54 protein-coding genes (1 of these 54 running past the window's edge) are annotated in these 57,671 nt (G+C 43.0%); 41 read left to right on the plus strand and 13 right to left on the minus strand.

The genetic code is table 11. The features are described 5' to 3' along the window. Positions 1-114: 114 nt before the first annotated feature. The 6 genes from ACKVDP_RS07350 (at position 115) to ACKVDP_RS07375 (ending at position 5,726) form a co-directional block, all read left to right on the plus strand. On the plus strand, positions 115-705 hold the full coding sequence (locus ACKVDP_RS07350) for an RNA polymerase sigma factor (RefSeq protein WP_409228170.1): 591 nt from the start codon (positions 115-117) through the stop codon (positions 703-705). Beyond that, complete coding sequence (locus ACKVDP_RS07355) at positions 702-1,811, plus strand: PepSY domain-containing protein (protein WP_409228171.1); 1,110 nt, start codon at positions 702-704, stop codon at positions 1,809-1,811. Before ACKVDP_RS07350 ends, ACKVDP_RS07355 begins: the two co-directional genes overlap by 4 nt. 80 nt (positions 1,812-1,891) lie before the next feature. Beyond that, a complete protein-coding gene (locus tag ACKVDP_RS07360; RefSeq protein WP_409228172.1) occupies positions 1,892-3,190 on the plus strand; it encodes a PepSY domain-containing protein in 1,299 nt (432 codons plus the stop codon). Between the two features lie 139 nt (positions 3,191-3,329). Continuing rightward, a complete protein-coding gene (locus ACKVDP_RS07365) occupies positions 3,330-4,172 on the plus strand; it encodes a stalk domain-containing protein (RefSeq protein ID WP_409228173.1) in 843 nt (280 codons plus the stop codon). Positions 4,173-4,238: 66 nt separating this feature from the next. Beyond that, positions 4,239-5,144 carry an acetamidase/formamidase family protein gene (locus ACKVDP_RS07370; RefSeq protein WP_409228174.1) on the plus strand — a complete coding sequence of 302 codons (906 nt, stop codon included), beginning with the start codon at positions 4,239-4,241 and terminating at the stop codon, positions 5,142-5,144. A gap of 132 nt (positions 5,145-5,276) precedes the next feature. Further along, entirely contained in the window at positions 5,277-5,726 is a 450-nt protein-coding gene (locus ACKVDP_RS07375; protein ID WP_409228175.1) for a universal stress protein, read from the plus strand. A gap of 55 nt (positions 5,727-5,781) precedes the next feature. On the opposite strand, the gene ACKVDP_RS07380 is transcribed toward ACKVDP_RS07375, so the two are convergent. After that, positions 5,782-6,678 (minus strand): LysR family transcriptional regulator, encoded by an 897-nt coding sequence (locus ACKVDP_RS07380; RefSeq protein ID WP_409228176.1) that lies wholly within the window; start codon positions 6,676-6,678, stop codon positions 5,782-5,784. Positions 6,679-6,802: 124 nt separating this feature from the next. On the opposite strand from ACKVDP_RS07380, the gene ACKVDP_RS07385 reads away from it, so the two are divergent. From ACKVDP_RS07385 to ACKVDP_RS07435, 11 genes are all read left to right on the plus strand, one after another. Continuing rightward, complete coding sequence (locus ACKVDP_RS07385) at positions 6,803-7,765, plus strand: 2-hydroxyacid dehydrogenase family protein (RefSeq protein ID WP_409228177.1); 963 nt, start codon at positions 6,803-6,805, stop codon at positions 7,763-7,765. Positions 7,766-7,885: 120 nt separating this feature from the next. Continuing rightward, positions 7,886-9,025, plus strand: coding sequence for a pyridoxal-phosphate-dependent aminotransferase family protein (locus ACKVDP_RS07390; protein ID WP_409228178.1), 1,140 nt, complete (start codon positions 7,886-7,888; stop codon positions 9,023-9,025). A 370-nt stretch (positions 9,026-9,395) separates the two neighbouring features. After that, positions 9,396-10,040: a GntR family transcriptional regulator gene (locus ACKVDP_RS07395; protein WP_409228179.1), complete on the plus strand. Its 645-nt coding sequence runs from the start codon at positions 9,396-9,398 to the stop codon at positions 10,038-10,040. Between the two features lie 91 nt (positions 10,041-10,131). Continuing rightward, positions 10,132-11,139, plus strand: coding sequence for a C-terminal binding protein (locus ACKVDP_RS07400; protein WP_409228180.1), 1,008 nt, complete (start codon positions 10,132-10,134; stop codon positions 11,137-11,139). Continuing rightward, positions 11,132-11,821, plus strand: coding sequence for an RraA family protein (locus tag ACKVDP_RS07405; protein ID WP_409228181.1), 690 nt, complete (start codon positions 11,132-11,134; stop codon positions 11,819-11,821). The genes ACKVDP_RS07400 and ACKVDP_RS07405 overlap by 8 nt, the downstream gene beginning before the upstream one ends. Then, complete coding sequence (locus tag ACKVDP_RS07410; protein ID WP_409228182.1) at positions 11,821-12,714, plus strand: dihydrodipicolinate synthase family protein; 894 nt, start codon at positions 11,821-11,823, stop codon at positions 12,712-12,714. Before ACKVDP_RS07405 ends, ACKVDP_RS07410 begins: the two co-directional genes overlap by 1 nt. Positions 12,715-12,724: 10 nt before the next feature. Next, entirely contained in the window at positions 12,725-13,726 is a 1,002-nt protein-coding gene (locus ACKVDP_RS07415) for a 2-hydroxyacid dehydrogenase (RefSeq protein ID WP_409228183.1), read from the plus strand. Positions 13,727-13,775: 49 nt separating this feature from the next. Further along, positions 13,776-14,804, plus strand: coding sequence for a tripartite tricarboxylate transporter substrate binding protein (locus ACKVDP_RS07420; protein WP_409228184.1), 1,029 nt, complete (start codon positions 13,776-13,778; stop codon positions 14,802-14,804). Positions 14,805-14,860: 56 nt separating this feature from the next. Next, the gene (locus ACKVDP_RS07425; protein ID WP_409228185.1) at positions 14,861-15,307 is read left to right on the plus strand and encodes a tripartite tricarboxylate transporter TctB family protein; all 447 of its coding nucleotides are present in this window, start codon (positions 14,861-14,863) and stop codon (positions 15,305-15,307) included. Positions 15,308-15,323: 16 nt separating this feature from the next. After that, a complete protein-coding gene (locus ACKVDP_RS07430) occupies positions 15,324-16,865 on the plus strand; it encodes a tripartite tricarboxylate transporter permease (protein WP_409228186.1) in 1,542 nt (513 codons plus the stop codon). A 15-nt stretch (positions 16,866-16,880) separates the two neighbouring features. Beyond that, complete coding sequence (locus ACKVDP_RS07435; RefSeq protein WP_409228187.1) at positions 16,881-17,816, plus strand: hydroxyacid dehydrogenase; 936 nt, start codon at positions 16,881-16,883, stop codon at positions 17,814-17,816. Positions 17,817-17,904: 88 nt separating this feature from the next. Here the strand turns inward: ACKVDP_RS07435 and ald are convergent, their stop codons facing one another. After that, the gene (gene ald / locus ACKVDP_RS07440; protein ID WP_409228188.1) at positions 17,905-19,020 is read right to left on the minus strand and encodes an alanine dehydrogenase; all 1,116 of its coding nucleotides are present in this window, start codon (positions 19,018-19,020) and stop codon (positions 17,905-17,907) included. Positions 19,021-19,179: 159 nt separating this feature from the next. After that, complete coding sequence (locus ACKVDP_RS07445) at positions 19,180-19,638, minus strand: universal stress protein (protein ID WP_409228189.1); 459 nt, start codon at positions 19,636-19,638, stop codon at positions 19,180-19,182. Positions 19,639-19,908: 270 nt separating this feature from the next. Between ACKVDP_RS07445 and ACKVDP_RS07450 the strand changes: the two genes are divergently transcribed. Continuing rightward, the gene (locus ACKVDP_RS07450; protein ID WP_409228190.1) at positions 19,909-21,483 is read left to right on the plus strand and encodes an FMN-binding protein; all 1,575 of its coding nucleotides are present in this window, start codon (positions 19,909-19,911) and stop codon (positions 21,481-21,483) included. A gap of 66 nt (positions 21,484-21,549) precedes the next feature. Here the strand turns inward: ACKVDP_RS07450 and ACKVDP_RS07455 are convergent, their stop codons facing one another. From ACKVDP_RS07455 to ACKVDP_RS07465, 3 genes are read right to left on the minus strand one after another with little or no spacing between them, the layout of a single operon-like run. Next, the gene (locus tag ACKVDP_RS07455; RefSeq protein WP_409228191.1) at positions 21,550-21,831 is read right to left on the minus strand and encodes a putative quinol monooxygenase; all 282 of its coding nucleotides are present in this window, start codon (positions 21,829-21,831) and stop codon (positions 21,550-21,552) included. Between the two features lie 16 nt (positions 21,832-21,847). Continuing rightward, positions 21,848-22,090 carry a type II toxin-antitoxin system death-on-curing family toxin gene (locus tag ACKVDP_RS07460; RefSeq protein WP_409228192.1) on the minus strand — a complete coding sequence of 81 codons (243 nt, stop codon included), beginning with the start codon at positions 22,088-22,090 and terminating at the stop codon, positions 21,848-21,850. Beyond that, on the minus strand, positions 22,065-22,307 hold the full coding sequence (locus tag ACKVDP_RS07465; protein WP_409228193.1) for a type II toxin-antitoxin system Phd/YefM family antitoxin: 243 nt from the start codon (positions 22,305-22,307) through the stop codon (positions 22,065-22,067). The genes ACKVDP_RS07460 and ACKVDP_RS07465 overlap by 26 nt, the downstream gene beginning before the upstream one ends. Positions 22,308-22,482: 175 nt before the next feature. On the opposite strand from ACKVDP_RS07465, the gene ACKVDP_RS07470 reads away from it, so the two are divergent. The 9 genes from ACKVDP_RS07470 (at position 22,483) to ACKVDP_RS07510 (ending at position 32,821) form a co-directional block, all read left to right on the plus strand. Then, a complete protein-coding gene (locus ACKVDP_RS07470; protein ID WP_409228194.1) occupies positions 22,483-22,854 on the plus strand; it encodes a RidA family protein in 372 nt (123 codons plus the stop codon). 52 nt (positions 22,855-22,906) lie between these two features. Next, positions 22,907-24,880 (plus strand): sigma 54-interacting transcriptional regulator, encoded by a 1,974-nt coding sequence (locus ACKVDP_RS07475; protein ID WP_409228195.1) that lies wholly within the window; start codon positions 22,907-22,909, stop codon positions 24,878-24,880. A 155-nt stretch (positions 24,881-25,035) separates the two neighbouring features. Further along, a complete protein-coding gene (nhaC, locus tag ACKVDP_RS07480; RefSeq protein ID WP_409228196.1) occupies positions 25,036-26,496 on the plus strand; it encodes a Na+/H+ antiporter NhaC in 1,461 nt (486 codons plus the stop codon). Then, positions 26,474-27,616 carry a beta-aspartyl-peptidase gene (gene iadA, locus ACKVDP_RS07485; RefSeq protein WP_409228197.1) on the plus strand — a complete coding sequence of 381 codons (1,143 nt, stop codon included), beginning with the start codon at positions 26,474-26,476 and terminating at the stop codon, positions 27,614-27,616. Before nhaC ends, iadA begins: the two co-directional genes overlap by 23 nt. Before the next feature lie 131 nt (positions 27,617-27,747). Continuing rightward, positions 27,748-28,737 (plus strand): NADH:flavin oxidoreductase, encoded by a 990-nt coding sequence (locus ACKVDP_RS07490; RefSeq protein WP_409228198.1) that lies wholly within the window; start codon positions 27,748-27,750, stop codon positions 28,735-28,737. A 131-nt stretch (positions 28,738-28,868) separates the two neighbouring features. Next, the gene (locus ACKVDP_RS07495; RefSeq protein WP_409228199.1) at positions 28,869-29,636 is read left to right on the plus strand and encodes a glucose 1-dehydrogenase; all 768 of its coding nucleotides are present in this window, start codon (positions 28,869-28,871) and stop codon (positions 29,634-29,636) included. A 148-nt stretch (positions 29,637-29,784) separates the two neighbouring features. Then, positions 29,785-30,420 carry a phosphoribosyltransferase gene (locus tag ACKVDP_RS07500; protein ID WP_409228200.1) on the plus strand — a complete coding sequence of 212 codons (636 nt, stop codon included), beginning with the start codon at positions 29,785-29,787 and terminating at the stop codon, positions 30,418-30,420. 167 nt (positions 30,421-30,587) lie between these two features. Beyond that, on the plus strand, positions 30,588-31,439 hold the full coding sequence (locus tag ACKVDP_RS07505) for a proline iminopeptidase-family hydrolase (protein WP_409228201.1): 852 nt from the start codon (positions 30,588-30,590) through the stop codon (positions 31,437-31,439). Between the two features lie 176 nt (positions 31,440-31,615). Beyond that, complete coding sequence (locus tag ACKVDP_RS07510; RefSeq protein ID WP_409228202.1) at positions 31,616-32,821, plus strand: DUF401 family protein; 1,206 nt, start codon at positions 31,616-31,618, stop codon at positions 32,819-32,821. A 134-nt stretch (positions 32,822-32,955) separates the two neighbouring features. On the opposite strand, the gene ACKVDP_RS07515 is transcribed toward ACKVDP_RS07510, so the two are convergent. Continuing rightward, complete coding sequence (locus ACKVDP_RS07515) at positions 32,956-33,159, minus strand: FeoB-associated Cys-rich membrane protein (protein WP_409228233.1); 204 nt, start codon at positions 33,157-33,159, stop codon at positions 32,956-32,958. A gap of 243 nt (positions 33,160-33,402) precedes the next feature. Between ACKVDP_RS07515 and ACKVDP_RS07520 the strand changes: the two genes are divergently transcribed. Further along, positions 33,403-34,170, plus strand: a complete 768-nt coding sequence (locus ACKVDP_RS07520; RefSeq protein WP_409228203.1) for a glucose 1-dehydrogenase — start codon at positions 33,403-33,405, stop codon at positions 34,168-34,170. Between the two features lie 167 nt (positions 34,171-34,337). Here ACKVDP_RS07520 and ACKVDP_RS07525 read toward each other — a convergent pair whose 3' ends face one another. The 6 genes from ACKVDP_RS07525 to ACKVDP_RS07550 form a co-directional block, all read right to left on the minus strand. After that, on the minus strand, positions 34,338-35,486 hold the full coding sequence (locus ACKVDP_RS07525) for a YgeY family selenium metabolism-linked hydrolase (RefSeq protein ID WP_409228204.1): 1,149 nt from the start codon (positions 35,484-35,486) through the stop codon (positions 34,338-34,340). Positions 35,487-35,531: 45 nt separating this feature from the next. Then, entirely contained in the window at positions 35,532-36,224 is a 693-nt protein-coding gene (locus tag ACKVDP_RS07530) for an ABC transporter ATP-binding protein (RefSeq protein WP_409228205.1), read from the minus strand. Positions 36,225-36,620: 396 nt separating this feature from the next. Continuing rightward, complete coding sequence (locus ACKVDP_RS07535; RefSeq protein ID WP_409228206.1) at positions 36,621-37,382, minus strand: ABC transporter permease; 762 nt, start codon at positions 37,380-37,382, stop codon at positions 36,621-36,623. Then, the gene (locus ACKVDP_RS07540) at positions 37,357-38,325 is read right to left on the minus strand and encodes an ABC transporter substrate-binding protein (protein WP_409228207.1); all 969 of its coding nucleotides are present in this window, start codon (positions 38,323-38,325) and stop codon (positions 37,357-37,359) included. The genes ACKVDP_RS07535 and ACKVDP_RS07540 overlap by 26 nt, the downstream gene beginning before the upstream one ends. Before the next feature lie 142 nt (positions 38,326-38,467). Further along, positions 38,468-40,216 carry an NADH-dependent [FeFe] hydrogenase, group A6 gene (locus ACKVDP_RS07545; protein WP_409228208.1) on the minus strand — a complete coding sequence of 583 codons (1,749 nt, stop codon included), beginning with the start codon at positions 40,214-40,216 and terminating at the stop codon, positions 38,468-38,470. After that, entirely contained in the window at positions 40,210-42,042 is a 1,833-nt protein-coding gene (locus ACKVDP_RS07550) for an NAD(P)-binding protein (RefSeq protein ID WP_409228209.1), read from the minus strand. The genes ACKVDP_RS07545 and ACKVDP_RS07550 overlap by 7 nt, the downstream gene beginning before the upstream one ends. Before the next feature lie 490 nt (positions 42,043-42,532). Here ACKVDP_RS07550 and purC point away from each other — a divergent pair, with 490 nt between their 5' ends. The 13 genes from purC to ACKVDP_RS07615 all read left to right on the plus strand — a co-directional run. Continuing rightward, the gene (gene purC / locus ACKVDP_RS07555; RefSeq protein WP_409228210.1) at positions 42,533-43,237 is read left to right on the plus strand and encodes a phosphoribosylaminoimidazolesuccinocarboxamide synthase; all 705 of its coding nucleotides are present in this window, start codon (positions 42,533-42,535) and stop codon (positions 43,235-43,237) included. Between the two features lie 12 nt (positions 43,238-43,249). After that, complete coding sequence (gene purF, locus ACKVDP_RS07560; RefSeq protein ID WP_409228211.1) at positions 43,250-44,641, plus strand: amidophosphoribosyltransferase; 1,392 nt, start codon at positions 43,250-43,252, stop codon at positions 44,639-44,641. 163 nt (positions 44,642-44,804) lie between these two features. Beyond that, positions 44,805-46,235 (plus strand): adenylosuccinate lyase, encoded by a 1,431-nt coding sequence (purB, locus tag ACKVDP_RS07565; protein ID WP_409228212.1) that lies wholly within the window; start codon positions 44,805-44,807, stop codon positions 46,233-46,235. A gap of 13 nt (positions 46,236-46,248) precedes the next feature. Then, entirely contained in the window at positions 46,249-47,523 is a 1,275-nt protein-coding gene (locus ACKVDP_RS07570; RefSeq protein ID WP_409228213.1) for an adenylosuccinate synthase, read from the plus strand. A 474-nt stretch (positions 47,524-47,997) separates the two neighbouring features. Further along, positions 47,998-48,645 (plus strand): winged helix-turn-helix transcriptional regulator, encoded by a 648-nt coding sequence (locus ACKVDP_RS07575; protein WP_409228214.1) that lies wholly within the window; start codon positions 47,998-48,000, stop codon positions 48,643-48,645. Between the two features lie 219 nt (positions 48,646-48,864). Beyond that, positions 48,865-49,248: a type IV pilin protein gene (locus ACKVDP_RS07580; RefSeq protein WP_409228215.1), complete on the plus strand. Its 384-nt coding sequence runs from the start codon at positions 48,865-48,867 to the stop codon at positions 49,246-49,248. A 731-nt stretch (positions 49,249-49,979) separates the two neighbouring features. Next, a complete protein-coding gene (locus ACKVDP_RS07585; protein WP_409228216.1) occupies positions 49,980-51,101 on the plus strand; it encodes a DegT/DnrJ/EryC1/StrS family aminotransferase in 1,122 nt (373 codons plus the stop codon). 10 nt (positions 51,102-51,111) lie between these two features. Further along, positions 51,112-51,771: a sugar transferase gene (locus ACKVDP_RS07590; protein ID WP_409228217.1), complete on the plus strand. Its 660-nt coding sequence runs from the start codon at positions 51,112-51,114 to the stop codon at positions 51,769-51,771. A gap of 83 nt (positions 51,772-51,854) precedes the next feature. After that, positions 51,855-52,478 (plus strand): acetyltransferase, encoded by a 624-nt coding sequence (locus tag ACKVDP_RS07595; RefSeq protein ID WP_409228218.1) that lies wholly within the window; start codon positions 51,855-51,857, stop codon positions 52,476-52,478. Beyond that, on the plus strand, positions 52,475-53,722 hold the full coding sequence (locus ACKVDP_RS07600) for a glycosyltransferase family 4 protein (RefSeq protein WP_409228219.1): 1,248 nt from the start codon (positions 52,475-52,477) through the stop codon (positions 53,720-53,722). Before ACKVDP_RS07595 ends, ACKVDP_RS07600 begins: the two co-directional genes overlap by 4 nt. A gap of 15 nt (positions 53,723-53,737) precedes the next feature. Continuing rightward, positions 53,738-55,057, plus strand: coding sequence for a nucleotide sugar dehydrogenase (locus ACKVDP_RS07605; RefSeq protein WP_409228220.1), 1,320 nt, complete (start codon positions 53,738-53,740; stop codon positions 55,055-55,057). A gap of 32 nt (positions 55,058-55,089) precedes the next feature. Then, on the plus strand, positions 55,090-56,442 hold the full coding sequence (locus ACKVDP_RS07610; RefSeq protein WP_409228221.1) for a phenylacetate--CoA ligase family protein: 1,353 nt from the start codon (positions 55,090-55,092) through the stop codon (positions 56,440-56,442). Between the two features lie 56 nt (positions 56,443-56,498). Continuing rightward, positions 56,499-57,671: the 5' portion of an O-antigen ligase family protein gene (locus ACKVDP_RS07615; RefSeq protein ID WP_409228222.1), read on the plus strand. 96 nt of this gene lie beyond the right edge of the window; 1,173 of the gene's 1,269 nt are visible here — the first part of the coding sequence; it begins with the start codon at positions 56,499-56,501; the stop codon falls past the right edge of the window.

Raw genomic sequence — 57,671 nt, forward strand, 5'->3', positions numbered from 1 at the left:
CCGGTCCCATTGTGTTACTTTTTTTGGGTATATAAATACGGATATGAATAATAATGATATTTGATGCAATAAAATCCACCGTTCAGCAGTTATAATATCAAAGGAGCAATGGAGATGCTTTTATTTACATTTGTCTATGATGACAATCCAAATGACAATCGGAACAACAAAATAGAAATAGACGAGAAGCTTTTCAAGAGACTTGCCAAGGATGACATGTCAGCCCTTGACGAGCTGTATGCCCTTACGGAAAGGACAATGTATGCATACTCCCTTTCTCTGACCAGGGATCACCAGGTGGCACTGGACCTTATGCAGGATACCTACGTTAAGATTCTTTCTGCTGCACATCTTTACAAGCCAATGGGAAAGCCCCTGGCCTGGATGTTTACAATTGCAAAGAATCTCCATTATTCCAATACAAAAAAGGAGAAGCGCAGTATTCCAATGGAGCCTGAGGAGGTGGCTGATGACAGAAGATTCTCCTATGTAACGGATATGGATGACCGCATTGTTTTGGAGGGTGTTCTGTCACTTCTTACAGAGGAGGAAAGGGAGATTGTAATGCTCCATGCAGTATCTGGAATGAAGCACAAGGAAATTGCTGATGGACTTGGACTCAACCTATCAACAACACTGTCAAAATACCACAGGGCATTGAAAAAACTGAGGGAATACCTTGAAGGAAAGGAGGCGAGGGCATGAAGGACAAGCAAATATTGGATAGCATAAAAAGATCTGTGGACATGGCACCCATTGATATGCTTCAGAATATCAAGGATGCACCCAGGACAAGGATGCTAAGACACGATGATATAACAAAACAGGAAGAAACAGTCAAAACTTATAGAAGATTCCTGCCCTACGCATCCGTAGCAGCTGCATTTATCATGGTATTCCTTGGATGGCAGTTTGGCACGAGGATGCCTGACAGCAGAATATACCTGGATGTGAATCCAAGCATTCAGATTACAACAAACAGACAGGACAGGGTAATCAAATTGATTGCTGAAAATGAGGATGGGGATAGATTGACAGAGGATCTGGATTACCGAGGAATGACCTTGTATGAGGTTACTGAGGAGATCCTTGACAGGATGATGAAGGAGAGGTATCTGGACAAGGATCACGAATTCCTTCTCCTATCTGTATATAATAGCAACCAGGAGAAGGCGGAAAGGCAGAAGAGGGAGCTGGATGCAAGAATTCACCAGCATCTACAGGCAAGGGAGCTTCAACCGATTGTACTTTCACAGAAGCTTGACAACACATCAACCATTGAAAGCTTTGCCAGGGAATACAACATTTCTGTCAGCAGAATGACCTTTATCAGAAACCTGATAATCCTGAATCCGGAGCTGAAGACAGAGGACCTGGTTGGCTTGACCATACAGCAGTTGGTAGAGCTGAGTCAGGGAATGGGATTGGATCTTGATAGGATAATCGATTCAGAGGATCTTGATAGGATTGTCCCACCACAGCCTCAACCTGAGCCAAGGCCTCCCGTAACGGCGGTAGATGACGATGATGACGACGATGACGACGATGATGATGACGACGATGATGATGACGATGACGATGATGATGATGATGATGATGACGATGATAATGGAATCACAAATCAGCAGATCATATCCCCAGCTCAGGCAAGAACAATTGCATTGTCAGTTGCCAATGGAACAATTACCGATTTTGAGTATGACGATGATGATTTGGAATATGAAGTGGAAATTGAACTTGGTGAACTGGAATATGAGATTACAATAGATGCAAGGACAGGAGCCGTTTTAGAGGTTGAGATAGATGATTAGAAAAAAGTTTTAAATTATATGCAATAAAAACACACCTCCAGGAGTTAACGTATTACAAAGGACAAAAGGAGGAACTGGAAATGAAACTTAAAAAGATTTATTACGCATTACCAATTTTCATACTGGCAATGGCGATGGTGGGATTTGTTGCAACACAGCCATCAAACTCATTGACAATGGATGTGAATCCAAGCATTGAAATAGTTACAAACAGACTTGACAGGGTTGTGGAAATCAATCCACTAAACAAGGATGCAGACGAGCTTCTGAGGGATTTCAACCCTAAGAACAGGAATCTTGAGGATACAGTCAATGACCTGGTTGACCTGATGATCCTGACAGGCTACATCAAGGGTGGAGAGGACAACTTTGTCATGATAACAGTTGATGATGACTCCATGGACAGCAGGTTGGTCCAAAAGGTAAACAAGGCCATAGCAGCGATGCTGGAGAACAAGCAGATTGAAGCAACTGTATTGAATCAGGCAATTGCCAGAGGTGAAGACGGTAGAAAATTGACCGGCGTTGAGCTTGCTGCCAGCAGATTGGATGGGCTTGACCATGACCTGGATGCTGATGATATAGCTGAAATGACAGTCAGGGAGCTTATCCATTATAGTAAAGGTAAAAACATACCAATAGAAAGCCTGTTTAAAGTGGCAGCCGGAAGCCTTGAGGTAAAGACAGAAGACAGAGCGATGATTTCAAGGGAGGCTGCAGAAAGGATAGCCCTTGAGAGAATCAATGGTGAAATCATAAAGGTAGAGCTGGATGACCTTGATGATGATGACGGACCGGAGTATGAGATTGAGATACTTGCAGACGGAGTAAAATACGAGATTGAGATAGATGCATACTCAGGTAGGATCAAGGAGTTTGAAAGGGACGACGATGACGATGACAGAAAAGACCACAGAAATGAAGCTGGTGGAAGCTTCATAACACCTGAGGAGGCACGAAAAATAGCTCTTGGCCTTGTAAATGGTGAAATCATAAAGGTAGACCTGGATGATGACGATGATGATCCCGAGTATGAAATCAAGGTAAGAAAAGATGGCCTTGTATATGAAATAGAACTGGATGCCAGAACTGGCAAGGTTGAAGAGTTTGAAAAGGACGACGATGACGACGACAGGACTTCCATCCAACCAAACGGGCAGCCACAGCAACCATCCAGAACGAGAATCTCGGCTGACCAGGCCAAAGCCATAGCCCTACAGCTTACCGGTGGGGGAAGGATAGTTGAGTTTGAATCAGATGATGATGAATATGAGATCGAGATTATTCAAAACGGGAAAGAGTACGAAATTGAAATCCACGCCTTTACAGGCAAGGTTCTTGACTTTGAGGTTGAGGATGACGATGACGACGATGATTAATAGATAATGTATGGGGAGGAGAAATCCTCCCTTTTATTATGCCAAAAAACACAATAAGAACCGGTCCCTTTGTGTCGTTATATTCATTATGTAATTTTAGACCTGTTTCTAGTATAATCAGAACTAGGGAGTGACTCAAATGAAGAAGATCATACTAATAATAATCCTGGCAATTATGCTTACCTATGTAATACCGGGAGTTCCCTCCTACACAGAAGAGGGGATAAGGCTATATGTAAACGGACATCATCTTTCGCTGGACCAGGAACCGGTTATAATTGATGGCAGGACCCTGGTTCCGGTGAGAAGGGTCTTGACGGCCTTTGGTGTAGACATTCAGTGGGATCCCAGTGACAGAAGTGTGGTGGCAACCTTTCCCAATACTACAATGGAGCTGGGAATCGATCAGAGCCTTGCCACTGTCAATGGACAGGAGCACATCCTGGAGGTTCCTCCGACAATAATCCAGGATAGGACCTTTGTTCCAGTTAGGTTTGTGGCTGAAAGCCTTGGAGCACGTGTGACCTGGGATGGAAATGAGCAGATAGTCTACATAGATTCAGAGAGGATCAATTATCACGGGGAATATAAGGTCAAAAGGGTTGTTGACGGGGACACCATAGTTGTGGATTACAAAGGCCAAGAGGAAACCCTTAGGCTCATAGGCATAGATACACCGGAAAGCGTGCATCCCGACCAGGAAAGGAATACGACAGAGGGCAAGGAGGCAGCAAGATACACCAAGGAAATTCTTGGAGGAAGGCTTGTAGGCATCCAGCTGGATGTTCAGGAGAGAGACCAGTACGGAAGACTTTTGGCCTATGTTTGGCTGGATGGGGAACTGTACAACAAAATGGTTGTTGAGGCTGGAATGGCAACTGTGGCTACCTATCCTCCCAATGTAAAATATGAAGAAATCCTTATTAAGGCTCAGGAAGAGGCAAGAATGGGAAAAAAAGGGTTTTGGAATAGTGTTTTTTAGGGTAGGGTTGATTTAGATGCTGCAGGGTATACACTAGAAGAGATAAAAATCCAGAGGAGGGGTACAATGCATAAACTGACAGGAGATAAGGTTATCTATACCTTTATGACAGACATGGAGCCGGTACTTACAATGAAGCCAGGTGAAGAGGTTCTGGTGGAGACAAATGACTGCTTCTACCAGCAGATTCAAAGTGAGGACCAGATAATGATGGAAATTGACTTTGATCACATCAATCCCGCTACGGGACCGATTTTTGTTGAGGGAGCCGAGCCAGGGGACCTTCTGAAGGTGGAGATTCTGGAGATAAATGTTGCCGACAAGGGGGTATCAGGAGTTGTTCCGGGAGAGGGGATATTGGGAGACAAGACCAAGAAGCCCTTAGTAAGGATAATCCCAATCAAGGACGGATTTGCCCATTACAAGGGACTCAAGCTTCCAATAAAGCCCATGATAGGTGTAATTGGAGTAGCCCCTTCAAAGGAGGATGGAGAGTGCCCCACAGAAACTCCATGGAAGCACGGAGGAAACATGGATACAACAGATATTGCCCAGGGAAACACAGTATACTTCCCCGTCAATCAGAAGGGTGCCCTGCTAGCCCTTGGTGACTGTCATGCAATTATGGGGGATGGTGAGATCTGCTTTACAGGACTTGAGGTGGCAGCACAGGTTAGGCTTAAGGTGGATGTCATAAAGGATAAGAAGGTGAACTGGCCTCTAATAGGGACAAGGGATTCAACCATGGTTGTGGCATCAGGGGAAGATGTGGACAAGGCAATCTACAACGCAACGGATGAAACCGTAAGGCTGCTGTCAAAGGCCCTCCATATGGACTTTGAAGAAACCTATCTGCTGACCAGCATAGCTGTCCACATGAAGATCTCCCAGGTTGTGGACCCCAGAAAGACCATACGCTCAGAGATACCCCACGCAATTATATCAACGGTCAAGCTCCTTGAGAATATCTAACACCTATGCCTGTGCCTTTGCACAGGCATTTTTTAAAATCCACAGTGCCATACTTTTAACAAAAATTCCTTAGGGTATATATGTGATAGGAAGTAAGGAAACAAGTTAGTAAATTGGATTGGAGGTAGCATTATGGATAAGATTTTAGTTCCAATTGATGGCTCACCTACATCTGAGCATGCAGCAGAAAGGGCAATCGATGTCGCCAAGAAGTACAACAGCAGCCTCACATTCCTGTTGATAGCCAAAAAGCCTGAAATTATCGGTACAGGTAGCGGTGGAACAGGAACAATCTTCGGCTCCAAGGAGTATATAGACGAGCTGAAGGAGGAGCAGGAAAAGACTATGAAGCATTTTATTGAAAAGCTTGATCTGGAAGGAATTCAGCACAACCAGGTAGTACTTTTGGGTGAACCCTACGAAGAAATCATCGAGCTGGCAGAGAAGGACAACTACGACCTGATTGTAATGGGCAGAAGGGGATTTTCCAAAATAACAAGGTTCTTCCTTGGATCAGTATCCCAGAGAGTTCTTTCAGGGGCTCCTTGCCCAGTATTGATCATTCCGGAGAAGGCAGACTAACAGATTAAATCAAGAGCCCTGACTCAAAGCATTTGAGTCAGGGTACATTTTTTGCCTAAATTTCAATACGGAGATCCAGTGCATCTGATGTGAATCTTATCCACTCCCTGCTGGCATAGCTCAGGTACCGGTTCTTTTTCCAGGTAATCAGCAGATTCAGAAATATCTTGGGGCTTTCCAGGGGAATAAACCTAAGGTTGTCGTTGTTCACATGGGCACAGGTAATATGGGGAAGGCAGGTTATGCCCATCCTTGATGCAACCATTTCAAGGATAAAGTCCTTCTGGGAGCTGTTGCAGATTATGTTCGGGGTAAATCCGTTCTGAGTGCAGCCTTCAATGATGGAATCATAGAGGGAAAAATCCTCCTTGAAGAGGACAAAGCCTTCGTCCTTTAGATCCATAAATGAAAGACTCTCCTTTACAGCCAGGGGATTATCCCCATGAACACCCACCATCAGCTGACTCTTCACCAAGGGATACAGATGGTATTCATCCCTGTCGGAAGGATAGGAGCACACAATCCCAACATCAAGATTTCCGTTTTCCAGCTCATCTATTATGACCTTTGAACCAACCTCTGTAAGCCTGATGTCAATGTCAGGATATTTGGCCTTGAAGCTGCCAATGACGCTGGGGAAAAAGGATGAACCGATTATGGGTGGAATTCCGATCCGGACTCTCCCTTTTTTAAGCTTGGAAAGATTTCCAAGCTCAACGGGAATATTATTAAGCCTGGAAAGGACATCCACTGAATGTCTGTACAGCTCCTTTCCTGCATCGGTCAATTGAATCTGAGGGATTCTGTAGAAGAGCTGCACTGAAAGCTCATCCTCCAGGGACTTGATTATCTTGCTTACAGAGGATTGGGTGATATACATTTCCTCGGAAGCCTTAGTGAATGAAAGTTGATTTGCCACGGTAACAAATGTCTCCAGCTGCTTAATGTTCATATAGACCCTCCATTCCATTTTGGAATCAATATCATTATAACAATGAATTTTACTAATGATTAACATTATAATATTATAAGAACTAGATAAAAGCAACTGCTGAATTTTGGAAAGGGAGGATAATATGAAAAAGATATTCATCACAGGAATGATACCGGAGATTGCATACTCAAAGCTGTCAGAAAGCTACGATGTTACCATGAACAGAGGAGAAAAACCACTTTCCAAAGACCAGATTGTTGAGGGAATAAAGGACAAGGATGCTCTTCTGTGCATACTGTCGGACAGGATCGACAGGGAAATAATGGAATCGAATCCAAACCTTGAGATAATTGCAAATTACGGGGCAGGCTTTGACAACATAGACCTTATGGCTGCAAGAGAAAATAGCATCCTTGTCACCAACACTCCACTTGTATCAACAGTATCCACCGCAGAGCTGACCTTTGCCCTGATGCTAGGAATAACCAGAAGGATTTCGGAAGGGGAAAGGCTAATGAGATCAGGTGGATTTCAGGGATGGGCACCCATGTTTCACCTTGGGACACAGCTGGAGGGTAAGAAGCTTGGGATAATCGGCATGGGAAACATCGGAAAGAAGGTTGCAAGGATAGCCAAGGGATTTCAGATGGAGGTTGTTTATCACAACAGGTCAAGAATGTCAGAATTTGAGGAGAAGGAGTATTCAGTCCAGTACAGAAGCCTTGAAGACCTATTGGGGGAGTCGGACATAGTCACCCTGCACTTAAGCTACCACAAGTCCCTTCACCATTATATCGGAGATAGGGAAATAGGGATGATGAAGGATTCAGCCTACCTTATAAACGCTGCAAGGGGACCTTTGGTTGATGAAAAGACTCTGCTTAAGGCTCTGGTGGATAAGAGAATCGCAGGGGCTGCACTGGATGTGTTTGAGCTTGAGCCCGAGGTCACAGAGGGCCTGGAGAAGCTGGACAATGTGCTGATCACACCACATATCGGGAATGCAACAATAGAGGCCAGAACATCAATGGCACAGGTGGCATCCGAAAATATAATTGACGCTTTGGAGGGTAAGGTTCCAAAAAATATTGTCAGGGCAGGTTAAAAAGTTGTCAGTTAGGTTTGACTTTCGTTTTCCCATGTTTTATAATGAATTTAACAATATAAAACAACTTTTAACATAAGTAAACGTACATGACAACAAAAAACTAGGAGGGAACAATCAATGAAAAACAGAAGACTGGTAATGATACCGGGACCAACGCCTGTTGTAAGATCAATTCAGGATCAGATGGGAAGAGAGACCGTGGCATTCGGGGATCCAGGATTTGTTAAGGATTTCAAGGAAGTACTTACAGACCTTAAGGAGCTTTGGGATGTAAACGGAGAGGTGTTTGTGGTTGCAGGCTCAGGAACCATGGCAATGGAGATGGCGCTTTCCAACACACTAAAAAGAGGGGACAATCTGCTGATTGTATCACACGGTTTCTTCGGAGACAGATTCATTGAGATTGCAGAGAAGAAGGGCCTTAATGTGGATGTTATCTCTTCCGAGTGGGGGAAAACGGTACCTGTGGCGGACATTGAGAAGAAGCTTGGCGAAAAGAGCTACCAGGCAATGACTGTAACCCATGTGGACACTTCAACTGCAGCAGTCGCACCCATAGCCGAAATCGGTGAAATGATGAAGAAGTTCCCTGAGACAATCTACATTGTTGATGGCGTTGCAGCAACAGCAGGTGAAGAGGAGTACCTTGGAAAGATGAACATCGATATACTGTTCACCGGATCACAAAAGGCATTCGGGGTTGCTCCGGGACTTGCAATACTATTTGCAAACCAAAAAGCCCTTGATAGAAGAAAATCACTTGGAAATATCCAGGAGTACTATATAGACTTTGAGAAGTGGATTCCTATAATGAACGACACTTCAAAATACTATGCAACACCTGCAGTAAACATGATCTGGGCTCTTCAGGAGTCAATCAGACTTATCAAGGAAGAGGGACTTGAAGAGAGATACGAAAGACACAGAAAGGTTGCCAAGGCCATGAGAGCCGCTCTTGAGGCGATGGGCTTCTCAATCCTTGCAGATCCAGCAAACAGGGCAGTTACACTTTCCTGCGTCCTTTATCCTGAAGGGGTTGAGGATGTCAAGTTCAGGACACTACTTGCAGAGGAAGGGGCACAGGTTGCAGGCGGACTGGGAGCATATGCAGGCAAGATGTTCAGAATCGGACACATGGGTAACATCGACATGCTTGACCTGACTGGTGCAATAACTGCAATTGAAAGAACCCTTTACAGAATGGGTTTTGACGTTCTAGGTAAAGGTGTTACAGCACTTACAAAAGAGCTACAATAATTTCAGCAAACCCTTGGGTTTGAGCAACATAAAGGAAACAAACTTCTGGAGATCCTTTGACATGTGGAACAAACTCCCTTATAAGGTTCACAACTATGTAAATCTCCTTTAATACTATGTATCTCCAGAAGGATGACTTTCCTGGACCCTATTTGATAGAGAGATTCTACCATGAATATATGGTGGGATCTTTTTTTTATAGCTGGTAAAATGATTTCAGAATGTGAGATAAGCGGGTATTGGAGTAATATAAGTATTCCAGTCTTGGATGCAATCAATCTAAAGATTATAAATTATAATCTTTAGATTGACATTAGCTTGGTACAATGTTAAAATTCCCTTAAGACAGGAAAAAAGGCAGGTCACTTCTATGAAATATAAGGGATTGAAGCAACAAGCACATGATATTATCAAGAAGATGCTTTTAAGTGGTGAAATAAAGCCAGGAGAAAGAATCCGTGAAGATTTGATAGCGGATCAGATTTCCATGAGCAGAACTCCTGTAAGGGAGGCTATAAATCAACTTATCGTTGAAGGATTTGTGAAGCAAATCCCAAGAAAAGGCATCTTTGCAAGAAAATTCACCATGCAGGAGCTGGTGGACATTGTAGAAGCAAGAACAGTTTTGGAGTCATACGCTGCTAGAAAGTGCGCAATAGAAGCAAGTGATGGTGATCTGGAAAGAATATCCATAATATTTGATAGACTTAAAGAAGCTCTAAGATGTGGTGACATGATAGAGGCTGGAGTTCTTGACGGTGAATTTCATAAGAGCATAGCACTTTATTCAAAGAATAGGAAAATATATAGCTATATTATTGATATTGAGGATGTCATAGTATATGCGAGAAGAATGGATGTATATAATATTAGACATAAATATACTGAAGAAAACTCAATCACCCAACATAAAGAAATTCTTGAAGCACTAATTTCTAGAAATCCAGATGAAGCAGAAAGACTAATGGGCAAGAATACAAGGGAAGTATTGAACAGGATGGTGTATGAGGAGTAGCTATTTATTTTTTTAGATTATAAATTATAATATATAATATATAATACATTAGAAGCTATACACTTTTGAACCGATGGAGGTGAGATACATAATGAAAGCAGTTATAGTTGATTATAAGTACCTAGGAGATGAAAACCTTTTCTTGCCTGAAATTCAAGCAGCTAGGGAAAATGACATTGAATTATGGCTGGAAGATTGCAAAACTGAAGAAGAAATAATTAATGTTGCCAAGGATGCAGATGCAATCCACTGCTGTGGGAATCCACCAATAACAAGAAGAGTAATAGAAAATCTGGATAAGTGCAGATTTATAATTAGATACGGTATTGGAGTGAACTCAGTTGATCTGGAAGCGGCTACCGAACATGGGAAAGTAGTTTATAACATGCCTGGATTCTGCACAGAAGAACTAGCTATCCATTCAACCGCACTTATTCTCAGTTTGCTTAGAAATGTAAACTTTTACGATACTAGAATACGAGCTGGAGAGTGGCCTAAAGCCAAAGGACCTACTCCTAGAAGACTTTCAGGTATGATTTTGGGCTTGTATGGTTTTGGAGGATCAGCGAAGCCAATGGCAGAAATCTTTGGAAAAGGCTTCAACAGTAAAGTTATTACAAATGATCCATTTGTTAGTGATGAAGTCTGCAGGGAATACGGTGTTGAAAAGGTATCGTTTGATCAGATGCTGGAGCAATCTGACATAATTTCAATTAACGCACCTTTGAATGAGTCTACATATCATATCTTTAACAAGGATGCATTTAAAAAAATGAAGAATAACGCAATGATTGTTAATATTGCAAGAGGTCCACTCATTAACGAAGAAGATTTAATTGAAGCGCTGAAGGCTGGAGAGATAAAATTTGCTGGGTTGGATGTATTCGAGAAAGAACCTATTTCAAATGATAATCCTCTACTCCAAATGGAGAATGTAGTACTTACGCCACACTCTGCCTTCTACGGAGAAGAATCACTACAGAATCAACATAATACAGCAGCAAGACTTCTTGTTGAATCTGTGGTTAATAGTAATTGGGTGATTGAGAATATTGCAAATAGACAAATAATAAAAGATAGGGGACTTGGAAATGGCTAATTTAGGATTTAGAGTATTCGAAGACTTTAAGAGACCAGATAGGGAATTGGTTGAGGCGTTTAAAGAAGTACCAGTAGCAAATATTGACGATAATATGGGGAGAATAGCTTGTGTAGACTCAGCAATTAAGCCATTCAATAAGGCTAAACTCATAGGGACAGCTTTTACAGTAAAAGTTCCTTTTGGGGACAATCTAATGTTCCATAAAGCATTGGATATGGCTAAAGAAGGAGATATACTCGTAATCGCAGGCGGTGGATTCTTGGAAAGAGCACTGTGTGGGGAAATCATGATAAATTATGCAATAATGAAGAAACTTTCTGGTTTTGTAATCGACGGGGCAATAAGAGATGCTGAAACTACCAGAAACGTTGATTTTCCAGTGTTTGCAAGAGGCATAAATCCAAACGGACCATATAAGAATGGTCCTGGCGAAATAAATGTACCAGTAGCAGTGGGTGGTCAAGTTGTTTTCCCTGGGGATATAGTTGTTGGAGATGAAGATGGATTGATATTCATCAGACCTGATGATGCGCCTGAATTACTGGAGAAAGTAAAAGCTTATCATAAGAATGAAGAAGTTATTTTAGATAGTATATCCAGTGGGCTAGGATTAGATAGAACTTGGGTAGAAAAAGCACTTGAAGAAAAGGGTTGTGAGTTTATTAAGGAGGTAAAATAATGGGAAAGATCCAGTTAAAAGGTGTAATGCCACCAATGATAACGCCATTCAAGGAACATGGCGATGTCGATTATGAAGGTTTTGTAGCAAACATCAAAAAATGGAATGAAACCGGTATGACAGGATATCTTGTACTTGGCTCAAACAGTGAGACTGTATATCTTTCAGAGGAAGAAAAGTTGGAGCTAGTAAGATTGGCTGCTGAGAATAAGAAGGAAGACAAGTTTCTCTTAGTAGGTAGTGGTATGGAGTCATTGAGAGAAACAATCAAGCTAACAAACGAAGCAGCCAAGCTGGGAGCTCAAGCAGCCTTGGTACTTACTCCAAACTATTATAATGCTGCAATGACAAGTGAGGCATTAATTAACTATTTTACTCAGCTGGCAGATAACAGTGATATTCCAATACTTATATACAATGTACCGAAGTTTACTCACATAAATATTAAACCAGATGCAGTTGCTGAGTTGTCAAGACATCCCAATATTATTGGAATGAAAGATAGCAGTGGAGATATGCCTCAGATGGCTACATGGAAAAGAATTGTGCCTGAAGATTTCAACTTGTTGGTTGGAACGGCATCAGCATGGTTTCCAGCATTGGCTTTGGGAGTAAAGGGATCAATACTTGCTCTTGCCAATTGTAATCCGAATGAGTGTGTTGAAGTTCAGGACTTATTTGACAAGGGAAACTGGGAAGAAGCTAGAGAACTCTACCAAAGAATGTTTCCAGTCAATGGAGCAGTAACAGGAGCATATGGAATACCTGGGCTTAAATATGTTTGTGACAAGCTCGGTTACGTAGGGGGCAATGTTAGGACACCATTAATGCCTGTTAAGGAAAGTGCCAAGGCTGAGCTGGATGAAATTCTTAAAAAAGCTCAGATAATTTAGGTGGTCTAATATGAAAAAATATAGAATTGCTACTTTTGATTTTGCTACTGAAGATATATATGAGGTTATTAGAAATCAATTTCCACCTAATTTTGAGCTTTTGACATTAACTGATGGATCGTTGGAGGACAGAATAAGGATTGGAAAGGAAGCTGACTTCTTTATTGCAGCAACAGGAGCAATTCCTACAGAGGTAATTGCTCAGGCTGAAAATCTCAAGATGATTCAGCAACAAGGCGTTGGTTTTGACAAGACGGACGTTGAGCTTGCAACGGAGAGAGGAATTGAAGTTTGTATTACTCCTGAGGGGACATCTATTGGTGTTGCAGAGCATGTAGTCCTTCTTATTCTCGCTGTCTACAAGAAAATAATAAAGATTTCAAATGAGATGTATGAAGGTAAATTCCCAATGTGGGACTATAGAACAGAATGCTTTGAAATAAATGGTAAGACAACTGGCTTTGTAGGATTTGGAAGAATAGCCAGGGAATCTGCCACAAGGCTTCAGGCATTTAATTCAAATATTGTGTTCTATGACAGCTATGTGAATATGAGCAAGGAGGAGCAGAAGCAACTGAATGTGAGGCAGGTTGGTTCCTTGGATGAACTTCTTCAGGAATCAGATATTGTGAGTATTCACGTTCCATCAAATGATGAAACTAAAGGCATAGTGGACAAGGAATTTTTCAGAAAGATGAAGAACTCAGCAATTTTTATAAATACTGCAAGAGGTGATCTTGTAAATGAAGAGGATTTCTTTGAAGCTATGAGAAGTGGTACAATTATGGGTGCTGGAATCGATGTTTTTCCAATGGAGCCACTTCAGACAGATAATGAATATATTAAGCTTCCAAATACTGTACTAACACCTCATGTATCAGCTGGCACAGTGGATGCACTAAAGGCTAAGATAAATCATGTGTGCGACAACATTAACAGATTCATAAATGGTGAGGAAACTCAACATTCTTTAAATAAAGATCTTATTAAGATAAACACTGGTTCAAAGTAAGCTTATATCTTAAGCTGCTTGAATAATAAATTAGAAAAGAGGGGTTTAAATGAAAAAGAATTTAATTGCATTGGTATTGGTTTTGATTATGACTATGACCTTTGTAGCAGGATGTTCACAGGATTCAGGCGGAAGTACACCTCCAGAGAACAGCGAACCTTCAGCTGAAAATACGGGTGGAGCAGGAAACTATCCAAACAAGCCCATCACTGTAAATGTAGGTTTCTCAGCGGGGGGATCATCGGATGTAATGGTAAGATTACTTGCTAATACTATGGAAAAGTACATAGGACAGCCAGTGGTAGTTGTTAACAAGCCTGGTGCAGGTGGATGGGTAGCTTGGGAAGAACTTGCTAAATCTACTAAGGCTGATGGATACACTTTCTCATTGATTAACTCACCAAACATTACTTTAGGTGCTTATGACCCAGTTAATCCAAGAGAGTTAACAATCGATGATTTTGATCTTTTAGCAAATCAAGTTACAGATTTCAGCGTTTTGGCAATAAGAAAAGATGAAACTAGATTTACTGACCTTGATTCATTGGTGAAGTTTGCTCAAGAGAATACTTTACTATCAGCTTGTTCTGCAATAGGGATAATATCTGACGATGCAACGGTTACAGAATTTTTCAATATGAACTATGGAACTGATTTCCAGATAGTTCAAACTGGTGGAGCCAAAGAAAGTGAGACAATGTTCCTTTCAGGTGATACAGATGTTCTTGCAGCAAACATAGGAGATATTTTACCTCAGTACAGGAATGGTGATTATAAGATAGTTGCAGTATTCTCTTCAGAGAGAGTTGATCTTATGCCTGATGTACTGACTGCAAAAGAGCAAGGTTATGGAGACATTGAAATGTATTCTGCAAGAGGGTATGCTTTGCCTAAGGGAGTAGATCCAGAAATAAGGGAAATCCTTAAGGATGCTCTTGAGCAAGCAATTAAGGATCCTGAAGTTGTATCAAAACTTGAAGAACTTGGTGCTGCAACAGACTACATGGAGGGTGAGGAATATTATAATTTCCTTCAGCAAAATATCATTAACTCAAAACAGATTTATGGAATAGAGTAATATAATTGGGGGGTACTTATGTACTCCCTAATATATACATTGAAGGGAGGATTAAGTTGAATACTAAGAATATTCATCAGGATGTTTTTATTAGCATAGTAATATTTTTATCCCTTGGATTTCTATTTATGGTTTCATTAAACATAAAGGGAGATTCAGGCTTGTTCCCAAGATTGGTAATTGGGGGACTAGCGCTGCTCAATACAGTTCTTTTATTTAGAGGTTTGATGAAAACGAAAGAAGCAAACGCTAATAATCGTGAGGTTGAGAATACAATAAATCTAGAGACGATAAAATGGCCATTAATAGTACTGGCTGTATCAGTAGTTTATGTTGCAATTTTTAATTTTACAAATTTTTTCGTTGCTTCAACTGTATTTTTAATAGGATTGATGAAACTTTATAAAATGAAATCATGGAAAACAATAATACTGGTAACTTTGGCTTTCAACATTTTCATATACCTTGGATTTGTATTGGCGCTAAATGTACCGTTAATCTAACGAGAGGAGGGTTTTAATGCAAGCACTTGAAATATTGGGAATGGTATTGAGTCTTGATGTTATTGTCGCACTGCTCATAGGTTTGACGGTATCCATCATTATGGGAGCATTGCCGGGTCTGAGTGCAACGATGGCAGTAGCATTATTGATACCTGTAACTTTTGGAATGAATCCCATAGCTGGTTTGGTAATGCTTACAGCTGTATATACAGGAGCTGTATACGGAGGCTCAATCACTGCAATTCTATTACATACTCCCGGAACACCTGCATCAGCAGCAACTGCAATAGACGGATATGCAATGGCTCAGAAAGGCGAAGGCTTCAAAGCAATAGGTGTAGCTACGGTTTCATCTGTAATTGGAGGAACAATTTCAGCTTTGGCACTTATTTTTCTTGCTCCGCCATTGGCACAAGTATCACTGAAATTTGGACCTTTGGAATACTTTTTCATGGCAGTATTTGGTCTTACCATAATTGGAAGTCTCGCTGGAGATTCGATGATAAAGGGACTCATGGGAGGTTTACTAGGCCTCTTCATTGGAATAATTGGTTTGGACCAAATGAGTGGAATCCCCCGGTTTACATTTGGAATACTAGCCCTTGAAAGTGGAATATCAATGGTACCAGCAATGATTGGTATGTTTTCGCTTTCTCAGGTAATGATTATGACTGAAGATATTTTCAAGGGGAAATCTATGTTAACAGATGATACAGGGACCCTTTTGAAGGGTAGATTCTTACCTACAATGAAGGAAATGAAAATTCTTTTGCCTACCATAATAAAATCATCAATTATTGGTGTATTCGTAGGAATACTTCCTGGAGCGGGTGGAGATATAGGCTCCTGGGTTGGTTATAATGAAGCAAAAAGATCCTCAAAAAATCCAGAAAAGTTCGGACATGGTGCTATGGAAGGAATCGCAGCAGCTGAGTCAGCAAACAATGCTGTAACAGGTGGGGCTCTTATTCCTCTACTTACTTTAGGAATACCAGGAAGTGCAGTAGCCGCGATATTACTGGGTGGTCTGATGATTCAAGGACTATCACCGGGTTATGAACTATTCAGCAAATACGCTGATATTACATATTCTGTGATGTATGGTTTCCTGCTGGCAAATGTATTCATGGGATTCATTGGTTATGTCATATCCAAGCAAGCTGTCAAGTTGTCAAAGGTTCCGATGACAATACTTGGACCAGTAATTCTTGGATTGTCAGTAGTAGGTTCTTACGCTATTCAGAATAGTATGTTTGATGTTTACGTAATGGTTTTCTTTGGATTTCTGGGATATTTTATGAGAAAAGCAGGCTTTGGAACTGCACCTACCATTCTTGGAGTAATTCTTGGAACAATGATAGAGTCAAATTATAGAAGAGCACTTGTTTTGTCAAAGGGCAGCATGATAGGTTATTTCTTCTCTAGACCTATTGCTGTATTATTGTTCGGTCTGGTAATAGTATCCATGTTTGCTCCTGTGGTAATGAAAAAATTGCAATCAAAGATGAAGGCTGATTTCGATGAGTTAGTCTCAGATGAAGATAGGGATATGGAATAGACAGGAGATGGAACTATGAAAACATATATATTTGACCCAATTCACCAGGTTGCTCTGGATGCTGCCAATGAGATAGGTGAAATTGTTAAATGGGATAATCCAGAAGTAAAAGAGTACTCTGATGCAGAAGCGATAATCGTAAGAACAACCATAGTGGATAAAAATAGAATCGATTCAATGCCAAAGCTAAGAATAATTGCAAAGCATGGAATCGGTACTGATAATATAGATCTTAAATATGCAAAGGAAAAAGGAATATTTGTAACCAACACCCCGACAGCAAATATGACTTCAGTGGCAGAACTAGCAGTAACACTAGCACTTAGCTGTGCGCGACAAATTCCAAGAAGTAATATGCTTACGAAAAATGGTCTTGAAATCCTTGCACCCAGAGAATTGACAGGCTTGGAATTGTCGGGAAAGACAGTAGGTCTTATTGGTGCTGGCAGGATTGGGCAAAAGATAGGGGAAATATTCCGTGAGGGCCTTGGTATGAATTTAAGTTGCTATGATCCATACCTTAGTGAGGAGTTAGCGGACAAGCTAGGTCTAAAAAAATACGACAAGCTATTGGACATGCTAAGAGATGCAGACGTTGTATCAATATCCGTGCCCTTGACTGAATCAACAATTAATCTTATTGCTGAAAAAGAGCTGGAAGCAATGAAAGAGACTGCAATACTTGTTAATACCGCCAGAGGTAAGATTGTCAACGAGAAGGCACTTTATGAAGCGCTATTGAATAACAGGATAAAATATGCTGCCATGGATGTGTTCGAAATTGAGCCTCCCAAGAAAGACAACCCTCTTTTGAGTCTAGATAATTTTATAGCTACACCCCATATTGGTGCAGCAACTGAAGAAGCCCTTGTCAATATGGGCTTGACAGCAGTTGAAGAGATAAAAATGGTCTTACAAGGAAAGACACCAAGATACATTGTAAACCAGTAAGAATTACCCCCCCCTCATATATTATTAAACAAGCAATCTCACTTGGTCAAAATGCAACCAAGTGAGATTGTTTGCTTTTTTCAATGAATCAAATGACCGTTTCAAGTCTTGAATATGGCAGATCCAGGGATCTTGCAAGGCTTTCGTAGGTGCACTTACCGTCAATGACGTTGACTCCCTCCCTCAGGCTGTTGTCAAAGTCAAGTGCCTTGTTCAGGCCATTGTCAGCCAGCTTCACAACATAAGGCAGTGTTGCATTGGTAAGGGCATAGGTTGCGGTTCTGGCATATGCTCCCGGCATGTTGGCTACGCTGTAGTGGATGACCCCATGCTTGACATACACTGGATCGTCATGGGTTGTTGCATGGTCTATTGTCTCCACAACACCACCCTGGTCGATTGCAACATCCACAATTACAGAACCCACACGCATTGAACGGACCATATCCTCTGTAACAAGCTTGGGGGCCTTTGCTCCTGGAATAAGGATTCCGCTTATCAGAAGGTCCGTATCCCTGATCTCCTCGGCAAGTGAAAACTCATTAAGGATGACCGTCTTGATCTTCGAGCCGTAAAGTTCATCAAGATATATCAACTTGGAGGCGCTCTTGTTTAGGACCGTCACATCCGCTCCCAAGCCTACAGCCATCTTGGTGGCGTTCATTCCAACTGTACCTGCACCGAGAATTGTAACCTTGGCGGGCTTTACTCCAGGTACCCCTGAAAGAAGTATTCCGCTGCCTCCCTTTGCCTTAGATAGAAACTCGGCTCCAACTAGCACTGACATTCTTCCGGCAACCTCACTCATGGGTGTCAATAGGGGAAGTGACCCATCATCAAGCTGCACCGTCTCATATGCTATCCCTGTTATCCTCTTATCCAAAAGATCCTTGGCCAGCTGGGGTGCTGCAGCAAGGTGAAGATAGGTGAACAGAAGCTGTCCTTCCTTTAGTAACACAACCTCCTCAGGCTGTGGTTCCTTGACCTTTACAATCATGTCAGAAGCCTGGAAGACCTCCTCAGCAGTCTGGACTATTTCAGCCCCAACCTTTGAATACTCCTCATCACTGAATCCGCTGCCCCTTCCAGCATCCTTCTGCACCAACACCCTGTGTCCCCTGTTTGCAAGTGTATGAACACCTGCAGGGGTCATTGCAACTCGGTTCTCATTGTTCTTTATTTCCTTTGGTACTCCGATAATCATAAAAATATCCCTCCAATATTTAATTGTTTAAAGCTATAGTACAGCAACTCGCCAATGATGTAAATTCTAATATAGACTGTCATCTATTCATTGATGGAATAGAATGGTATATATTAAAAAAGAGTCTTACCCTTAAAAAACGTGGTAAGACCCCTCATATCATTCTGATTCAACGTCCTCGTTGACCACCAGTACAGGACAGGGTGCATCTGAGACTACCCTCTGGGAAACTGATCCCAGGAAAAACCTCTGCACCTTTGAATATCCCCTTCTACCCATTACTATCAAGTCTGCGTCAATGTACTTTGCATGGCTGATTATTTCTTCGTAGGGTTCTCCCACCATTATATCCTTGGTGCATACAATATCCCTACAGTTAAGTCCATCAACGAATTCATCAAGCATCCTTCTCTGCCTATCCGTCAAACCCTCGACGACCTTTCTCATGTCACCTGCATATCCAATCCCACCACCAACGGCAGTTCCAATCAACTCAGGTCTTTTCACTACTGCAAAGAACGTGATCTCACTGCCATATGTCTCAGCCACGTCAATGGCCAGCAGGGCAGCCTTCATGGAGGCAGGTGAACCGTCCACCGGTACAAGTATCCTCTTCATGGTCCTCCTCCAATCTTTAAAGTTTTTTTCTTCCTATTTTTTATATACCCTTAGGAAGTGACATTATGCACTTTGGAAACCGGGTCCAATTTAAAGAACTGATGGAGGACGAGTATTGAAATAGCTAATTAACAACATATGTTCAATTCAAATATGGCCTCATGCTCTTGTGATGTGCCTCCTTTTTTGGTATTATATTCTAGATGATGGGTTTTAATGCCCAGTAAGCCATATACATAATTTAATTACATATGAAAAGGAGAAGTGAAAATGCCAAAGAGTAGAGGACTTAGTTTTATTATTATCGCTCTGGTATCAGTTGCAGTGCTGTTTATTGGAGGCAGCATGATGAACTCAGGAGGAGGAGCATTTGCAGACATACCAGACGGAGTATACGAGGGTACCAGTGATGCAGGTATGCATCCAGGCCTTAAGGTAGCGGTAACATTTGAGGGCGGAAAGATAACCAATGTGGAGGTTGTTGAGCATAGTGAGACAGATGGAATATCTGACCCGGCCATAGAGGGAGTTCCAGCGGCTATAGTTGCAGCAAACTCAACAGAGGTTGATGTTGTATCAGGAGCAACCCTTACATCAAACGCAATTATCGAAGCCGTTAACAATGCAATAGCAGTGGCATCAGGTAATGCACCTGCAGTGGAATATGCAGACGGAACCTACATTGGAACAAGTGACAAGGGAATGAACCCAGGGCTTAAGGTTTCAGTGACAGTTGAAGGTGGAAAGATCACAAAGGTTGAAGTCATTGAGCATGACGAGACACCTGGAATAGCAGATCCTGCAATCGAGGGAGTACCGGCAGCAATCGTTGAAGCTGGTTCACCAAGCGTAGATGTTGTATCTGGAGCAACATTGACTTCTGAAGCAATTATGGATGCAGTTCAGAATGCACTTTCAGGAGGATCCTCAGAGGAGCCAGCTGAGGAAGAGCCTGCAGCTGAGGAACCAGACATTGCAAGCATACCAGACGGAACCTACGAGGGAGTAAGTGATGCAGGAATGCATGCAGGTCTTAAGGTAGCCGTTACAGTTGAAGGTGGAAAGATCACTAAGGTTGAAGTTTTGGCTCATGACGAGACACCTGGAATCTCAGACCCGGCAATCGAGGGAGTTCCAGCGGCAATCGTTGAGGCAAACAGCACAATGGTTGATGTAGTGTCAGGAGCCACCTACACATCAGATGCCATAATGGAAGCAGCAAGATTTGCCCTTATGGAAGGTGCAGCAAGCGGAAATTCCGGAGCGGCAGACGGTCCTGTAACATATGTTGACGGAACCTACGAGGGTGTAAGCGATGCAGGAATGCACGCAGGACTTAAGGTTTCAGTGACGGTTGAAGGCGGAATCATAACAAACGTTGAGGTAGTGGCTCACGAAGAGACACCAGGAATATCAGACCCGGCAATCGAGGGAGTTCCAGCGGCCATTGTTGAGGCGAATTCACCAAATGTTGATGTAGTGTCAGGAGCCACCTACACATCAGATGCAATAATCGAAGCTGTCAGCCTGGCTCTTGAGGGAGCTGTTGCAGAAGCCGGAGCAGCACCTGCAGCGGAGTACACTGACGGAACCTACGAGGGAGTAAGCGATGCAGGAATGCACGCAGGCCTTAAGGTTTCAGTGACGGTTGAAGGCGGAAAAATAACAAACGTTGAGGTAGTGGCTCACGAAGAGACACCAGGAATATCAGACCCGGCAATCGAGGGAGTTCCTGCAGCGATCGTTGCAGCAAACTCAACAGAGGTTGACGTTGTATCAGGAGCCACCTACACATCAGATGCAATAATTGAAGCTGTTGGATTTGCACTTGAGGGAGCCCGATAATCTAAACAATAAATAAAGAAAAAGAGGCTATATCACAGATAATGTGGTATAGCCTCTTTTAAAAAATCACTTAAGACCCTCGTACATGGTAATTTCCTTGCTGATCACCAGGTCCTTGGTCTTTTCACCGTAGTTGGCAAAATGCTCGGTGGTGGTGTGGTACTTGAAGTCATCTTCCGACTTGTACTTCTCATAGAGGAAGACCTTGTTTCCAGCCATTGAAGCCTCGTAATTCAGGCATCCCGGCTCAGCCAGGCTCTTCTCGGAATTCTCCTTGATAAGCTGGATGAACTCATCCATCCTTTCAGGCCTGATCTCATACCTTACGGTTATTACATGTGCGCTCATGACAAAACCCCTTTCCTTATCTACTATTATATAAAATCCATCGGAATAAATCCTCATCATTAATCGACCCATCTGCTATTCCAAATCCAAGTTTAATTAAATCGGCATCTGTGCAATTTAATTTGATTCCATTAATTTCAAGAAAAACAAGCATTGCTAGAATTCCTATTCTCTTATTACCATCTGTAAAGAGATGATTATTAACAAGAAAATAGCATAACTTTGCAGCTTTATCATTTGGCCAATTCCTCAAAAGCATCCATATACTTTGTGATTAGCTTTTCGGCAACTATATCAATATCTTGATCTTCAGCAGTCTCGTACTTTGAAATTTGACTGTATTCAATCAATATATATCTAGGTTTATTGTTTTTCATAATTACAGCTGATCCGTTCTTATCAACCATTCTTGCAACTTTTGAGAAGTTCTGATTGGCTTCGGTTATTGAAACTAGATTCTTAAGATTTACCTTCATGAAATTCAACTCCTTTCTAATAATATTATACCCAAAATATAGGATAAAAACAACCTATATCGAGGGGTGGATTTCACTGCGTTTTTCTACTTTCTCCATTTCGACTTCATCTCAATTGTCATCCACCCGAAATACTGATAAACTATACACATTACCATAAAAGGAGCTGATGATAATGGAAATCAAAAGATATGAGGGAACAGGACGAATGAGCAAGGCGGTTGTACATAATGGGACAGTCTATCTGTGCGGACAGACTGCCGGTTCGGATTCCCTGGATGTAAAGGAGCAGACTGCAGGGGTACTCCTTAAGATAGAGGAGCTCCTTAACAAGTACGGTTCAGACAAGAACCACATCCTTTCAGCGATAATCTACCTGAAGGATATAGGCCTTTTCAAGGATATGAACCAGGTTTGGGATGCCTGGGTGGAGGATGGACACGAGCCAGCCAGGGCATGTGTTGAGGCAAAGATGGCAGCAGAGAACATCCTTGTTGAGATTTCAATAGTAGCAGCTGAGAAAGAGCAGGATAAGGGGATATTCTAGGGAAAATCTATCCAGGGGGACTGTCCCCCTGGATAGTTTGGGGAGAATGATTATGAAGAAGATATTATTGATAACCATGGGTGAGAATACAGGAAGGGCCCTAAGTGAACAGCTAGATGACCTTTATGGCAGCATGCTCCAGGTAACCTGCCATCTCCTTGAAGACCTGCCAGTGCCTGAAGATGGCTATGACCTTGTGGTATTCAGCAGCAACTATGTCAGGGACCGGGCAAGCAGGTCCTTTAGCGAGAACATCAGCTACATAGTTGCCCATAGGGTTGTCAACCACAAGAACATCAGGGACCTGATAAGCCTTGAAAGGGGCTTGGAGGTTCTCTTTGTAAACGATGGATACGAGTCAGCCACCGAGGCTATCCAGCAGCTGCAGGATCTGGGTCTTGACCATATCAAGTACTACCCATATTATCCTGGGATTCAAAAGTATCCCAGGGTTTCAACCATTGTGACACCAGGTGAAAATCAGCTGTCCCCCTATGGTGCTTCAGATTCAATAGATATAGGTTCAAGGATTCTTGGGCTGTCCACAATTTTTGAGATCAACAATACTCTCTTTGGGAATCAGATTTCAAATCATGCCATAGCTGAAAGCTACCTCAAGGACATTGTGGAGATCTCAAAATCAATAGACAAGGCCGGCAAGGAAACCAGCGAGATCAAGGATATACTCGAGAAGATCACAAACAGTCTTGAGTTTGGGGTGGCTTTCATTGACAGTCAGGGAATCATCCGAAGCATCAACAGCAGATTTGAAAAGATGCTGCAAATAAAAAGGATGGATGTCCTCAACAAAAGAGCATCAGACATCGAGGGCATTAACAGGATAGTGGAATCAGGTGAAAGCAGCTATGATACAAGGGTGGGAAGCAAGAACATCCATCTGGAGATGAAGGAGGTGACCTACCAGAACAGGGTGGGTCAGCTTGTTAAGGCTTACTATGACCAGGCGGGATCCTCAATGAAAGCACTGTATGAGAACAACAGGAACCTGCATGATTTTGACGACTACTACACCCTTGAGCCAGAGGTTCTGGGAATGCTTGAAAAAGCCAGAAAGTATGCCTCCACAGACGGTACGATCCTTATCCATGGAGAAAATGGAACTGGGAAGGAAATCCTCGCCCAGGCCATCCACAAGAACTCCCCCAGAAGGGACAAGGGCTTTGTGCCCATCAACATTGCCGCCATATCCTCAAACCTTGTGGAGAGTGAGCTCTTCGGCTACGAGGAGGGTACCTTCACAGGTGCCCTAAAGGGAGGTCGGGAAGGCTTGTTCCAGGTTGCGGATGGAGGGACCCTCTTCATAGATGAAATTGGAGATACCCCCTTGGATATACAGGCCAAGCTCCTGAGGGCCCTGGAGGAAAAGCGGATAAGAAGGGTTGGAGGCAGCAGGGAAGAGGCCGTTGATGTAAGGATTATCGCAGCCACCAACAGGAACCTCCTGGAAATGGTAGAGGACGGCAGCTTCAGGCAGGACCTCTTCTTCAGGCTCAACATCCTTCCCCTGGAAACCATTCCCCTTAAGGAAAGGCCAGCTGATGTGGAGCTGCTTCTTAGGATGTTTCTTAACTCCTACATGAAAAGCAGAAGTGTGAAAAACCTCAATGAGATTTTCAACAGCGAGACCCTGGGCATACTCAAGGTCTACAGGTGGATAGGGAATGTAAGGGAGCTGAAAAACCTTACAGAGTACCTGAGCCATATTTACACCGGTGAAAAGATCAGAAGGGACGACCTTCACAGGTATATTCTGGATGATGCCAAGAAAGAAGCACAAGCGGAACCCCTTGAGACCTGGATATTGAAGCAGCTTGAAGTCCACGGCCAGGTGCCGGTTGGCAGAAGGAGATTGCTCAGCCAGGCAACAGAAATCGGCTATGATCTGGGAGAAGGACAGCTAAGAGCCCTTCTGGATGACCTTAAGGAAAGGGGTCTGGTGGAGACCGTCCGCAACAAGGGCATGATCCTAACGGAGAAGGCAAGGAAAACCAATAAAGCAGGATAACTCCCGCCAACAGTTGGATGACATCCAACACCAGGCGGGTTTGCTTTGGATAGCTTTTTTGTGAAAGCCAGTAAACAGGGGAACTCTCCTTGGAAACAAAATTGGCATGGATATTGCAATAATAAATGGCAGAAAAATAAAAGGAGAGTGATTGTATGGAAAAGAAGGAGCAGGTTAGAAGGAGACCCACGTTATTACAAGGTCTTATACCAATACTATTTATGGTTATAGCGTTGACGGTTGGGGTTGGAGTATTGAAGCTAAGGACAGAGCCCATCATTATACTTTCAGCCTTTGTTGCAGGGATAATCGCCTGGAGACTTGGCTACACCTGGAAGGAAATGCAGGATGGGGTAATCGACAAAATCTCAAGGGCACTACCAGCGACTTTGATTCTGTGGAGTGTTGGACTACTTATTGGATCATGGATGTTTTCAGGAACAGTACCCATGATCATCTACTACGGAGTTGACATAGTAAATCCCCAATACCTGTTGGTGACAGCCTTTATAATTTCAGCGGTACTGTCAACGGTAACGGGAACCTCATGGGGTTCAGCAGGAACAATAGGTGTTGCAATAATGGGTATAGCAGGTGGACTTGGAGTATCACTGCCGGCAACAGCAGGAGCTGTAGTTGCAGGAGCATACTTTGGTGACAAGATATCACCCCTTTCAGATACCACAAACCTTGCACCAATTGCTGCAGGATCAGAGCTTTATGAGCACATCAAGCACATGTTCTGGACTACAATCCCGGCAGCTACAGTATCACTGATCGTCTACTTCATAGTTGGAATGAACTCAGCTGGAGGTGCAAGCACCCCTGATTCTGTTTTGGTTCTTCAGGATCAGCTGAGCCAGATGTTCAACTGGAACATAATCCTGTTCCTACCGGTTGCCTTAATCATTGCAGGGTCTGTTCTCAAGTGGCCAACAATACCTACAATGCTTGGAACAAGTCTTTTCTCAATCCTACTTGGAATGGGAGTTCAGGGCTACACCCTAAAGAATGGTTTCGTTTCCCTGATCCAGGGCTTTAACGTAGGCATGACAGGCTTTGCCGGAGAGGTGGCACCGGCGGTAAACACCCTGATCAACAGAGGTGGAGTCGTGTCGGTTACAACCACCACCGTGCTTATATTCTGTGCTATGGGCTTTGCTGGAATAATTAGTGTATCAGGTATGCTTGATGTGGTCCTTGAGGCCCTTCTTAGCAAGGTCAAGACAACAGCGGGAATCATACTTTCAACAATCGCATCATGTGCAACTGTGGCATTTGTAACAGGAAGCTCATACCTTTCAATCCTTATACCGGGAGAATTGTTCAGGGATGCATATAAAATGAGAAATCTTCATGCAAAGAACCTTTCACGGACACTTGAAGACTCAGGTACTGTGCTGGTACCATTGATTCCATGGTCAGCAGCAGGAGCATATATGACCGCAACCCTTGGAGTGTCAACCATAGAATATCTTCCATGGGCGGTTCTTAACTACATGGGTATAGTGTTTGCAATACTCCTTGCTGTCACAGGAATAGGTATCACAAAGCTTGACGATAGCAAGAAGGAAGACAAGGGGGCAATTGGCAATGCTGTTAATCAAGAAGGTTAATGTGTTCTCACCAGAATCACTGGGAACAAAGGATGTAATGATAATAAATGAGAAAATCATTGAAATAGGTGAAAATCTTGAGCCCATATCAGACAGGATGGAAGTGATAGACGGTTCAGGGAAGACGTTGGTACCGGGCCTTATTGATGGACATGTCCATCTCACTGGAGGTGGAGGAGAGGGAAGCTTCAGGACAAGGGTTCCTGATATAACCCTTTCAAGGCTGATAGAAGGTGGAATAACAACCGTCCTGGGACTTTTGGGAACAGACTCCACAACAAGGAATGTTGAGAACCTTGTGGCAAAGGCCAAGGCCCTGAACGAGGAAGGGATAACCAGCTACGCCCTGACAGGGTCCTATGGCTACCCATCTGTAACCTTGACGGATTCTGTCAAGAAGGACATCACATATATCAATGAGATAATCGGCGTTAAGATTGCAATATCGGACCACAGGGCACCAAGCACCTCCAAGGAGGAGCTGGCAAGGCTTGCCTCCGATGCAAGGGTTGCAGGGATGCTCTCAGGCAAGGCCGGGGTTGTTGTTACCCACATGGGAGAAGGAAAGGGAAGGCTAAAGGCGATCAGGGAGGTCCTTGAGACCTGGGACCTTCCGATGAAGACCTTTATCCCCACACATGTGAACAGGAATGACGAACTGCTGAAGGAAGCTCTGGATTACGCAAGACAAGGGGGAACAATCGACCTTACCTGTGGAATCTATGACGAAAGGACTCCTGGAAAAGTGGTTGCAGAGGCACTGAAAAATGGAGTTCCGGCAGAAAATATAACCATAAGCTCCGACGGGTATGGAAGCTGGAGCAAGTATGACGAGAAGGGAAACCTTCTTAAGATAGGGGTTTCATCCGTTTCTAGCCTATACAATGAGTTGACCGGGACTGTGAAGGCAGGACTCCTAAGCCTTGAGGCTGCGCTGCCCTTCTTTACAACAAATGTTGCAAGAGCCCTTGGTCTTGAAAAGTCAAAGGGCAGAGTTGCCAGGGACATGGATGCAGACCTCCTTATCCTTGATGGTGACCTGAAACTTGATTATGTTATTGCCAGGGGCAAGGTCATGATGAAGGACGGCCAGGTGGTGGTGAGGGGAACCTACGAATAGATGAAAAATAGGGGCGTTGGCCTGTCATTTGACAGGTCCAAGGTCCTTTTTTTATGTATTTTCCTTGTGTGGTAAAACAAAAGGTATTTTGGGTAAGAGACTACTAGCATAAGCAAACAGGAGGGGATTTTGTGTCATATCTTAAGGAAGGAATAAGGATAAGGAACATGGAGGTTAAGAACAGGCTGGTGCTGCCGCCAATGGAAACAGTGTCAGGAAGCGAAAAGGGAGAGGTCAAGGCGGAAACCCTGGACTACTATGACAAGATCACAGGGAGTGGCCACATAGGACTTGTAATTGTTGAGCACACATACATTTCACCGGAAGGAAAAGCAAATGGACGGCAGCTGTCAGCAGCGGAGGATGACAAGATTGAAGGGCTGAGAAAGCTGGCGGATACAATAAAGAACAACGGGAGCAGGGCTTTCATTCAGCTTAGCCATGCCGGGAGCAACGGACCTGAGGATGTCCAGGGGACGGAGTGTGTGGGACCATCACCTGTAATGAATCCCAGGAAGAAGAACAATCTGACGCCACGGGAGCTGACAGTGGATGAAATCAAAGCCCTGGTGGTGAAATTCGCACAGGCGGCAAGAAGAGCCAAGGAGGCGGGCTTTGATGGGGTCGAGATCCACTCAGCCCACGGCTATCTCCTAAATCAGTTCCTGTCGCCCTTGACCAACAAGAGGACAGACCAGTATGGAGGTGACCTTTCAGGCAGGATCCTCTTCCATCGCCAGGTAGTCCAGGCGGTCAGGGAAAAGGTGGGGGAGGACTACCCTGTATTCGTGAGAATAGGAGCCTCGGATAATATGGAAGGCGGGACAACCATAGAGGACAGCAGGGAGGCTGCCAGGGAACTTGTTGCAGCGGGAGTTGACGTGATAGATATAACCGGTGGTATGTGTGGATTTATGGGGCCCGAGTTCACCGGCCAGGGATATTTTTCGGGATGGAGCGAAAGCATAAAGCAGGCAGTCAATGTTCCGGTCATCCTTACAGGAGGGATCACTGAGCCTGAGGCTGCGGAAGGGCTCCTGAAGGAGAAAAAGGCTGACCTGATCGGGGTAGGCCGTGCCATACTGAAGGATCACAACTGGCCAAAAAGAGCAATGGAATAACAAGAAAGGGGACGCACGAGCGTCCCCTTGATCACGTCACCTTAGATTCTTATTATGTAAACGAATAATCTATCGTAAGTTCGGGTATACATAATACGTAAGCAAATTAACAAGTCAAAGGAGAGGTGCTAATGAGTAGATTGTTTAGTTTGGAAGGTAAGGTAGCATTGGTTACAGGAGCATCATCGGGACTTGGCGTTCAGTTTGCGACTGCACTTGCAAGACAGGGTGCGGATGTTGCATTGCTTGCAAGAAGGATAGAGAAGCTTGAAAAGGTAAAGGCAGATATAGAGGAGCTTGGCGTCAAGGCACTTGCAGTTCAGTGTGACGTAACAGAGGTTCAGCAGATAAAGGATGCAGTAAAGGAAGTAAAGGACCATTTCGGCAAGATTGACATTCTTGTAAACAACGCTGGGATTGGCTTTATGGCACCAGCTGAAGACCAGTCAGACGAAGACTGGCTAAGAACTGTTGACATCAACCTAAACGGAGTATACTTCATGGCTAGAGAGGTTGGTAAGATCATGGTCGAGCAGAAGTACGGAAAGATCATCAACATCGGATCAATCCACAGTACGGTTGCAATGCAGGGATCAGCCATATCAGCCTATGGAGCAACCAAGGGTGGAGTGAAGATGCTGACAAAGGCACTGGCTACAGAGTGGGCTAAGTATAATATTACCGTCAACACAATCGGACCCGCATATTTTGAGAGTGAGATGACCCAGGAGGTTGTTAACGACGAGTCATTCAAGACAGTTGCACAAACATACTGTCCTATGGGACGAATCGGTAAGGAAGGCGAGCTTGATGGAGCTGTTGTATACTTTGCATCAGATGCATCTAGCTACACCACCGGCCAGTATCTGGCAGTAGACGGTGGATGGACTGCAATCTAATATCAAGAATAATCTACCCATGGGGACAGTCCCCATGGGTAGATTGTTTTTTTGAAGCAGTTTTAACAATGAATTCTCCTATCAGTGGGTATCTATACAGTACAATAGAAGTTCGGTTTGTTTTATGTTTTGGATGGAGTTGATTGTTATGATGTTCAAGGACAGGGTAGATGCAGGTAGAAGACTTTCCAAGCTTCTAAAGAGATATGCAGTGGAGGATGCGGTTGTCTATGCATTACCAAGGGGAGGAGTGGTTCTTGGTGCCCAGATTGCCAAAGACCTTTCATTGCCTCTTGATATTGTACTTACAAAGAAGATTGGACATCCCAGCAATCCGGAATATGCCATAGGTGCATCCGCCGAGGAAGGAGAGCCCTGGTGCAATCCAAAGGCTATAAAAGACATTGATCCAAAGTGGCTGGAGGATGAAGCGGAAAGGATCAAGGAGGAGCTTAGGAGAAGAAGAGAGGAGTATCCCGCTCCATATATTTCCCCAAAGGATAAGATAGCCATAATTGTAGATGACGGTGTTGCAACCGGCTACACCATAAAGGCAGCAATAAAGGAGATAAGGAGCAAGAAGCCGAAAAGACTTGTCCTTGCGGTACCGGTAGTTCCATCGGACACGGCAAGGGATCTTGACAGGATGGTTGATGACCTCCAGTGCATAGCAAGGGAATACTTCTTCCTGGGTGCGGTGGGAGCATATTACGACAATTTTCCACAGATTCAGGATGAAGAGGTAATAGAGCTTTTGGAAGCAGCGAATAAGCAAAAAGTTTAGGCAAGGGAGAGAATCTCTTGCTTTTCTTTTGTCATAAATTGGCCTAAAATAATCTTTTGCAATGAATTTGATAACAATTTGACAAAGAAAAGGGTATAAATATTATGGGAAAACATCCCAGGGAAACTATAGGGTTGGTTGTTGTTGATGCGTGGAGGTGCATTGAAGTGAAGGAAGGATATATTGAAGGTGCAAAGGGAAGGCTTTGGTATTCAGTCTACGGGGAGGACAGGAAAGGGACGCCGTTACTGGTGGTTCATGGAGGGCCCGGATTTCTATCCATGCCCCAGGTCTTAAGTGACCTAGCAGATGAAAGGCCTGTTTATTTCTACGACCAGCTGGGATGTGGCAAGTCAGACAAGGCAAAGGATATGGACGATTATTCTGTGGAATATTACACCAAGGAGCTGGATGATGTAATTGAGGGGTTGGAACTGTCTGAAGTTATACTTTTTGGTCACTCATGGGGAGCTGGACTGGTCTGTTCCCACATGCTAGAGAATAAGCCCGAAGGTGTCAAGGCTCTGATACTTTCGTCTCCATACTTAAGTACACCAATATGGGAAGAGGATATGAAGAAGCTGGTATCCAAATTGCCGGAGCCAATGGTAGAAATAATTAGGAAGGCAGAAAGTGATCATGAGTATGGGGAAGATTATTTTGGAGTAATGATGGAGTTCTACAAGAGACACATGTATACCCATACACCATTCCCTGGGTACCTGATGGAGGCAATTGGAGCAATAAATCAGGAATTGTACGGCGTTATGTGGGGACCAAGTGACCTTGAGCTTACAGGAAAGCTGAGAAGCTTTGACCTTTCCCCAAGACTTGGCGAGATTACTGTACCGGTACTTTTAATTTGTGGAGATAGGGATGAAATGGATGTAAGGACATTAAGGGACTTCCAGATGGCAATGTCCAAGGGACAGATGGCGGTTATCCCAGATGCAGGTCATATGAACCATCTTGAAAAGCCTGATATATTCAAGGCCGTTGTCAGGGACTTTCTGGATTAGGATCTATAAATCAATGAGGAGTACACAAGGTGGTACTCCTTTTTCTGTGGGTGACCTTCTATGTTTGCCAGACACCCAAGTCATATGTGAATTGTCTTATACCCCCCAACAGTATTTGACTTAAATCTATTAAAGTATTATTATTAATGTACCAATGAAAAATCAAGGAGAAAATAATGGACATAATAAAACTAGTAGCGGTATTTGCAATAATCGTAGTTGTAATGAGGATGAACAAGCCTCTGTATATATCAGTGACAGTGGGCTCAATCGCCACAGCGCTTCTTTATGGAGTAGGATCAGCGGAGCTGCTAAATGTCTTAAGGAATGGAGTATTTGGAAGGACAACAATAACCCTGGTGCTTGCATTCTATTCCATAACATTCCTGCAGAGGATGCTTGAAAAGAGGGGACACCTTATTCAGGCAGAAAGGTCCCTTACAAACATTTTCAACTCAAGAAGGGTCAACGCAATGATCGCCCCCTTCATAATAGGATTGCTGCCATCAGCAGGGGCTGTCTTGATCGCTTCGCCCATTGTGGACAAGGCAGCTGGGGATGACCTTACCCAGGAGGAAAAGACCTTTGTAACCTCCTTCTACAGGCATATTTCAGAAGCCTTCCTTCCCACCTATGCATCCATAATACTTGCTGTGAATCTTAGTGGAATCAAGATGACAAGCTTTATCCTTGGGATGCTTCCCATGATTCTCATACTGTTTATTCTGGGCTATGTCTTTTATGTAAGGAAGATACCCAAGGTGGAGAAAAGACTTGAGGGGGTGGACCGCGGCTATGAATGGAAAAGGTTGATTGAGGCACTGTGGACCATTATCCTCACAATAGTCATTATCCTTGTGCTGGGAGTCCCTGTGCACCTAAGTGTGATCCCGGTTATAATTCTCTCCTATATAATCAACAGGTTCAAGTACAGGGAAATCAAATCCATGTTCTACACAGCCTTTGAAAAAAAGCTGATAATGACAACAGTGGTGATCATGGTTTTCAAGGAGCTTTTAATAGAGACAGGAGTAATAGAGAATCTGCCGGACTACTTTGCAGCCCTGGCAGTTCCACCGGTTGTAATATTCGGACTTATTTTCTTCTTCGGAACCCTGGTGGCGGGATCCCAGGCAATGATTGCACTGGCCCTTCCAATAGCTATTGCAACAATACCATCTGGGGGACTGAGCCTTGTGGTATTCCTGATGTCAATCAACTACATCGCAATGCAGATATCACCTACACACATTTGCCTTGCAATAATAACAGAGGAGCACGGGACATCCTTCCTCTCCCTTGTGAGAAAGACAATGCCGGTGCTGGTATCCTTTGTGCTGATAGCATCAGCCTACAGCTACCTGCTATACACTCTTATGTAAAAAGCAGTGGAAAATTTTCCACTGCTTTTTGCTAACAACCAATCACTAGATTATTCGACTAGACTCAGATACCCTGTCAATGAAATATATCAAAATCAAAGTTTTTGGATACCTCTATTGCTGGGCACTTATGACTATAAGGTTTTCAGTTGTGAATTGTGAGTTGTGAACTGAGAATTGTCACTGCAGGTTGTATTGGCTCCGCAGGTCTTGCTGTAGGGGCAGCCCGAGCACTTGACCCCATTCTTCCTGTCCCTTGATATTTTCAGAAGGGACAAGCCTACAACCGTCGCTATCATAATCAATACTATTATACGTCCAATCAACCTAGGCAGCATCCTCAAAGAACACCCCTCCTAAAAGGCAAGTTAACCCTGGCCAACAATTCATATTCTATTTTGTGGCTGGGATATGTCAATACTTTTTCTGAAATAAGAATTATGAGCATTTACCATGTTTGGACATGGTAAATTGAGATTAATATATTGAACAAATAAATTTTTTGATAAACTTGTTTAAAATTTAACATGATATGGTATAATATGATTGTGGAATAATTAACAAACAAAAGGAGAGATATTATGGCAAGATTATTTAGCTTGGAAGGTAAGGTAGCACTGGTAACGGGAGCATCCTCAGGACTTGGAGTACAGTTTGCAACTGCACTTGCAAAGCAGGGAGCGGATGTTGCACTTCTTGCAAGAAGAAAGGAAAAGCTTGAAAAGGTAAAAGCTGACCTTGAGGCACTTGGAGTAAAGGCATTGGCGGTTGAATGCGACGTGACGGATGTCAAGCAGATCAAGGATGCCGTAAAGGAAGTTAAGGACCATTTCGGCAAGATTGATATATTGGTAAACAACGCAGGAATTGGCTTTATGGCACCTGCTGAGGAACAATCAGATGAAGACTGGCTGAAGACAGTTGACATTAACCTTAACGGAGTTTACTTTGTTGCCAGGGAAGTTGGTAAGATAATGGTTGAGCAGAAGTACGGAAAAGTAATAAACATCGGCTCAATTCATAGCACGGCAGCGATGATGGGGTCTGGAATTTCAGCCTATGCTGCAACCAAGGGTGGAGTCAAGATGTTGACCAAGGCTCTTGCCACAGAATGGGCTCAATACAATATAACAGTAAATACAATCGGCCCTGCTTACTTTGCCAGCGAGATGACTCAGGATGTAGTATCGGACAAGTCATTCGAAGCTGTTGTAAAGACCTACTGCCCAATGGGAAGGATAGGGCAGGAAGGGGAGCTTGATGGGGCCATAGTCTACTTCGCATCTGACGCATCAAGCTACACCACTGGCCAGTACCTTGCAGTTGACGGAGGCTGGACAGCAATCTAATAGAATCAGTATGGAATCGAAATGAGGCCATAGCTTATTATCAAGCTATAGCCTCATTTTTGCTTATTAGATTTTACCTTTAACATGATTTATCGTCATCTCGACCTTGTGGAGACATCTTTCTTCTTAACATTATTCATTATTCACTGTACAATGTTCATTGCATTTTACAGTTCCTTGATAAGTTCGGCATAGACCTCACATGCCTCGACAATCTTATCAACAGCACATCTTTCATCCCTCATATGGGCAAGCTTGTACTCCCCGGGCCCAAAGCCGATTGTGGGAACGCCCATTGAAATGGGGGTGATGGCGTTTGTCCCGAAATCCCAGAAGTCAAAACCTTTAGGCTCCTCATTGTATATATTTGAATAGGCCCTTATTAGTGACTGTGTCAGCTGGTGATCCTTCTGGATCTTCCATGGATCGTGCATAGGCTGGTAGACAAGGTCCTTGCCCTTCCAGGTTGTGTGATAGAGGGTCCCAACCTCCCAGGAGGCATCCTTGCCCTGGATCAGCCTGTCCATCGCCTCCTCCACCTGGTCCAGGGTCTCCCCGAGAACCAGTCTTCTGTCCAGGTAGATTGCACATTCGCTTGGAACCGCATTAAGGGATGCGCTGACGCTTGATATGTCAGAGAGGACAACCGTTCCGTGGGGCTCGTTTTCCTTATACAGGGACTTGTTCAGTTCATCAACCCTGGTTATTATTTCAGCCATTTCATAGACTGCATTGACTCCCTTCTCCGGTGCAGACCCGTGGGCTGAGACACCGTGGGTCCTGATCCTGATCTGGGCCTTTCCCTTGTGGCCAAGGGTGATGACATTGTCACTTGGCTCGCATATGATACAGTAGTCAGGCTTAAGGTCAAGCTCCTTGTACAGGTGCTTCAGGTTCTCACCGTCGCAGAACTCCTCGCAGACGGTCCCTGTCACATAGACAGTCTTGCCCTCGAGGTAGCCCAGGTCCCTTGCCCTGGCAGCTGCATAAACACTTGCTCCAAGGGCGGACTTCATATCCACGCTGCCACGTCCCCAAAGATAGCCCTCCTGGATATCGCCTGAGAAGGGAGGGTACTTCCATTCATCGGGATCATTAACCTGTACCGTGTCCATATGGCTGTCAAAGTGGATGATCTTTGGCCCGTCCCCAATCCTTCCAACAACATTTCCCGTTGAATCTATGAAGACCTCATCATAGCCAAGCTTCTCCATCTCCTCCTTTACAAGGTTTGCGTAATCTCCTTCCTGGTCTGTGTAGCTTCTGGTCTGAACAGACCTTTGCACAAATGCTATTAGTTCCTGATCTTTATTCATTTCGAACATCATCCTTTCTTTATGTCTATTTATTTGTCATCCCAACTAAAATTCCCTCTCAAGCATCATCTTCATCTTGACCATATTCTCCTCATTGGGCTCAAGAAGGTACATGTTCTGTATGATCCTCTTGACCCTGCTTGGCTTGTCGCTTAGGACAACGATCCTATCCCCAAGTCTTATGGCCTCATCAAGGTCATGGGTCACAAGGACACATGACCGGTTCTCCATATCCATCAGTTCCCTGAAAAAGTCCATTATGACCTTCTTGTTTGAGATATCAATGGAGGAGAAGGGTTCATCCATAAGAAGGAGGGAGGAGGGGTAGATAAAGGCCCTCAGGATTCCGATCCTCTTTTTCATTCCACCACTGAGCTCTTCAGGGTAGTAGTCCTTGTATTCAAGGAGTCCAACCTTATCCAGATAGTCCTCAACAAGCCCGTCCTTGTCCAAGATATCATCATTGCCGCTCAATACAAAGCGGAGGTTCTCCTTGACGGTTCGCCATGGTATAAGCCTGTCCTCCTGGAAGACAAAAGAAAGCACAGAATCCTTGAAACCAATGACCTGGCCGGAATCAGGCTTCTCAATATCCGATATGATGTTAAGAAGCGTGGTCTTGCCGCAGCCGGAAGGGCCGAGGATGCAGGTTGTTCCACCTTGGACAAAATCAATTGAGATATCCTCAAGGACCAGGAGGTCATTGAATTTTTTGGTTATGTTCTCGATTCTGTACATATAATCACATCCTTGTTTTGTCTTCCCGACCGTAGCGGAGGGATCTCTCTTTTCTCAATCAATTACCTACTAAACCCTAGATTTCTCCTATACAGTCGGATACCCTCTCAATGAAATAACTCAAAATCAAAGATTTTGATTATTTCTATTGCCGGGCACTTATGACAAATAAGTTGTCATCTCGAGCTTGTCGAGAGATCACTCTTCTATCTTTTCCTAACCAACCGACCAACTCTCTTCTTACTTTTTAACTCTTAACTCTTAATTTTCTTCTCCATTGTACTTTGTTCATTGACCTTATTCTTTCCACTAACTCCTAACCACCTGACCAACCGACCAACTCTCTTCTTACTTTTTAACTCTTAACTCTTAATTTTCTTCTCCATTGTTCAATGTTCATTGTACTTTGTTCATTGACGATATCTTCTGCTTTCCACTTTCAACTAATACCTGCAAAACCTTCGAAATAACAAGAATAACCACAATCCATGCAAACACTCCCGACGTATTGAGATACATCCTCTGAAGCTGTAGATTCCCCCCAATTGAAAACCCGGGCTGGGAAAGGACCTCTCCTGCAACAACCATCTTAAGTGTCGTTGACAGGGTGGTGGCGGATATGTTTGACAGCCCGTGTACAATCACCGGTATGTATATATCCCTTATAAGTGCAAGTCTCTTGACCTTGTAGACCCTGGCCATCTGGAGGATCCCCCTGTCCACCTCATCAAGGGAGACAAGGACCGTCTGGTACATGATTGGAAAGACCACAAGAAAGCCCACAAAAAGGGGAACAAGGCTGCTGTGCAGCCAGATCAGTGCAAGAAGTATGATAGCAATGACAGGAACAGAGCTAAGGAATTCCACAAAGGGATTTAACAGGAGCCTCACAGGCCTTGACCACTTGGAAATGCCGCCAAAAAAAACAGCAAGAAGCAGGGAGGAAACAAATCCTCCAAGGCTTCTTGCCATTGTATATAATATCGTCTTTAGAAATCCATCGGTTCCAGCTATTTCAAACAGGCTGTTCAAGGTAGCCAGAGGGGAGGGGATAAGGACCTCCTTGCCCACAAAAATAGACAAGAGAAACCAAGCCCCGATCAGGATAAGACCGGAGACAAGCTTAAGACCTTTATCTTGTGTAGTAGATATCTTCATCAGGCAGCGCTCCTCCGATAAAGTCAGGGGCAAAGTCCATGATAGCCTGGTAGTAGTCCTGGTATTCCTCCATTGAATCCTCAATGGGGAAGTTACCTATGTTCATTCTTTCAATTCCCTGAACCACGGCGGCCTTTGGAGTTCCAAGAAGGAGGTCCTCGGAAAGGTCACCCAGGGCTTCTGGATTTTCGTTTGCCCATTCTATGCTATTATTATACTCCATCAGGAACTTTTCCACAAACTCGGGATCCTCTTCCACAAGGGACTTTTTGATCACTATGCATGACTGTGGATAGCCCTTGTCAACTCCCCTGGCCTGAGCCCAAAGGGAATTGAGGTCAAGGAGAACCTTCATGTTCTCACCCTTCATGACCACACCTGAAAGGGCAGGCTCAGGAAGAACCCCAAGGCTTGCCTGTCCCGAAAGAAGGAAGGGGCCAACCTCTGCGGCAGAGTTCATGTAGTTTATCTCAACATCCTCCACAGGATCAAGACCATTCTCCTGAAGGACCATCAGGAGAACAAGCTCTGGAGTGAGCCCCTTCCCGAAGGTGTGGATGCTTTTACCCTCAAGGTCAGAGACACTGGCCACATCCTCACTTCCAACAATATACAGGTTGCCCCAGGTTGAGGTCCCTGCAATGACGTAGGGAAGGTCCTTGTTGTAGGCCTGGACTGCAAGGTTTGTAGGAATCATTGCAATGTCGGCCTCCTCCTTTAGGATGCTTGCCGCCAGAAGGTCCGGGGCATTGATGATATTGTAGTCTATCTCCCTGCCAAGGTCAGGGTCCCTATTTATCATATCCGCAGCAGTAAGGGCGGTGACACCCTCCATGAACACGAAATTCACCGGCTCCTTGGATTGCTCAGGCTGGGCCGCACAGCCGGACAGCAGGGTTGCCAGCATAATGATTCCTAAAAGTATTGAAATATATTTTCTCATAATCCATCTCCTTATGTTAATAAAATAACAAACCATGAAATAATAATATACCTTTCCATCCCTTATGTCAACCGTATAGGGACAATTGCCAAAGGAAAAGGAGCAGGGTTTAGTCCTGCTCCTTGATGAATCTTCAGGTGTTTTACTTCTCATATTCCCATTTGGTTGGGTTAAGCTCCCATGTCCTGTGGTCTGTGTGCAGGAGCTCGTGTGACTTGTGTGATAGGGGCTTCTCAAAGAATTCCCCATAGCACTTTGTTATTGAAGGGTTCTCATGGGAGAACCTTATATCGCTGATCTTGTCCAAGCCATACAGTACATCGGCCCTGTCGCCGGCAAGCTCCTGGCCGTCCCATATTGGCTGGCCACCGCCACCTGCACATCCTCCAGGACATGCCATGATCTCAACAAAGTCGTACTCCACATCTCCACGTCTTATTGCCTCAACAAGCCTTCTGGTGTTTCCAAGTCCGCTGGCAACGGCAACCCGAAGGTCTGTTCCTGCCAGGTTGAAGGTGGCTTCCTTCCAGCCCTTTCTTCCACGTACATCCTGGAAGGCATCCGGCTCTGGGTTCTCACCTGTTACAAGGAAGTAGGCGCTTCTAAGGGCCGCCTCCATGACTCCACCTGTGGCACCGAATATGACCGCCGCTCCTGAACCAGAGCCAAGGGGTGTATCAAGCTCTTCCTCGGGAAGATTCTTCACATCCAGGCTCTCGGCACGGATAAGCCTTTCAACCTCACGGGTGGTAAGGACAACATCCACATCCTGTCCGGCACCTGCCGAGTTCATCACCGGAAGCCCGGCCTCAAATTTCTTGGCGGTACATGGCATGATGGACACGGAGAAGATCTTGCTTGGGTCCACATCAAGGACCTGGGCATAGTAGCTCTTTGCAACCGCACCAAACATCTGCTGAGGTGACTTTGCAGTTGACAGCTGGTCCAGCATGTCCGGATACTGGCTCTTGATGAACCGGATCCAGCCTGGACAGCAAGAGGTGAACATTGGGAAGGTATGCTTATCAGCATTTCCAAGCCTCTCCACAAATTCGCTTCCCTCTTCCATAATGGTAAGGTCAGCTGTAAAGTTTGTGTCAAATATATAGTCAAAGCCTATTCTTCTTAGGGCCGCCGCAAGTCTCTTGACGGTGGCGAACTCCCTTGGAAGGTCCAGGGATTCTCCCCAGGCCGCCCTTACTGCAGGGGCGATCTGGACAACAAGGATCTTGTCAGGGTCTGCAAGGGCTTCGAATACAACATCAGTGTCATCCCTTTCACGAAGGGCTCCCGTTGGACAGTGGGTTATGCACTGGCCGCACAGGGCACAGTCGGATTCCTCTATCCTAAGGTTTCCGGACACGTCAACATTGGTCCTTGATCCGGTGTTTGCAATATCCCAGACCTTAAGGTCCTGGACCTTGTCACACACCTGGATGCATCTCATGCACTTTATGCACTTCTCGTAGTTTCTGACCAGAGGGAAGCCTTCTGTCCATCTTGCATGGGGAAGGGTCTTCTGGTAGGGGATCTCAATTATCCCAAGGTCGTTGGCAAGGTCCTGGAGGGAGCAGTTTCCGCTCCTTACGCAGACAGCACAGTTTGAGTCATGCTGTGAAAGTATTAGCTCCACATTGGTCCTTCTTGCCTCCCTGACCTTGGGGCTGTTGGTATGGATGACCATGCCCTCCTCAACAACATTGTTGCAGGCGGTCACAAGCCTTTCCCTGCCCTCGATCTCAATTGCGCAGACCCTGCAGGCCCCGATCTCGTTCAGCTCCTCCATGTAGCAAAGGTTGGGGATTGAGACATGGCAGCTCTTTGCAGCATCCAATATGGTCATTCCCTCGGGAACAAGCAGATTGTTCTTATCAATCGTAATATTTACCATCTTTCAGTCCTCCCTCCCTTTAACACTCCAAAGCCGAAGTGGTCACACCTCAGGCATCGGCTTGATTCCTGCATTGCCTCCTGGTATGTCATGGACTTCTCAACAAGGTCAAAGTCCTCAATTCTTTCTGATACCAGCCTTTCTGTCATATTGACCCTTCCGCAAGGAACACGGTCAGACAGGCTGGGCTCTGGAATTTCCACTCCTGATTCTATCTCATGGTGGAAGCCCAGGTAGTTGTCTATATTGGCAGCTGCAACCTTGCCCGCTGCAATTGCCTGGATTACAGTGGCGGGACCTGAGATGCAGTCCCCTCCTGCAAACACTCCAGGAATATCCTTAACATCAGCGGTGCTCCAGGCATCGATGAGACCCTGTCTAACGGGGATTCCATCCTTCTCAAAGTCCCTGGTCTCAATTCCCTGGCCTATTGCAATGACGATCATGTCACATGGGATCCTTACAGGATTCTCCCTGGCATCGGCTGTTTTTGGCCTTCCTCCGGAAATCTTTCCGACGATCTGTGGCTGGACCCAAAGGGCGGTCACATTTCCGTCCTCGTCCTTTTCAATCCTTCCTGGACTTGACAGCTCATATATTGAGCAGCCCTCGGCGATTGCATCGTCGATTTCCTCTTTCATTGCAGGCATATCAGCCTTTCTTCTTCTGTAGATGATATTTGATTCTGTTGCTCCAAGCCTTACGGCCGACCTAGCAACATCTATTGCAACGTTTCCTCCACCAAGTACCAGGACACGCTTGTCCCTAAAGTCTGGATAGATTCCATCCCCGATGTCACGGAGGATGTCAACTGCGGAGTACACTCCAGATGCATCCTCGCCTTCAAGGCCGATCTTCTTGTCGATCTGAGCCCCGATTGCGATGTATACGCTGTCAAACCTTTCCCTAAGCTCAACAACTGAAATGTCCTTGCCCACGGTTATGCCCATATGAACCTTCACTCCAAGGGATAGCATTGTGTCTATCTCTTCCTGGAGAAGGTCCCTTGGAAGCCTGTAGTTAGGAATTCCGTAGCGAAGCATTCCACCAAGGTGGTTCTTGCTTTCATACAGGTCGACCTGGTGTCCCATTAGGGTCAGGAAGTATGCAGCAGAAAGTCCGCTTGGACCTCCGCCCACGATTGCGACCCTCTTTCCGGTCTTTGCGGCAGGCTCTGGAAGAGGTACATCCCCGGCATTGTCAACTGCGAACCGCTTCAGGCCTCTTATGTTTATTGAATCATCCATCATGTTCCTTCTGCACCTTGTCTCGCAAGGGTGCTCACATACATAGGCGCAGGTAAGGGGCATTGGGTTGTCCTTCCTTATAAGCCTTATTGCATCGTCGTATCTCTCCTGGTTTATCAGGGCTATGTAGCCTGGAACGTCCACTCCTGCCGGGCATAGTGATACGCACGGTACAGACTGGTAGAGGCTGAAATTGCAGCGGTCCCTTTCTATGTGCTCCAGATAGTCGTCCCTGAAGCCCTCAACTCCCCTTAGAACCATATGTGCAGCCTCGTATCCGATGGCGCAGTCAGCAGAATTGTAGATACTCCTTGCGGTCTTCTCGATCAGGTCAATGGTCTTTAGGCTTCCTTTTCCGTCCAGTACATCCTCCATAAGGTTGATAAGCTGTCCAAGGCCTACACGGCAGGGTACACACTTGCCGCAGGTCTGGGCATGGGCCATCTTAAGGAAGGATGCAGACAGGTCAATCGGACATAGTCCCGGGGGAGAGGCGGTTATCCTTCTTTCAAGGTCCTTGTACATATCCTCAACTGTTGCCTGGGCCTTGTCCTGGGTGATAATGCTAAGTCTGCTCATTTTTCTTCAACTCCTTCAAAATGATTTGATTGTTGAACCTAAAGCAGGGTTTCCTTATGTAATGATTTGGCGGTTCATCGTGCTAGAAAATTATGTTAATTATATAACAATCCACTCTTTAATCATACACCTATTTCGGAATTATGTCAACAGCACTATCCCATTTCCATTCCATTCCCATTTACAACTTCAGTGTATTGCAGTATAATATTTGAGTGGTATTAATTATGTTAACCAGAAAAATATAAACTTGACCCATAAGTTGGACATAAATTGCAAGGAGACCATGGCACAATATAATGTGTCATACTGAGTGTTGGTAAAGTATCTTAGACCTGTAAGCCCGACCCAAGTAAACCAAGTGGATCTGGAGTAATATCTTTTCCTTTCCACTTCTTGTGCCCGGCCATATAATTGCTCAAAATTTAAATTTTGTTGCAATTAATGGAGAGGGTATCAACTTTCAACTGAAAAGAACGGAGTGATTTCTATGGAAAAGCTTGAAATGCTGTATGAAGGAAAGGCAAAAAAAGTATTCAGGACCAAGGAAGAGGACAAATATATTGTCCAGTACAAGGACGATGCAACCGCAGGAAACGGAGCCAAAAAGGGAACAATCCTTGACAAGGGGATCGTTAACAACAAGATGAGCGCTATGCTCTTTGAGCTGCTGGAGAAGGAGGGTGTTCCAAACCACTTTGAAGAGCTGCTTTCAGACAGAGACCAGCTTGTAAAGGCAGTGGAGATAGTTCCTCTTGAGGTCATAGTAAGGAACATCTCAGCTGGATCATTCTCAAAGCGCTACGGAGTGGAGGAGGGAATCCTCTTTGACGAGCCAGTAGTGGAGTTCAGCTACAAGGTGGACGAGCTGGGAGACCCCCTGATAAACGATTCACATATACTTGCCCTCAAGCTTGCTACTGAAGAGGAGCTGGAGAAGATAAAGAAGATGGCACTTAAGGTTAACAGTGTCCTTTCAGAACTCTTCCTTACTAAGAACCTTAAGCTTGTGGACTTCAAGCTGGAGTTTGGAAAGTACAAGGGAGAGATCATCCTGGCAGATGAAATATCCCCGGACACCTGCAGGCTGTGGGACACTGAGACAGGGGAGAAAATGGACAAGGACCGGTTCAGAAGGGACCTTGGAAACATAGAAGAGGCGTATCAGGAAGTAATGAAGAGACTGGAAAGGTAGGAGAGGATAGATTTGACTAACCTTTATAATGATAAACTGAAGGATGAATGCGGAGTAATAGGAGTATACAACAGGGAAATAAACCAGGACTGCGCAGAGGAGATATATTACGGCCTCTATGCCCTCCAGCACAGGGGCCAGGAAAGCGCAGGGATTGCAACCAACCTTGAAGGGAAGATCTTCACCTACAAGAACCAGGGACTGGTCTCGGATGTCTTTGAGGACCCGGATGACTTCGGAGAACTGCTTGGAAACATAGGAATCGGCCATGTTCGCTATGCCACCTCCGGTGGAGGGGGAGTGACAAACGCCCAACCCCTTATCGTAAACTACAAGAACAGCCACATAGCCCTTGCCCACAACGGGAACCTTGTGAACGCATCGGCCCTCAGGGACATGCTTGAGGACGGCGGGGTGGTGTTCCAGACCAATGTTGACACTGAGGTAATAGTGAACCTTATTGCAAGAAGCCTTAAGAATGGAATAGTTGAGTCCATAAAGAGGGTTGCGGAGATAATCAGGGGGGCCTATGCCCTTGTAATAACAACGGAAAACAAGCTGATCGGCCTCAGGGATCCCTACGGCCTTAGACCACTGTGCCTTGGGGAGACAGAAAACGGATATGTCCTTGCATCAGAGACCTGCGCCCTTGATGCCATCGGGGCCAAGTATGTCAGGGATATTGAAAACGGGGAGATTGTGGTCATAAACGGAGACGGGGTCCAGTCCTACAGGCAGAACACCTGGGTGAAGAAGAGGCTCTGCATCTTTGAGCTTATCTATTTTGCAAGACCGGACTCAAGGATCGACGGAATAAGCGTCTACCAATCCAGACACAATGCAGGGGCGACCCTGGCTAGGGAGTACCCTGTTGATGCTGATGTTGTAATCGGGGTACCAGACTCGGGAGTGCCTGCAGCCATAGGCTATGCCAAGGAATCAGGTATACCCTATGAAATCGGACTAATAAAGAACAAGTATATAGGAAGAACCTTTATCCAGCCAAACCAGAGACAAAGGGAACAGGGAGTAAGGATAAAGCTAAATGTTCTGAAGGAGAACATTGAGGGTAAAAGAGTAGTGATAGTGGATGACTCCATTGTAAGGGGAACAACCTCAAGAAGACTGGTTGAGATCCTTAGGGAAGTAGGAGCCAAGGAGGTCCACTTCAGGGTCAGCAGCCCGCCGGTCAAGCATGGCTGCCACTTTGGAATCGACACACCCTACAGAGACCACCTGATTGCCACTAGGCATGATGTAGAGGAGATACGCCAGATAATTGATGCCGATACCCTGGGCTACCTTTCCACAGAGGGAATGGTTGATTCAGTAGGGGGAGGGGACCTCTACTGCAAGGCCTGCTTTGACGGAGACTACCCAATGGAAGTGCCGGTGGAGGATTAGACCAATTGTCATAAGCGCCTTCGCTTGTGTCATCCCGACTGAAATGGAGGGATCTCGATTTATACTTCTTGTGCCCGGCCATATAATTGCTCAAAATTTAAATTTTGTTGCAATTAATGGATAGGGTATCAACTATCTACTTTTTACGAACGGAGTGATTTTCATGAACGACAAATACATCAGCCCCTTGAGCAAGCGGTATGCTGGGGAGGAAATGCAGAGGCTCTTCTCCAAGGACAAGAAGTTCAAGACCTGGAGGAGGCTCTGGATCGCCCTTGCAGAATCCCAGATGGAGCTGGGGCTAAACATAAGCAGGGAACAGATCCAGCAGATGAAGGACAACATGGACAATATAGACTACCAGGTGGCTGAGGCCAAGGAGAAGGAAATCCGCCACGATGTAATGTCCCACATCTACGCCTTTGGAAAGCAGTGCCCTGATGCCAAGGGAATAATCCACCTGGGGGCAACCTCCTGCTTTGTAGGGGACAATACAGACCTTGTACTTATGAAGGAAGGCCTGGTCCTTGTAAGAAAGAAGCTTATAAACACAATCAAGCTCCTTTCAGACTTTGCCATGGAATACAGGGACCTTCCAACCTTGGGCTTCACCCACTTCCAGCCAGCCCAGCCAACAACTGTAGGTAAAAGGGCAAGCCTTTGGATCCAGGACCTTCTCCTTGACCTTGAGGCATTGGAGTTTGTGATCTCAACCCTTAAGCTTCGGGGAGCCAAGGGAACAACAGGAACCCAGGCAAGCTTTATGGAGCTTTTCGATGGTGACGGAGAGAAGGTCAAGGAATTGGACCAAAAGATTGCAGAGAAGCTGGATTTTTCTGGGACCTATCATGTAACAGGCCAGACCTATTCCAGGAAGGTTGACTTCCAGGTTCTCCAGGTGCTTTCAGGAATAGCCCAGAGCGCCTACAAGTTCTCAAATGATATCAGGCTTCTAGCCCACATGAAGGAGATCGAGGAGCCCTTTGAGAAATCACAGGTGGGCTCATCTGCAATGGCCTACAAGAGAAACCCCATGCGGAGTGAAAGGATGGCCTCCATCGCCCGGTTTATCATCTCCAACTCGATCAACCCGGCCCTTAACACAACAGGTCAATGGCTTGAACGGACCCTGGATGATTCGGCCAACAGGAGACTTTCAATTCCAGAGGGCTTTCTGGCAACAGACGGACTGCTTTCATTGTATATAAATGTGGCGGATGGACTGGTTGTCTATCCCAAGGTGATAGAGAAGCACCTCCAGGAGGAGCTGCCCTTTATGGCCACAGAGACAATCCTTATGGAGGGTGTAAAGCGGGGAGGGGACAGACAGGTCCTTCACGAGGCAATAAGGAAGCACTCCCTTGCCACTGCAGAGAGCATCAAGGTCCATGGCCAGGAGAACAACCTGGTTGAAAGGTTGGGAGAGGACCCTGAATTCAACATGACAGAGGATGAGATCAGGGACATGATCCGCCCTGAAAGGTTTGTGGGAAGAAGTGTTCAGCAGGTTGAGGAATTTGTAGGGGGACCTGTTAAGGATATGCTTGAAAGGTATCCGGAGGATCTTGGAATAGAGGTAAACATTTCCGTATAAGGGGGCAAAGTTGATGAAAACCGCAATTGTAGGAATTAACTGGGGAGATGAAGGAAAGGGAAGGATGGTTGACCTTCTTTCACAGGACCAGGATATCGTAGTGAGATACCAGGGCGGAAACAATGCAGGCCATACAGTGGTAAATGAAAAGGGTAAGTTTATCTTCAATCTCATGCCTTCTGGAATACTGAGGGAGGACATTGTAAACATCATGGGAAACGGAATGGTAATTGACATCGAGCACCTTTGCGGTGAGCTGGACAGCCTTCAGGAGAAGGGAATATCAGTTACGGAAAAGAACCTGCTTATAAGCGACAAGGCTGTAATCTGCATGCCCTACCATGTCCTCCTTGACCAGTATGAGGAGGAGAGGCTTAAGGACAAGAAGTACGGGTCCACAAAAAGGGGAATAGCCCCTGTCTATGCTGACAAGTACAGGAAAAAGGGAATCCGCATGGGTGAGCTCTTTTTTGAGGACTCACTTAAGGCAAGGGTCCAGGATGTGGTGGAATACGAAAACCTCCTTATTGAAAAGGGATACGGAAAAGTCAGGATAGACTGGCAGGAAATGTACTCCTGGCTCCTTCGGTACGGGGAGAGATTAAAGCCATATATCGCCGATGTAGGAGCATTTCTCACAGAGGCTGTCAGGGACGACATGGATATCATGTTTGAAGCCCAGCTTGGGGCCTTGAGGGACATAGATTACGGGATCTACCCCTACACAACATCATCCTCCACAATAGCTGCCTACGCTCCAATAGGAGCTGGAATACCAGGTGAGAAGATGGACAGGACGGTTGGAGTTGTAAAGGCCTACTCATCCTGTGTTGGTGAGGGACCCTTCACTGCAGAGATGGAAGGGGAAGAGGCAGACAAGCTCAGGGAGGCCGGAGCAGAGTACGGAGCAGCTACTGGAAGGCCAAGAAGGGTTGGAGCCTTTGATGTTGTTGCAACAAAATATGGTTGCCTTGTACAGGGAGCAGATGAAATCGCCCTTACAAAGCTTGATGTTCTTTCATACATGGAAAGCATCCCGGTATGTACAGCCTACAAGATAGACGGTGAAAAGACCACCGACTTCCCGGTAGGTCCAAGACTTGACAGGGCAGAACCAGTGATCGAGTACATGTTTGGATGGAACAAGGACATCACAAAATGCAGAACACTTGATGAGCTACCATCAGCAGCAAAAGCCTACATCTCCTACATCCAAAGGGCAATAAGCACCAAGATCACCTACGTCTCCGTCGGCCCAGGCAGGGATGAGTATATAAAGATTGATTAGTTATAATGCATGTCATCTCGAGTTTAATCGAGAGATCTAGTTTTTCATTGAGGCACTTTCTTGCAACCAATAAGGAAGTGTCTTTTTTGTTTTCATCTTTCATTGTCATCCCGACCAACGTGTAGGAATCCCTCTTTTCCTAACCAACTGACCAACTGTCCAACTAACAACATCTTGTCATCCTGAAGCTAGCCGAAGGATCTTGTCTTTTCTCTTTTCTTTTTAACTTTCAACTAAGTTGTCATTCTGAGCCTGCGAAGAATCTTGTATTTGTCTTGTCTAGCTTGTCGAGATATCCCAAGACCTTCGAGCATGACGCTAAAATCTTTCTCCATTGTTCATTGTACTATGTTCAATGTTCGTTGTCTCCTCTCTACCATCAGAAATAAAATTCTGTGAAAGTGTCATTCTTCCATTGCTTACCATTGGTAATAATGTTACAATATAATCGTTCAGCAAACGAATGATTAAGGAGTGAGAAAAATAGAAACAATAAAGGAAAACGGCTTTTTCCTGCCAACATTGAAGTACAAGGAACTGATGATTCTAGAGTATATGGACAACAATCCAGATACAACACAAAAGGAACTGGGAAAGGCTATTGGAGCAGCAACATCAATGATAAATGCATATATAGATGAGTACGAGATGAATGGATATGTAAGAAGAGAATACATAACCTCAAAAAAGGTTAAGTACCACGTAACACCAAAGGGACTGAAAAGAAAAAACTATCTAAACCTGACTTACATTCAGGAGCTAATGGACCTTCATAAATTGGCAAAAGAAGGGGTGGAGGAATTCCTTAAGAGAGTCTCAAAAAAAGGATTCCGGTCAATACTTCTTTACGGAGCTGGTGAAGTAGCTGAAATAATTCTTAATGTTGTGAGAGGCTCAGATGACATCGATCTTGAGATAAAGGCGATAGTGGATGATGACCTGGAAAAGAGAGGTACAGATATCCTCGGTTATCCAGTAATATCAAAGGTTGACATCAAGAAGTATGAACATGACGGAGTACTTGTTTCAAGCTATACTTTTGAAAGCATAATCAGAAACCACCTGCTGCAGCTGGGATATGAGGATGATAAGATAATCCAGTTCTTCGGCGAGTGGGAGTAGGAGAAAAGTTCACAAATCTCAATTCACAGTTCACAATGGAATATAAAGTAAGAAGTGCCAAACAATGTACTGCTTTACTAGATACCTTCCAGTTGTGAAAAGGGAAGTTGATATTGAATAGACAAATGAAAATCATCAATAAATTGATGATTAAGGGAACTAAAACGGGCTATAATCTAGTGTAGGACCTGCTTTCCTTAAGTGGAGGAATGCACTGAGATGATGATTAGTTTATCATTGAAAGAAAAAGCTGGCTTTACTCTCATAGAGTTAATAGTTGTAATTGCAGTACTAGGCATCTTAGCTTCAATTGGGATACCAAGATTTATTGGTATAATTGAAGAAGCCGAGAGAGCAACCTGTCTAGCAAACAGAAATCAACTTGAGAGATATTACAACGGATATCTTGATTCTGAAGGATTGGAACACACATCTTCATTATTTGATAGAGTAATGATAGAGTATTTTGATGGAAAAGACATTTGTCCTAAAAAAGGAACAATTTCTTTTACTGAAGGTAATGTTACTTGTGGAGTTCATATAGAAGAAGACCAAACAGATCAAGATGGTCAAGGTGACTTGGATGAAGTACCATATTTATAGCTATTTTCTTTAACATCAAAGCTAAAAAGTATTAGTATTATTATTATTATGAAAGCAGCGTCCAAAGAATGATTATTAGAGTAGCATATTTGATAAATGATTGGTTGCATAAAACGACGTGAGTATGCTAATAGGATTACAAGATATAGTAGCTCAAAAATATCGGACCACAACATGTAGTTATTAAATCCTCACAAAAGTGGTACATAAAAAACCATTGACCACCATTGAAAGCTAGTGATATCAATGGTTTTAGAAAAAGGTGGTAGATGGTGGTAGACAAAAACTCACATTTAGTGAGAATTATGTGTTTTCGACGTGAGTATGGTAATAGGATTACAAGATATAGTGGGTCAAAAATATCGGACCACAATATGTAGAAACGAAAAACTGTAATTTGTAATTAAGTCGAAAAGATAATTACAGGCTTAAAACCAGTAAAATCAAGGCTTTCAGAGATTTTGTAATTTGTAATTAAGAATTCGCCAAACTTTTTATGTATTTAACGCCGATTCGACGTGAGTATGGTGAAAGGACAAAGACGGTCTAGCCCAGTAAAATCAATAGGTTTAACAGAAAAGCAAAAATGTACATTTCAACAGCACACAAATTATTGATTAGAAAATACAATACAGACTGAAATTTACAAATTTGAAATCAAGAAGGTGCTAAATACATAAAAACACCTCTATACAATACATAGACTTTAGATAAGGAAGGATGACGGTAATATGGCTGAGAATAAAAAAATCTGGCTCGCTTCACCACATATGAGTGATGAAGGTTATGAAATGCAATATGTACAAGAAGCATTTGACACCAATTGGGTAGCACCACTTGGACCAAATGTTAATGAGTTTGAGAAGGAGCTTGCAGCTAAAGTAGGCTCAAAGCACGCTGCGGCTATGACTTCAGGAACTGGAGCCATTCATCTAGCACTTAAAGCTGCTGGTGTTGGCGAAGGAGATGTCGTGTTCTGTCCAACTCTAACTTTTTCAGCTACAGCCAATCCAATCATCTATCAGAACGCTACTCCTGTATTTATCGACAGTGATTATGAAACATGGAATATGGATCCCAAAGCATTAGAGGCAGCCTTCGAAAAGTATGGCGATAAGGTGAAGGCTGTTTTAGTTGTGCATTTATATGGTCTTTCTGCGGATATGGATAAGATTATGGAGATTTGTAACAGGTATGAGGTAACTGTCATTGAAGATGCTGCTGAGTCTCTAGGGGCATATTATAAAGGAAAACATACTGGAACCTTCGGTAAGTTTGGTGTGTTCTCATTTAACGGAAATAAGATCATCACTACTTCAGGTGGCGGTATGCTTGTTTCCGATGATGAAGAGAAAATCAAGAAAGTTAGATTCTGGTCTACTCAGTCGAGAGATGCAGCAAGGCACTACCAGCATAGCGAATTAGGGTTTAATTACCGTATGAGCAATGTCGTTGCTGGGATTGGTAGAGGCCAGTTAAAAGTTTTAGATCAAAGAGTGGAAAAGAAGAAGTATATCTTTGATTTTTATAAGAGAGAACTTGGTCAGTTCGAGGGCGTTGATTTCATGCCAATCAATGACTGGAATGAGCCGAACTACTGGTTAAGTGTGATGATCTTGAAAGGTTCAGTAAGACCCCTTGATGTCATGGAAGCATTAGAGAAAGAGAACATTGAGTCAAGACCTGTGTGGAAACCAATGCATATGCAGCCTTTCTTTGCTGAGTATGATTATGTTGGTTCAGATGTCAGTGAGAAGTTGTTTGAGAATGGTGTGTGCTTGCCATCTGATACGAAGATGACGGAAGAAGATCTTGAGAGAATTTGTTCAATTATAAAATCATTATGGAAATAGAGTGGTTAATATGACTGAGAGTAAAGTTAAAGATGAAGTAAGAGTTAGAAAAGGTATATATCGAAAATTTCTCAAAAGACCAATGGACTTCATTTTGTCTTTGATGGCAATTGTCGTTTTAAGTCCGGTACTAATAATTGTTGGAGTATTAGTGAGATTTAAGCTTGGCAGTCCGGTACTGTTTAAGCAGAAAAGACCAGGGATTTATGAGGGAATTTTTACTATGTATAAGTTCAGAACAATGACTGATGAGAAAGACGAGAATGGGGAGCTGCTTCCAGACAGTGTTAGGTTAACAAAGTTTGGTAGGATGCTGAGATCTACTTCTTTAGATGAGCTACCGGAACTGTTTAATATTCTTAAAGGTGATATGAGTATTGTTGGGCCTAGGCCTTTGCTCGTTCAATACTTGGAGCTATACAACAATCATCAGAAGAGAAGACACGAAGTGAGACCTGGCCTTTCAGGACATGCTCAAGTCAATGGCCGTAATGCTATCAGCTGGGAAGATAAGTTCAATCTTGATGTTGAATATGTTGATAATGTTAGTTTTATAGGCGATTGGAAGATTATCTTTCTCACTATAAAGAAGGTTTTTGTTAAAGAAGGCATTAGTTCAAATACATCGGTTACTATGGAGCCGTTTAGAGGAAGTAAGGTAGAGAATTAGTATTTTGAGATTAATGCAATTATACATTTATTACTTCAGAAAAGCGTAATCACATTATCATTTCAGAGAGGAATGTACTGTTCATGAAAAACAAGTTGATTATTATTGGTGCCAGTGGACACGGAAAGGTTGTCGCTGACATCGCAATAAAAATGAATAAGTGGCAAAGTATCGCATTCCTCGATGATGACGAGTCTATTAAGACATCTATGGGGTTAGAAGTCATTGGTAAGACTGCTGATGCTTTTACATATAAAGATGAAGCTGATTTCTTTGTTGCTATTGGAAGCAATGCAACAAGGGAGAAGATTCAAGAGAAGTTGATAGTTGAAGGGTTAAATGTAGTTAGTTTGATTCATCCCAGTGCGATTATTGGTATGGATGTTGAGATTGGTATTGGCTCAGTTGTAATGGCTGGGGTTGTTATAAATAGTTCTACTAGAATAGGCAAAGGATGTATTATCAATACGAGTTCTAGCTTGGATCATGACAATGTTATGGAAGATTATGTACATATTTCTCCTGGAACTAGTTTAGCTGGAACGGTGAAAGTTGGCAAGGGAAGTTGGCTGGGGATAGGAAGTACTGTAAGCAATAACGTGAACATCTGCAGTGGTTGCAAAGTAGGTGCAGGTGCTGTGGTGGTTAAGGATATTACTGAACCAGGGACATATGTAGGGGTTCCGGTTAGGAGAGTTGATAGATGAGACAAAATATCTGGATTTGGAATCATTATGCGACAAATATGTTTTTTGATCAGGCCGGTAGGCATTATTGGTTTGCAGAGAATCTTATAAAAGAAGGATACAAGCCTACAATCTTTTGTGCCTCTACTAACCACTTCTCAGATAATCATATTGATACTAAAGGGCAAAAGTTTTCTACAGACTCTGTTAATGACATTCCATTTGTTTTTGTTAATACACCTGAGTATAGAGGGAATGGGAAAAAACGAGTGTTGAATATGATTTCGTTCTATAGAGGCCTTTTTAAAACTGCGAGGATGTATGCTGAGTTAAATGGGAAGCCTGATGTGATTGTAGCTTCAAGTGTACACCCACTTACATTAGTTGCAGGCATTAAAATCGCTAAGAAGTTTCACATCCCTTGTATTTGTGAGGTCAGAGATCTGTGGCCTGAGAGTATAGTAGCTTATGGTTCATTAAAGAGAAATAGTTTGATCGCTAAGTTATTATATCAAGGTGAAAAATGGATTTATAAAAAGGCAAATTCAGTAATCATGACTTGGGAAGGTGGGAGTCAATATATTATAAATCAAGGTTGGGAAGAACAGATTGATTTAAGTAAAGTTAAACACATAAGTAATGGAGTGATAATCGATTCTTTTGATAGGAATTCCAAAGAAAACCAGATTGAAGATGATGATTTGAATGACAAAAATTATAAGAATTTAGTATATGCTGGCTCGATTAGGAAGGTGAATAATTTAGGGCTTTTATTAAACGCAGCAAAATTAGTTCAAGAGAAAAATCAACAGATTAGATTCTTAATTTATGGATCCGGCGATGAAAAAGAAATGCTCGAGAATAGATGCAAAGAGGAGCACATAAACAATGTAGTTTTTAAAGGTAGGGTCGAGAAGAAGATGATTCCGTCAGTTTTAAAAAGATCTTATGCAAATATCTTGCACAACTCGAGCACTTCACTCGATAAATACGGACAAAGCCAGAATAAATTCTTTGAATATTTGGCAGCTGGTAGGTGTGTAATACAAACTTATACAACTGGTTATAGTGTTCTTGAAAAATACAACTGTGGAATTAGTGCTGATAAGCAAAAGCCTGAAGAGATTGCAGAAATTATACTCGAAGTATGTAAAGATAATGAAGAAGCTGAACAAATGGGTCAGAATGCAAGAAGAGCAGCATGCGAATTTGACTTCACACATTTGACGAGTAAACTTATAGAAGTTATTGAAAATGTAGAATAAGGAGCGTACATCATTATGAAATTGTATGACAAAATTGTAGAGAAAAAAGAAAAAATCTCGGTTGTTGGTCTTGGCTATGTTGGTATGCCTATAGCAGTAGCATTTTCTAAAAAAGTTGATGTTATAGGTTTTGATCTTAATAAAAAGAAAATCGATTTATATAGAGCGGGAATTGACCCAACAAATGAAGTTGGTAATGACGAAATCAAGAAGACAACTGTTGAGTTCACAGCTGATGAAAGTAAGCTTAAAGAGGCAAAATTCCATATTGTTGCCGTACCAACCCCTATTAATTCAGATAAGACACCAGATCTTTCACCAGTAGAAGGAGCTAGTAGAATTGTTGGTCGGAATTTGACAAAAGGTTCAATTGTTGTTTATGAGTCAACTGTTTACCCTGGGGTAACTGAAGATATTTGTATTCCAATATTAGAAGAAGAGTCAGGACTAAAATGTGGGGTTGATTTTAAAATTGGATACTCACCAGAAAGAATTAATCCAGGAGATAAAGTACATAGGCTTGAGAATATCATAAAGATAGTTTCGGGTATGGATGAAGAAAGCCTGGATGAAATAGCTAAAGTTTATGAATTAGTTATTGAAGTTGGAGTCCACAAGGCAGGCTCTATTAAAGTTGCTGAAGCTGCTAAAGTAGTAGAAAATAGCCAGCGTGATATTAACATTGCTTTCATGAATGAGTTGGCAATGGTGTTTGATAGAATGGGAATAGATACTAAAGAAGTTGTTGAGGCAATGAACACAAAGTGGAATGCGCTTGGGTTCACTCCAGGTCTTGTTGGTGGCCATTGTATAGGTGTAGACCCTTATTACTTTGTATATGAAGCAGAAAAGTTAGGTTATCACAGTCAAATAATTTTATCAGGACGAAAAATTAATGATGGTATGGGTAAGTTTGTGGCAGATGCAATAATTAAGAAACTTATCTTAGCGAATAAAGTAGTAAGACAAGCTAAAGTTGTTATTCTAGGTTTAACATTCAAAGAAAATACACCTGATACTAGAAATTCAAAAGTTATAGACATTATAGATAGTCTTAGAGAATATGAAATAGAACCGATTATAGTAGATCCAGAGGCTGATGTAGCTGAAGCAAAACATGAATATGGTGTTGACTTGGTGGATATCAAGGAAATAAATGATGCTGATTGCTTAGTATTAGCAGTAGCTCATGACATCTTTAAACAAATGAGATGGGAAGATATTGATAATCTATATGGAGATTTTGAAAGTCATGAGAAGGTCCTTATTGATGTAAAAAGTATTTTAGATAAAAAAGAAATCGAGGAAAAAGGATATAGTTATTGGAGATTGTAGATTTAAATGTTTAAAGGAAGGTGAAGATTACTGTGAGAGACTTGATATTTAAAATATATTTGAATTCACCTTTTATATTGAAAAGATTGTTTGCAAATATTGAAGGTATCAGAAGAGACTTTTACCGAAAAGGCAAAAAGAAGAATGTTTCAGACGAAAATCATTTCCGTAATCTATTTAGTTATGAATCTAACTTTGATTTAAAGAGGATTCAAAGATTATTTAATGATGCCAGTAAAAACGTTGAGTATTATAGTTTTTTAAAAGACTTAAAAGTTAGTACTCAAGATGACTTTAAAGAAGTTCCTGTATTGACTAAAGATGAAATAAGGGGAAATAAGGACTCCTTAATTTCTAAGAAAACACATAACAAGCGAGAGTTATGGAATGGGTCTTCTAGCGGTTCTACCGGAACACCTCTGAAGTACTATCGTGATCGAAATAGTGTTCTAGCTAGTCAGTTAAATAATACTGAATATTATAGATATTGCGGATGTGATATCAATAGCAAAAAAGTCCGTATTTCTGGAGTTAAGATAACTAGTTTTAATAGAGAAAAACCACCATTTTGGATATATATTGATAAATATAAACAGTTGCAGTGCAGTACTTATCACATATCTAAAAATTCATATAGAGAGTTCCTAAAACAGTTTGAAAGAGTTGGTGCAACATATGGAACTGGTTTTCCTTCAGGGTGGTACGCCCTGGCAGAGCTAATGGACTTAGATAACAAAACTTTTGAGAAATTTGATGCTATTATAACTGATAGTGAAGGTATTAACGATAAGCAACGGAAAACTATTGAAAAAGTTTTTAAATGTCCCGTTTACTCAACATATGGGTTAGGTGAGGTTGGAATGTTTGCAGTAGAATGTGAATTTGGCAATTACCATATTATTCCTACCCATTATGTAGAAGTACTCAAAAGTAATGGTGATATTGCACCTGATGGTGAAATAGGAGAGATTGTTGTCACAGATTATAATAGCAGTAAATTTCCATATATCCGTTATGCAACTGGTGACTTGGGGATTCTTAAAAATAATAACTCTTGCAAATGCAATATGAAGACACCTTATTTGACAGAGATTATTGGTAGAGTTGAGGATTATGTTTTAACAAAGGATGGAAGGAAAATAACCAGGCTTACTCAAATTGTCAAACCTGCAATTGGTATAAAAGCAAGTCAAATAATTCAAAATTCGAAAGACAATATATTGATCAAGGTTGTTCCTGCTGAAAATTTTGATCCTCAATCAATGGAGTTGGTACTAAATAATGCTAAAGAATTTGTGGGAGATATGAATATTACGTGGGATAAAGTGGAGTCTTTAGAAAAAATGCCAAGCGGAAAAGTAAAATTTGTAATACGAAAAATATAAAGCATTATATTTTTAGAAAGATTAATCGATATTCAAGATTAGAATGAGGGATAATAATGAGCAAAAAAAAGAAATGCGAAATGGTTTATGAAGAGAGTAAAGATGTTTTTTTTGCGAAAATGTCATTGATACTATTGTTAATAAACCCATTTCAATATTTCATTGGGTTATTAGGTATTAGGTATATTGAAGTAATATCAAGCAGTGCACTAATTATATTAATGTTAATTAAAAATCGTAAATATCTTAATAATTTTTCAATAGATTCAGTATCCTTATATCTATTCTTTTCATTAGCAGTCATGATTAGCGGATTCAGCTATCAAGATTATCTTATTAATTGGATAGGAATTATATACTTCTTGCTATTTTCAACTTTACCTTGGTACGTTCTTGGCAGAAAGACAATAAATTACAAAAGCACCATCAGTTACTTAACAAGTCACAATTTTGTAATATTTCTTTTTGTGGGATTAATGTATTTGCATAAATCATTTTTAGGTATAGTAAAAGTTGGTGACATGGGACTATCATACGCAGCTTTACCTATAGCAATCTTATCAACGTATGCTCTGTTCTCAGGCAAAAAGAAAATGCAATTAATATATTTGTTTTTCAGTTTATTTATAATTGTTACTGTAGGTTCCCGAGGACCATTATTAGCATATTTAGCATATGTTATTATTTATATGCTTATCAACTTTAAAAAGCATTATATTTTAGTAACTATAGTTACCGTATTAGGAAGTGTTTTTTATTTTAATTTTTATAAAGCTATTTCTTATATAGTAAATTTTCTAGCAAAAAAAGATATTTATAGTAGAACTTTGTATAAAATATTAGATGGCACAATTACTAGTGGGACTGGAAGGGATAGTCTATTCGAAGAATCTATCTATCTAATTAGAAATAATCCATTCACTGGAGTGGGTATTGGGGTCGAGAGAATACACATTTTTGAAAATGTCTACTCTGCGATGGGGAGAAGTCAAATGCTTTCATCATCATATCCTCATAATTTATTCATTGAGTTAATTGTTCAATTTGGCGTTGTGATTGGGTTGTTAATTAGCGCAATAATATTAGTTATAACAATAAAAGCTATCTTCACTGGAGATTCATATAGTAAAAACTTTGCTCTTATTTTTTTTGGTATTGGATTTATGCAATTAATGGTATCTTCAAGTTATTTATTAAGTCCCTATTTTTTCTATTTTATTGGAATTGCA

Source organism: Gudongella ferriphila, assembly GCF_046224405.1.
Taxonomy (GTDB): domain Bacteria; phylum Bacillota; class Clostridia; order Tissierellales; family Tissierellaceae; genus Gudongella.

Excerpts from the sequence above, each read along its gene's own strand:
- ACKVDP_RS07350 (WP_409228170.1), top strand. The coding sequence starts at position 115 with ATGCTTTTATTTACATTTGTCTATGATGACAATCCAAATGACAATCGG.
- ACKVDP_RS07355 (WP_409228171.1), top strand. The coding sequence starts at position 702 with ATGAAGGACAAGCAAATATTGGATAGCATAAAAAGATCTGTGGACATG.
- ACKVDP_RS07360 (WP_409228172.1), top strand. The coding sequence starts at position 1,892 with ATGAAACTTAAAAAGATTTATTACGCATTACCAATTTTCATACTGGCA.
- ACKVDP_RS07365 (WP_409228173.1), top strand. The coding sequence starts at position 3,330 with ATGAAGAAGATCATACTAATAATAATCCTGGCAATTATGCTTACCTAT.
- ACKVDP_RS07370 (WP_409228174.1), top strand. The coding sequence starts at position 4,239 with ATGCATAAACTGACAGGAGATAAGGTTATCTATACCTTTATGACAGAC.
- ACKVDP_RS07375 (WP_409228175.1), top strand. The coding sequence starts at position 5,277 with ATGGATAAGATTTTAGTTCCAATTGATGGCTCACCTACATCTGAGCAT.
- ACKVDP_RS07380 (WP_409228176.1), bottom strand. The coding sequence starts at position 6,678 with ATGAACATTAAGCAGCTGGAGACATTTGTTACCGTGGCAAATCAACTT.
- ACKVDP_RS07385 (WP_409228177.1), top strand. The coding sequence starts at position 6,803 with ATGAAAAAGATATTCATCACAGGAATGATACCGGAGATTGCATACTCA.
- ACKVDP_RS07390 (WP_409228178.1), top strand. The coding sequence starts at position 7,886 with ATGAAAAACAGAAGACTGGTAATGATACCGGGACCAACGCCTGTTGTA.
- ACKVDP_RS07395 (WP_409228179.1), top strand. The coding sequence starts at position 9,396 with ATGAAATATAAGGGATTGAAGCAACAAGCACATGATATTATCAAGAAG.
- ACKVDP_RS07400 (WP_409228180.1), top strand. The coding sequence starts at position 10,132 with ATGAAAGCAGTTATAGTTGATTATAAGTACCTAGGAGATGAAAACCTT.
- ACKVDP_RS07405 (WP_409228181.1), top strand. The coding sequence starts at position 11,132 with ATGGCTAATTTAGGATTTAGAGTATTCGAAGACTTTAAGAGACCAGAT.
- ACKVDP_RS07410 (WP_409228182.1), top strand. The coding sequence starts at position 11,821 with ATGGGAAAGATCCAGTTAAAAGGTGTAATGCCACCAATGATAACGCCA.
- ACKVDP_RS07415 (WP_409228183.1), top strand. The coding sequence starts at position 12,725 with ATGAAAAAATATAGAATTGCTACTTTTGATTTTGCTACTGAAGATATA.
- ACKVDP_RS07420 (WP_409228184.1), top strand. The coding sequence starts at position 13,776 with ATGAAAAAGAATTTAATTGCATTGGTATTGGTTTTGATTATGACTATG.
- ACKVDP_RS07430 (WP_409228186.1), top strand. The coding sequence starts at position 15,324 with ATGCAAGCACTTGAAATATTGGGAATGGTATTGAGTCTTGATGTTATT.
- ACKVDP_RS07435 (WP_409228187.1), top strand. The coding sequence starts at position 16,881 with ATGAAAACATATATATTTGACCCAATTCACCAGGTTGCTCTGGATGCT.
- ald (WP_409228188.1), bottom strand. The coding sequence starts at position 19,020 with ATGATTATCGGAGTACCAAAGGAAATAAAGAACAATGAGAACCGAGTT.
- ACKVDP_RS07445 (WP_409228189.1), bottom strand. The coding sequence starts at position 19,638 with ATGAAGAGGATACTTGTACCGGTGGACGGTTCACCTGCCTCCATGAAG.
- ACKVDP_RS07450 (WP_409228190.1), top strand. The coding sequence starts at position 19,909 with ATGCCAAAGAGTAGAGGACTTAGTTTTATTATTATCGCTCTGGTATCA.
- ACKVDP_RS07455 (WP_409228191.1), bottom strand. The coding sequence starts at position 21,831 with ATGAGCGCACATGTAATAACCGTAAGGTATGAGATCAGGCCTGAAAGG.
- ACKVDP_RS07460 (WP_409228192.1), bottom strand. The coding sequence starts at position 22,090 with ATGCTTTTGAGGAATTGGCCAAATGATAAAGCTGCAAAGTTATGCTAT.
- ACKVDP_RS07465 (WP_409228193.1), bottom strand. The coding sequence starts at position 22,307 with ATGAAGGTAAATCTTAAGAATCTAGTTTCAATAACCGAAGCCAATCAG.
- ACKVDP_RS07470 (WP_409228194.1), top strand. The coding sequence starts at position 22,483 with ATGGAAATCAAAAGATATGAGGGAACAGGACGAATGAGCAAGGCGGTT.
- ACKVDP_RS07475 (WP_409228195.1), top strand. The coding sequence starts at position 22,907 with ATGAAGAAGATATTATTGATAACCATGGGTGAGAATACAGGAAGGGCC.
- nhaC (WP_409228196.1), top strand. The coding sequence starts at position 25,036 with ATGGAAAAGAAGGAGCAGGTTAGAAGGAGACCCACGTTATTACAAGGT.
- iadA (WP_409228197.1), top strand. The coding sequence starts at position 26,474 with ATGCTGTTAATCAAGAAGGTTAATGTGTTCTCACCAGAATCACTGGGA.
- ACKVDP_RS07495 (WP_409228199.1), top strand. The coding sequence starts at position 28,869 with ATGAGTAGATTGTTTAGTTTGGAAGGTAAGGTAGCATTGGTTACAGGA.
- ACKVDP_RS07500 (WP_409228200.1), top strand. The coding sequence starts at position 29,785 with ATGATGTTCAAGGACAGGGTAGATGCAGGTAGAAGACTTTCCAAGCTT.
- ACKVDP_RS07510 (WP_409228202.1), top strand. The coding sequence starts at position 31,616 with ATGGACATAATAAAACTAGTAGCGGTATTTGCAATAATCGTAGTTGTA.
- ACKVDP_RS07515 (WP_409228233.1), bottom strand. The coding sequence starts at position 33,159 with ATGCTGCCTAGGTTGATTGGACGTATAATAGTATTGATTATGATAGCG.
- ACKVDP_RS07520 (WP_409228203.1), top strand. The coding sequence starts at position 33,403 with ATGGCAAGATTATTTAGCTTGGAAGGTAAGGTAGCACTGGTAACGGGA.
- ACKVDP_RS07525 (WP_409228204.1), bottom strand. The coding sequence starts at position 35,486 with ATGAATAAAGATCAGGAACTAATAGCATTTGTGCAAAGGTCTGTTCAG.
- ACKVDP_RS07530 (WP_409228205.1), bottom strand. The coding sequence starts at position 36,224 with ATGTACAGAATCGAGAACATAACCAAAAAATTCAATGACCTCCTGGTC.
- ACKVDP_RS07535 (WP_409228206.1), bottom strand. The coding sequence starts at position 37,382 with ATGAAGATATCTACTACACAAGATAAAGGTCTTAAGCTTGTCTCCGGT.
- ACKVDP_RS07540 (WP_409228207.1), bottom strand. The coding sequence starts at position 38,325 with ATGAGAAAATATATTTCAATACTTTTAGGAATCATTATGCTGGCAACC.
- ACKVDP_RS07545 (WP_409228208.1), bottom strand. The coding sequence starts at position 40,216 with ATGGTAAATATTACGATTGATAAGAACAATCTGCTTGTTCCCGAGGGA.
- ACKVDP_RS07550 (WP_409228209.1), bottom strand. The coding sequence starts at position 42,042 with ATGAGCAGACTTAGCATTATCACCCAGGACAAGGCCCAGGCAACAGTT.
- purC (WP_409228210.1), top strand. The coding sequence starts at position 42,533 with ATGGAAAAGCTTGAAATGCTGTATGAAGGAAAGGCAAAAAAAGTATTC.
- purB (WP_409228212.1), top strand. The coding sequence starts at position 44,805 with ATGAACGACAAATACATCAGCCCCTTGAGCAAGCGGTATGCTGGGGAG.
- ACKVDP_RS07570 (WP_409228213.1), top strand. The coding sequence starts at position 46,249 with ATGAAAACCGCAATTGTAGGAATTAACTGGGGAGATGAAGGAAAGGGA.
- ACKVDP_RS07580 (WP_409228215.1), top strand. The coding sequence starts at position 48,865 with ATGATGATTAGTTTATCATTGAAAGAAAAAGCTGGCTTTACTCTCATA.
- ACKVDP_RS07585 (WP_409228216.1), top strand. The coding sequence starts at position 49,980 with ATGGCTGAGAATAAAAAAATCTGGCTCGCTTCACCACATATGAGTGAT.
- ACKVDP_RS07590 (WP_409228217.1), top strand. The coding sequence starts at position 51,112 with ATGACTGAGAGTAAAGTTAAAGATGAAGTAAGAGTTAGAAAAGGTATA.
- ACKVDP_RS07595 (WP_409228218.1), top strand. The coding sequence starts at position 51,855 with ATGAAAAACAAGTTGATTATTATTGGTGCCAGTGGACACGGAAAGGTT.
- ACKVDP_RS07600 (WP_409228219.1), top strand. The coding sequence starts at position 52,475 with ATGAGACAAAATATCTGGATTTGGAATCATTATGCGACAAATATGTTT.
- ACKVDP_RS07605 (WP_409228220.1), top strand. The coding sequence starts at position 53,738 with ATGAAATTGTATGACAAAATTGTAGAGAAAAAAGAAAAAATCTCGGTT.